The 42,779-nt window shown below is 68.7% G+C and carries 37 protein-coding genes (1 of these 37 running past the window's edge); 18 read left to right on the top strand and 19 right to left on the bottom strand.

Translation table 11 applies throughout. From position 1 onward, the window contains the following. The first annotated feature begins 155 nt into the window (after positions 1 to 155). Positions 156 to 2,525 (top strand): glycoside hydrolase family 65 protein, encoded by a 2,370-nt coding sequence (locus EV653_RS14615; RefSeq protein ID WP_166679393.1) that lies wholly within the window; start codon positions 156 to 158, stop codon positions 2,523 to 2,525. A gap of 73 nt (positions 2,526 to 2,598) precedes the next feature. Here EV653_RS14615 and EV653_RS14610 read toward each other — a convergent pair whose 3' ends face one another. Together EV653_RS14610 and EV653_RS14605 are read right to left on the bottom strand one after the other, a co-directional pair. Next, entirely contained in the window at positions 2,599 to 2,868 is a 270-nt protein-coding gene (locus EV653_RS14610) for a GlsB/YeaQ/YmgE family stress response membrane protein (RefSeq protein WP_134102922.1), read from the bottom strand. 159 nt (positions 2,869 to 3,027) lie between these two features. After that, complete coding sequence (locus tag EV653_RS14605; protein ID WP_134102919.1) at positions 3,028 to 3,846, bottom strand: hypothetical protein; 819 nt, start codon at positions 3,844 to 3,846, stop codon at positions 3,028 to 3,030. A 112-nt stretch (positions 3,847 to 3,958) separates the two neighbouring features. Here EV653_RS14605 and EV653_RS14600 point away from each other — a divergent pair, with 112 nt between their 5' ends. Further along, positions 3,959 to 5,062 (top strand): DNA glycosylase AlkZ-like family protein, encoded by a 1,104-nt coding sequence (locus EV653_RS14600; protein WP_134102916.1) that lies wholly within the window; start codon positions 3,959 to 3,961, stop codon positions 5,060 to 5,062. A gap of 63 nt (positions 5,063 to 5,125) precedes the next feature. Next, on the top strand, positions 5,126 to 6,520 hold the full coding sequence (locus EV653_RS14595) for a ricin-type beta-trefoil lectin domain protein (RefSeq protein WP_134102913.1): 1,395 nt from the start codon (positions 5,126 to 5,128) through the stop codon (positions 6,518 to 6,520). Here the strand turns inward: EV653_RS14595 and EV653_RS14590 are convergent. Then, positions 6,419 to 7,348 carry a DMT family transporter gene (locus tag EV653_RS14590; protein ID WP_134102910.1) on the bottom strand — a complete coding sequence of 310 codons (930 nt, stop codon included), beginning with the start codon at positions 7,346 to 7,348 and terminating at the stop codon, positions 6,419 to 6,421. The two genes, EV653_RS14595 and EV653_RS14590, sit on opposite strands and share 102 nt — an antisense overlap. An 81-nt stretch (positions 7,349 to 7,429) precedes the next feature. Here EV653_RS14590 and EV653_RS14585 point away from each other — a divergent pair, with 81 nt between their 5' ends. After that, positions 7,430 to 8,326: a LysR family transcriptional regulator gene (locus EV653_RS14585; protein WP_134102907.1), complete on the top strand. Its 897-nt coding sequence runs from the start codon at positions 7,430 to 7,432 to the stop codon at positions 8,324 to 8,326. Between the two features lie 55 nt (positions 8,327 to 8,381). Further along, complete coding sequence (locus EV653_RS14580; protein WP_134102904.1) at positions 8,382 to 8,939, top strand: hypothetical protein; 558 nt, start codon at positions 8,382 to 8,384, stop codon at positions 8,937 to 8,939. On the opposite strand, the gene EV653_RS14575 is transcribed toward EV653_RS14580, so the two are convergent. The 4 genes from EV653_RS14575 to EV653_RS14560 all read right to left on the bottom strand — a co-directional run bounded on the left by EV653_RS14575 (position 8,936) and on the right by EV653_RS14560 (position 12,156). Then, positions 8,936 to 9,700 (bottom strand): SDR family oxidoreductase, encoded by a 765-nt coding sequence (locus EV653_RS14575; RefSeq protein WP_134102901.1) that lies wholly within the window; start codon positions 9,698 to 9,700, stop codon positions 8,936 to 8,938. The two genes, EV653_RS14580 and EV653_RS14575, sit on opposite strands and share 4 nt — an antisense overlap. An 83-nt stretch (positions 9,701 to 9,783) precedes the next feature. Further along, a complete protein-coding gene (locus EV653_RS14570; protein ID WP_238159736.1) occupies positions 9,784 to 10,002 on the bottom strand; it encodes a DUF1918 domain-containing protein in 219 nt (72 codons plus the stop codon). 35 nt (positions 10,003 to 10,037) lie between these two features. Then, the gene (locus EV653_RS14565; RefSeq protein WP_134102898.1) at positions 10,038 to 11,456 is read right to left on the bottom strand and encodes a sensor histidine kinase; all 1,419 of its coding nucleotides are present in this window, start codon (positions 11,454 to 11,456) and stop codon (positions 10,038 to 10,040) included. A gap of 22 nt (positions 11,457 to 11,478) precedes the next feature. Then, positions 11,479 to 12,156: a response regulator transcription factor gene (locus EV653_RS14560; protein ID WP_134102895.1), complete on the bottom strand. Its 678-nt coding sequence runs from the start codon at positions 12,154 to 12,156 to the stop codon at positions 11,479 to 11,481. A 145-nt stretch (positions 12,157 to 12,301) separates the two neighbouring features. Here EV653_RS14560 and yicI point away from each other — a divergent pair, with 145 nt between their 5' ends. After that, positions 12,302 to 14,551 carry an alpha-xylosidase gene (gene yicI / locus EV653_RS14555; RefSeq protein ID WP_134102892.1) on the top strand — a complete coding sequence of 750 codons (2,250 nt, stop codon included), beginning with the start codon at positions 12,302 to 12,304 and terminating at the stop codon, positions 14,549 to 14,551. Here the strand turns inward: yicI and EV653_RS14550 are convergent. Both EV653_RS14550 and EV653_RS14545 read right to left on the bottom strand, forming a co-directional pair. Next, complete coding sequence (locus tag EV653_RS14550) at positions 14,500 to 17,268, bottom strand: glycoside hydrolase family 3 protein (protein WP_134102890.1); 2,769 nt, start codon at positions 17,266 to 17,268, stop codon at positions 14,500 to 14,502. The genes yicI and EV653_RS14550 overlap by 52 nt on opposite strands. Before the next feature lie 171 nt (positions 17,269 to 17,439). Beyond that, positions 17,440 to 18,687, bottom strand: coding sequence for an ROK family transcriptional regulator (locus tag EV653_RS14545; protein WP_166679392.1), 1,248 nt, complete (start codon positions 18,685 to 18,687; stop codon positions 17,440 to 17,442). A gap of 93 nt (positions 18,688 to 18,780) precedes the next feature. Here EV653_RS14545 and EV653_RS14540 point away from each other — a divergent pair, with 93 nt between their 5' ends. From EV653_RS14540 to EV653_RS14520, 5 genes are read left to right on the top strand one after another with little or no spacing between them, the layout of a single operon-like run. Further along, positions 18,781 to 20,445 (top strand): extracellular solute-binding protein, encoded by a 1,665-nt coding sequence (locus EV653_RS14540; RefSeq protein WP_134102887.1) that lies wholly within the window; start codon positions 18,781 to 18,783, stop codon positions 20,443 to 20,445. A gap of 58 nt (positions 20,446 to 20,503) precedes the next feature. Continuing rightward, positions 20,504 to 21,412, top strand: coding sequence for an ABC transporter permease (locus EV653_RS14535; RefSeq protein WP_134102884.1), 909 nt, complete (start codon positions 20,504 to 20,506; stop codon positions 21,410 to 21,412). After that, positions 21,409 to 22,314, top strand: coding sequence for a carbohydrate ABC transporter permease (locus EV653_RS14530; protein ID WP_134102881.1), 906 nt, complete (start codon positions 21,409 to 21,411; stop codon positions 22,312 to 22,314). The genes EV653_RS14535 and EV653_RS14530 overlap by 4 nt, the downstream gene beginning before the upstream one ends. After that, on the top strand, positions 22,311 to 24,467 hold the full coding sequence (locus tag EV653_RS14525) for a carbohydrate-binding protein (RefSeq protein WP_134102878.1): 2,157 nt from the start codon (positions 22,311 to 22,313) through the stop codon (positions 24,465 to 24,467). Before EV653_RS14530 ends, EV653_RS14525 begins: the two co-directional genes overlap by 4 nt. Then, positions 24,464 to 26,368, top strand: a complete 1,905-nt coding sequence (locus EV653_RS14520; protein ID WP_134102875.1) for a beta-galactosidase — start codon at positions 24,464 to 24,466, stop codon at positions 26,366 to 26,368. The genes EV653_RS14525 and EV653_RS14520 overlap by 4 nt, the downstream gene beginning before the upstream one ends. Here EV653_RS14520 and EV653_RS14515 read toward each other — a convergent pair. After that, entirely contained in the window at positions 26,344 to 27,363 is a 1,020-nt protein-coding gene (locus EV653_RS14515) for a LacI family DNA-binding transcriptional regulator (RefSeq protein WP_134102872.1), read from the bottom strand. The genes EV653_RS14520 and EV653_RS14515 overlap by 25 nt on opposite strands. Before the next feature lie 339 nt (positions 27,364 to 27,702). On the opposite strand from EV653_RS14515, the gene EV653_RS42090 reads away from it, so the two are divergent. Continuing rightward, complete coding sequence (locus EV653_RS42090; protein ID WP_238159735.1) at positions 27,703 to 27,999, top strand: GH12 family glycosyl hydrolase domain-containing protein; 297 nt, start codon at positions 27,703 to 27,705, stop codon at positions 27,997 to 27,999. Here the strand turns inward: EV653_RS42090 and EV653_RS14505 are convergent. Then, positions 27,978 to 29,984, bottom strand: a complete 2,007-nt coding sequence (locus tag EV653_RS14505) for a glycoside hydrolase family 36 protein (RefSeq protein WP_134102869.1) — start codon at positions 29,982 to 29,984, stop codon at positions 27,978 to 27,980. The genes EV653_RS42090 and EV653_RS14505 overlap by 22 nt on opposite strands. Further along, positions 29,981 to 30,874 carry a DMT family transporter gene (locus tag EV653_RS14500; protein WP_134102866.1) on the bottom strand — a complete coding sequence of 298 codons (894 nt, stop codon included), beginning with the start codon at positions 30,872 to 30,874 and terminating at the stop codon, positions 29,981 to 29,983. The genes EV653_RS14505 and EV653_RS14500 overlap by 4 nt, the downstream gene beginning before the upstream one ends. A 40-nt stretch (positions 30,875 to 30,914) precedes the next feature. On the opposite strand from EV653_RS14500, the gene EV653_RS14495 reads away from it, so the two are divergent. The 3 genes from EV653_RS14495 (at position 30,915) to EV653_RS14485 (ending at position 35,131) form a co-directional block, all read left to right on the top strand. Further along, entirely contained in the window at positions 30,915 to 31,409 is a 495-nt protein-coding gene (locus tag EV653_RS14495) for a MarR family winged helix-turn-helix transcriptional regulator (protein WP_238159734.1), read from the top strand. 213 nt (positions 31,410 to 31,622) lie between these two features. Next, a complete protein-coding gene (locus EV653_RS14490) occupies positions 31,623 to 33,578 on the top strand; it encodes a glycosyltransferase family 4 protein (protein WP_134102860.1) in 1,956 nt (651 codons plus the stop codon). 95 nt (positions 33,579 to 33,673) lie between these two features. Next, positions 33,674 to 35,131 carry a glycosyltransferase family 87 protein gene (locus tag EV653_RS14485; protein WP_134104263.1) on the top strand — a complete coding sequence of 486 codons (1,458 nt, stop codon included), beginning with the start codon at positions 33,674 to 33,676 and terminating at the stop codon, positions 35,129 to 35,131. Here EV653_RS14485 and EV653_RS42480 read toward each other — a convergent pair. Further along, positions 35,128 to 35,622 carry a pyridoxal-phosphate dependent enzyme gene (locus tag EV653_RS42480; protein ID WP_255510730.1) on the bottom strand — a complete coding sequence of 165 codons (495 nt, stop codon included), beginning with the start codon at positions 35,620 to 35,622 and terminating at the stop codon, positions 35,128 to 35,130. The two genes, EV653_RS14485 and EV653_RS42480, sit on opposite strands and share 4 nt — an antisense overlap. Before the next feature lie 29 nt (positions 35,623 to 35,651). Beyond that, the gene (locus EV653_RS42475; protein ID WP_255510729.1) at positions 35,652 to 36,062 is read right to left on the bottom strand and encodes a pyridoxal-phosphate dependent enzyme; all 411 of its coding nucleotides are present in this window, start codon (positions 36,060 to 36,062) and stop codon (positions 35,652 to 35,654) included. A gap of 84 nt (positions 36,063 to 36,146) precedes the next feature. On the opposite strand from EV653_RS42475, the gene EV653_RS14475 reads away from it, so the two are divergent. After that, positions 36,147 to 36,407, top strand: coding sequence for a WhiB family transcriptional regulator (locus EV653_RS14475; protein WP_134102857.1), 261 nt, complete (start codon positions 36,147 to 36,149; stop codon positions 36,405 to 36,407). On the opposite strand, the gene EV653_RS14470 is transcribed toward EV653_RS14475, so the two are convergent. From EV653_RS14470 to EV653_RS14455, 4 genes are all read right to left on the bottom strand, one after another. Beyond that, entirely contained in the window at positions 36,404 to 37,252 is an 849-nt protein-coding gene (locus EV653_RS14470) for an ATP-grasp domain-containing protein (protein WP_134102854.1), read from the bottom strand. The genes EV653_RS14475 and EV653_RS14470 overlap by 4 nt on opposite strands. Next, complete coding sequence (locus EV653_RS14465; RefSeq protein ID WP_166679391.1) at positions 37,209 to 38,489, bottom strand: glycosyltransferase 87 family protein; 1,281 nt, start codon at positions 38,487 to 38,489, stop codon at positions 37,209 to 37,211. Before EV653_RS14465 ends, EV653_RS14470 begins: the two co-directional genes overlap by 44 nt. A 122-nt stretch (positions 38,490 to 38,611) precedes the next feature. Then, positions 38,612 to 39,919: a DUF2064 domain-containing protein gene (locus EV653_RS41675; RefSeq protein WP_202871596.1), complete on the bottom strand. Its 1,308-nt coding sequence runs from the start codon at positions 39,917 to 39,919 to the stop codon at positions 38,612 to 38,614. Further along, the gene (locus EV653_RS14455) at positions 39,916 to 40,566 is read right to left on the bottom strand and encodes a glycosyltransferase family 2 protein (protein ID WP_134102848.1); all 651 of its coding nucleotides are present in this window, start codon (positions 40,564 to 40,566) and stop codon (positions 39,916 to 39,918) included. The genes EV653_RS41675 and EV653_RS14455 overlap by 4 nt, the downstream gene beginning before the upstream one ends. Before the next feature lie 122 nt (positions 40,567 to 40,688). On the opposite strand from EV653_RS14455, the gene EV653_RS14450 reads away from it, so the two are divergent. Continuing rightward, on the top strand, positions 40,689 to 41,399 hold the full coding sequence (locus tag EV653_RS14450; protein WP_134102845.1) for a response regulator transcription factor: 711 nt from the start codon (positions 40,689 to 40,691) through the stop codon (positions 41,397 to 41,399). Beyond that, positions 41,396 to 42,556, top strand: a complete 1,161-nt coding sequence (locus EV653_RS14445; RefSeq protein WP_134102842.1) for a sensor histidine kinase — start codon at positions 41,396 to 41,398, stop codon at positions 42,554 to 42,556. Before EV653_RS14450 ends, EV653_RS14445 begins: the two co-directional genes overlap by 4 nt. Here EV653_RS14445 and EV653_RS14440 read toward each other — a convergent pair. Next, a protein-coding gene (locus EV653_RS14440) for an NAD-dependent epimerase/dehydratase family protein (protein WP_134102839.1) crosses the window boundary here: on the bottom strand, positions 42,530 to 42,779 show its final stretch. The gene runs 788 nt beyond the window's last position; the window shows 250 of its 1,038 coding nt (coding positions 789-1,038); its start codon lies off the right edge, out of view; it ends in the stop codon at positions 42,530 to 42,532. The two genes, EV653_RS14445 and EV653_RS14440, sit on opposite strands and share 27 nt — an antisense overlap.

The following is a 42,779-nucleotide window of genomic DNA, read 5'->3' as shown; positions in this document are numbered from 1 at the left end:
GTGTCAGCCGATGTGTCAGCCGATGTGTCAGCCGATGTGTCAGCCGATGTGTCAGCCGATGTGTCAGCCGATGTGTCAGCCGATGTGTCAGCCGATGTGTCAGCCGACGTGTCAGCCGACGAGTCGGCCGACGAGTCAGGAGAGGTGGAGGGCGAATGATCGACCGAGGCCATCACCCCATCGAGCCCTGGCGACTGCGGGAGACCCGTCTCGCGCTCGACAAGCTGGCGCAGTCGGAGTCGCTCTTCGCCCAGTCGAACGGCCATATCGGCCTGCGCGGCAACCTCGACGAAGGCGAGCCGTACGCGATCCCCGGCACGTACCTGAACTCCTTCTACGAGCAGCGCCCGCTCCCGTACGCCGAAGCCGGCTACGGCTACCCGGAGTCCGGGCAGACGCTCGTCGACGTGACCAACGGCAAGCTGATCCGGCTGATGGTCGACGACTCGCCGTTCGACATCCGCTACGGGTACCTGACCAAGCACGAGCGGTCGCTCGACTTCCGCACCGGCATCCTCGAACGCGACGTCGACTGGACCTCGCCGGGCGGCAAGCGGATCAAGGTCCGCAGCCGCCGCCTGGTCTCGCTGACCCAGCGCGCGATCGCTGCGATCGAGTACGTCGTCGAGCCGGTCGACCAGTCGGCCCGGTTCGTGATCCAGTCCGAGCTGGTCGCCAACGAAGCGCAGCCGAAGCTGTCCGACGACCCGCGCGTCGCCGCAGTGCTCGACAACCCGCTGAAGCCGGTCAGCCACGACGGCGGCGAGCATGGCGTCGTATTGATCCACCGGACCATGCGCAGCCAGCAGTTGATGGCAGCTGCGATGTCGCACGAGGTGGACACCACGGTCCGGTACGCGATGGACCAGGACGTGCGTGAGGACTGGGCGCGGACCACGGTGATCGCACACCTGCAGCCGCGCGAGAGCCTGCGCGTCGTGAAGTACCTGGCGTACGGCTGGTCCAGCCTGCGTTCGGAGACAGCGATCCGGGACCAGGTCGCAGCAGCCATCGCGAGCGCGCAGTTCTCCGGCTGGGACGGACTGACCAAGCAGCAGGTCGACTTCCTCGACGACTTCTGGGACGGTGCCGACGTCGAGGTGCAAGGACACCCGGAGCTGCAGCAGGCGGTGCGCTTCGCGCTCTTCCATGTGCTGCAGGCTGGTGCGCGCGCCGAGCGTCGCGCGATCCCGTCCAAGGGGCTGACCGGCGCCGGCTACGACGGGCACACGTTCTGGGACACCGAGGGCTTCGTGCTGCCGGTGCTGACCTACACCATGCCCGACGCGGCCGCCGACGCGTTGCGATGGCGACATTCGATCCTCGAGCTGGCCAAGGAGCGGGCCGAGGTCCTCGGCTTCAAAGGCGCGGCCTTCCCGTGGCGGACGATCCGCGGCCAGGAGTGCTCCGGCTACTGGCCCGCCGGTACTGCGGCGTTCCACCTCAACGCCGACATCGCCGAAGCGGTCATGCGCTACCACACCGTGACCGCCGACGACGCCTTCCTCGAAGAGGTCGGGTTGGAGTTGCTCGCGGAGACGGCCCGGCTCTGGATGTCGCTGGGACACCACGACCGCAACGGTCGCTGGCACCTGCCCGGCGTGACCGGCCCGGACGAGTACAGCGCCGTTGCCGACGACAACGTTTTCACCAACCTGATGGCGGCGCGCAACCTGCGGTTCGCGGCGGAGGTCTCGGTCAAGCTGCCCGCGAAGGCCCGTGAGCTGGGCATCGACGCCGAGGAGGAAGCCGCGTGGCGCGACGCGGCCGCTGCCGTGTACGTGCCGTACGACAAGGATCTCGGCGTACACCCGCAGTCCGAAGGGTTCACCGGGTACGCCGTGTGGGACTTCGACGCCTACAAGAACAAGTACCCGCTGCTCCTGCACGCGCCGTACTTCCAGCTGTACCGCACGCAGGTGGTGAAGCAGGCCGACCTGATCCTGGCGACGTTCTGGTGCGGTGACGCGTTCACCGACGAGGAGAAGGCGCGGAACTTCGACTACTACGAGCGGCTGACGGTGCGGGACTCGTCGTTGTCCGCGTGCGTCCAGGCTGTGATGGCCGCCGAGGTAGGGCATCTGGACCTCGCGTACGACTACGCGTACGAGGCCGCGCTGATCGACATGCGCAACCTCCACCACAACACCGGCGACGGTTTGCACATGGCGTCGCTCGGTGGTGCGTGGAGTGCGCTGGTCTGCGGCTTCGGCGGCTTGCGCGACCGCGACGGCCACCTGTCGTTCGACCCCGCGCTGCCGACCGGGCTGGGCGGGCTGAGCTTCTCGATCCGGTGGCGCGGGGTCCGGTTGAAGGTCGAGATCGATCCGGTGGCGGTGAAGTACACCGTGCACAACGGCCCGGACGCCGAGGTCACCTTCCGGCACGCCGGCGAGGAGATCACGGTCCGGGCCGACCAGCCGGTCGTCCGGACGCTGGAGAAGCGCCGACCGTTGCTGCCCCGGCCGCCGCAACCGCCGGGCCGCGAGCCGCGGCCGGCGATGGCGATCAACGAGGGCGGCTGATTCTTAGCGGCTGATTCTGGCCGGCTGATTCTGACCGGCTGATTCTGACCGGCTGACTTTGGCCGGCTGATGGTTACCGGGTGATGGACGAGTTCTTGTGGCGGGCCGACAGCGACTCGGCTGTGCCGACCAGCAGCACCGACGAGATCACCGCGATGATGAAGCCGAACACGTTCAGCTCGAAGATGCTGCCGGTGCCGAGGATCGCGGCGATCGTGCCGCCGATCACCGAACCGGCCAGGCCGAGCAGCAACGTGGCGAGCAGGCCGAGCTTCTGCTTGCCGGGCGTGAAGAGCCGGGCCAACGCTCCGATGACGAGTCCGGCGATGATGAAGCCGATCATGGCTGAAGACCTCCGAGGGTCGAACGGTAGGACTCCAGTCTCCGGCCGCGGCGGCGCCGGCGGCAGTGGAGTTCTCCCTGACCGGACCCGGATCCGACCCTGGGTTCAGCTCCCGGTGTGGGCGCCCAGTCGGAGCCAGTCGGTGGCAGTCGGCTCTGGTCAGGTCCGTGCGGTGGTGAGGAGCAGGTCGCTGTTGACCTTCAGCCTGGGCGTCGCCTGGAGCTCACTGAGCACTGCGGTCGCAAGCTCGTCGGCGGCGTCCGGGCTGCTGTGCAGCAGGGCCTGATAGCTGTTCCGGCAGGGTGAACCGGGGGCGAGAATCTCGACGTACTGCTCGATGTCCGACAGCGTCGGCTTGCCCTTGACGACGTCCGCGGTGCTCTTCGCGCACCTGATCAGGGTCGGCTGTGTCCGGGCCAGGCTGTTGTTGCCGAGCAACTGGTCCGCCAGTGCCTTCGTCAGGAAGTACTGCGCGGTGGTCCCCTTGTCCTGCAGGTACCGTGCCGTGGCGAACTCCTTGAGGCTGTCGCTGAGCACGCAGACCCCCCACTGCGGCGGTACGACGATGACCTGGCTCTTGGGCATGAACACGGGGATGTCCAGGACCCCGGCGAGACCGCCGCTGTTGTTGACGGCGATCAGGGCGGCCCGCGACGGCAGGTCGGTCGGATTCCCGGACGGCGCGGCGATCAGCCGGCTGGTGAAGCCCGCGTCCGGCATGATGATGACCGTCAGCCCGCCGATGTTCTTGAGCAGCAGCGACGTGCGGGTCGGATCGGTGCTCGCGGCCAGCGCGACGCCGTCCGCCTGGGCCTCCGCGGGGAGCTGCTCGGTGGAATGCGCACAATCGGTCGCGGCCTTGACCGGACCCGTGGTTCGCGGAAGGACGATCGAGGGGGTTTCGGTCACCGGGCTCGAACCGTTCGAACCGTCGGTGCTCGAACAACCGGCGACTGCCAGCAGCACCGCCCCGGACATGAGTGCCCAACCACGTAGCGTCACGATCAACCCCCGATCCCGAGCCCCAGGTCCCCACCTAGCTCGGCCTTCGTCCCAGAATACTGTCCGATCCGTCGCTTAGTCTCTCTTTGTGACCGTTCATCAGGTGTCGAAGCGAGATGCGCGACGGCTGGCTGTGCGCGCTCAGCTGCTGACGAGTGAGCGGCCGGACGATCTGTTCGACGTCGTGCGCGGGCTGAACGTGATCCAGCTCGACCAGACGGCGTACGTCGCGCCGAACGCGGACCTGGTCGCGTGGAGCCGGCTCGGTTCGTCGTACGACGCTGCTGAGCTTGCGGATGCCCTGGCGATGCAGCAGCTGCTCGAGCTGCGTGGGTTCGTGCGGTTGCCGGAGACGCTGGCGCTGTTCCGCGCGCAGATGGAGGCCTGGCCGTCGGACGGCGAGTCGCTGGACTGGCAGCAGTACCGCGCCGACTGGGTCAAGTCGAACGAGGGCTGCCGGCTCGACATCCTCGAGCGGCTGCGTCAGGACGGTCCGCTGGTGATGCGCGAGCTACCGGACACCTGCGTGCGGCCGTGGAAGTCGAGCGGCTGGACCAATAACCGCAACGTGTCGCAGCTGCTCGAGTTCATGATGCAGCGCGGTGAGGTGGCGATCGCGGGCCGGGACGGACGGGACCGCCTGTGGGACCTGGCGTCCCGGGTGTATCCCGACGACCCGGTCGTGCCGCTGGAGAAGGCGGCCCGGATCCGCGACGAGCAGCGGCTGCGTTCGATGGGGATCCTGCGGGCCAAGGGTCCGGCCTGCCCGGGCGAGCCGCTCGACGCCGGCGAGGTGGGGGAGCGGGCCGTCGTCGACGGCGTCCGCGGCGAGTGGCGGATCGATCCGGAGCTGCTCGACCAGCCGTTCAGCGGGCGTACGGCGATCCTCTCGCCGCTGGACCGACTGGTGTACGACCGGAAGCGGCTCGCCGAGATCTTCGACTTCGACTACCAGTTGGAGATGTACAAACCGGTCGCGAAACGCAGATGGGGGTACTTCGCGCTGCCGATCCTGCACAACGACCGGCTGGTCGGGAAGCTCGACGCGATGTCCGACCGCAAGGCCGGGGTCTTCCGGGTCGCCGCGATCCACGAGGATGAGCCGTTCTCGAAGACGCTGACCGCGGCCGTCCACCGCGAGATCCGCGATCTGGCCACCTGGCTGCGCCTGGAACTCGTGCTCACCCCTTGATGCGCTGCCTCCTTGAGGCGCTGAACCCTTGACGGATGACCATGTTCACGTAAACATCACCGGGTGAGGTCAACCGCTCGCAGTATCGCCATCGTCCTGCTGTCCCTCGTCACGCTGGCCTCCGGGCTGGCGTCCGGGCTGGCTCTGCCGGCCGCGGCCGGTCCGCCGCGGACCGACGACTTCCGCGGCGTGAACTGGGCCGATCCGCGCGACAACTACGCCCACGACGAGGTGGTCCCGTCCGGCCTGAGTACGGCGGACGACTACCGGACGACGTACCGCAAGTCGACCGGGATCGTCGGCGAGTTCCGCAAGGAGCTCAAGGCGAACACGATCCGCCTGCCGATCAACCCGTCGAGCGTGGGCACCCCGTGGTGGAACTCGTACCGCGCCGCGATCGACGCGTCGGTCGGAGCAGGGTACAAGGTCATCCTCAGCTACTGGGAGGCCGACAACGCCAAGGACGGCCGGGTCGACGACGCCGCGAAGTACGCCGCGATGTGGGACACCGTCGTGCAGGCGTACGGGCAGAATCCGCGGGTCTACTTCGAGCCGATGAACGAGCCGTTCGGGTATTCGCTGACCGAGTGGGTGTCGTTGACGTCGGCGTGGATCGCCCGGCACCACGACGTACCGCGGGGGCGGATCGTGATCTCGGGCACCGGCTACAACGACAACGTGACCGGGGTCGGCGCGGCACCCGAACTGAAGGGCACGCTGCTGTCGCTGCACTTCTACGGCTTCTGGGCCTCCGACACCACCGAGGCCGCCTGGCTGGCGAACCTCCGGCCGCGGATCGGTTCGTACGGCTGGCGCACGATCATCGACGAGGCCGGCTCGCCGATGACGATCGGCCTGAACTACGGCAACCACGAGGGCAACGTCTACACGGCGTACCTCGGCGCGCTGACGCAGGTCGCCCGCGAGCAGCAGATGGGCATCGTCTACTGGCCGGGCCTGCGCACCGGCGACTCGTACTCGATGACGACGCAGGTCGGTCCGAGCGATCTCCAGGTCAACAGCCAGAGTGGCCGTGACCAGCTGTGGTGGGGCTGGGGTCTGCTGAAGAACGAGCCGACGAACACCCTGCCGCCGGCCCCGCCGGGTGAGCCGCTGCGGGGTGTGGCGAGCGGCCGGTGTGTCGACGTACCGGGCTTCTCGACCAGTCCAGGGACAGCGCTCGACCTGTGGGACTGCAACAACGGCGGCAATCAGTCGTGGAACCAGACCGCCAGCGGTCAGCTGACTGTGTACGCCGACAAGTGCCTGACCGCCGGCGCCTCCGCGGCCACTATCGAGAACTGCACCGGCGCCGCCGACCAGACCTGGCAACTCAACGCCGACCAGACCGTTACCTCAGCAGCCGGCTGCCTCACGGCCTCCGGAACGGGCAACGGCGCCGCCGTCATTGTTGCCCCCTGCAACGGATCCGACGACCAGAAGTGGACCCGCTCCTAGCCGTGCCTTGCGTTCGATGGCCTGGCCCCAGGTGGTGCCGGCCAGGAGGAGTACGGCCCCGAGCGCGGCGGTGAGCGTCAGCTGCTCGGAGCCGAGTCCGATGCCGATGGCAACGGCCCAGATCGGCTCGGTGCCGAGGAGAAGACTTGCCCGGCTCGCAGACGTTCGTTGGACTGCCCACGTCTGCACGAGGAACGCGAAAACGCTGCAGAACAAGGCCAAATAGGCCATCTGGAGCCAGCCCACGGCGGGGATCGCGGACAGGTGAGATACGGCGGGTATCGCGAAGAGCGCGGTGCCGACGAGGGTCTGGACTGTGGTCAGCTGCAACGGCCTCAGGCCGGTGGCAAGGTGTCCGACCATTGCGACATGGCCGGCTCTGACGACGGCGGCCGCGAGCATGAGCAGGTCGCCGACGCCGGGGACGTGGAGTCCGTGGCTCGACATCAGCAGGCCGACGGCCCCGACGCAGATCGCTGCCGCGAGGTAGAACCGGCCCGGGAGCCGTCGACGATCGAGCAGCGGGGTCAGGACCAGCGTGAGGCTGATGATCAGCCCGGCGTTGGCGGCGCTGGTGTGTGTGACGCCGTACGTTTCGAGGATCAGTACGGCGGCCTGCGTGAGGCCGAGGACGCCGCCGATTCGGAGTTCCTTGCGGCTGATGCGTCGTACGAAGAGCAGCAATGCGACCGCGGAGATGGCGTACCGGACGAAGAGCACGGTCAGCACCGGCGTGGATGCGGTCGCGGTCTTGGCGGCGAGGTAGCTCGAACCCCAGACGATGGCAACCAGCAGCAGCAGGAGATCGGTACGGCGGTTTGCGGGCACGGCTCCAACGGTGACCGCTGACGACGTTGAAGCCAAGTACCACTTTCTTAAGCGACTCTGTAGAACGCCTACAGTATTGGGATGGACGAACGACAGCTCCGAGTGCTCCGGGAAGTCGGCGAGCTGGGGAGTGTGACGGCCGCGGCCGAGGCGATGCTGGTGACCCCGTCCGCGATCTCGCAGCAGCTCAGGCTGTTGCAGCGCTCGATCCCCGTCGCGTTGACCGAGCGCGACGGCCGTCGGGTGGTGCTCACCGCGGCCGGACGTGCGTTGGCCGGGGCGGCGGCGGACGTGGAGTCGGCGTTGGCGCGCGCCCGCCAAGTCGTGGACGATTTCGCCGAGCAGCCGGATGCGGTCGTGTCGGTGTCCGCGTTCCACAGTGCGGCCGCTGCCTTCTTCCCGTCACTGTTGCAGGCGGGGGACGGGCCGCGAGTCAGCCTGCACGACGAGGATGTCGCGCAGGACGAGTTTCCTCCGTTGACCCGGGAGTACGACGTGGTGCTCGCGCATCGGATGGATCATGCAGCTCCCTGGCCGCGGACGGTTGCGGTCACGCCGTTGCTGCACGAGCCGTTGGATGTCGCCGTACCTGTTGGTCATCGGTTGGCGTCGAAGGTCTCGCTGGCACCGCGCGAGGTGGCGGGCGAGCCGTGGATCACCGTGCACGACGGGTTTCCGTTGATGGCAACGATCGAGGCGATCGGGGCGGCGGCGAACCGGCGGCTCGAGTTGGTCCACCGCGTCAACGAGTTCACCGTGGTCGCGGAACTGGTTGCCGCGGGCGCCGGTCTGGCGCTGATCCCGCGGTGGACGGCCCGGTCGCATCCCGGGATCGTGCTCGTGCCGATGCGGGGCGTGCACGTACGGCGGCACATCGACGCCCTGCACCGACCCGAACGCACGGCGCGGCGGGCTGTACGGACGACGCTCGCGAACCTACGGGCCGCGGCCGCGACGATCCGGACCGCAAGCGCTTGATAGCCTCCTGACAGTTCGCTCCCCGCCCGGAGCAGTCGTTCCGGGAAAGGGAGACATGACGGGAAGAGTGCGCGGCGTCCTTGCCGCGGTCGCGGTGCTGGGAGTGGTCGGCGTGATCGCCGGACCGATGGCAGCGGCGCAGAACCGGCCGCCCGGCGTACCGCGTGGCGAGATCGCCATCCCGGTGGCACCGGAGTCGAACGTTGCGTCAAGCAACGGACCGCTGCGAGAGCTCGAGCCGGACGGCCCGTTCCATGGTGCCCGCGCCGTCGTCGTGATGGTGTCCCACGGCGCACGGACCACCGTCCGGCTCCAGGTCACCGGCGTCGAGCCTGCGACCGGCAGTTTCGGCGCGCACCTGCACACGGGCCCTTGTGTGGCAGGCGATGGCGCGGCCGCCGGACCGCATTACAACACCGACGTGATCGAGGGCCGCAAGCCGGTGCGAATGGACCGCGAGCGCGAGATCTGGCTCGACTTCACGGTCGGCCCGAGCGGCGCAGGTGCGGCGTCAACCGTCGTACCCTTCGCCCCGAAACCCGGCAACCGCTCCATCGTCATCCACAGCTCGGCGGGCGCCCGCCTGGCCTGCCTCCCGCTCAGCTGGGACTAGGCCGAGCCGCCGTTGCTCTTCAGCAGTTGGCCATTGACCCACTGGCCTTGCGGGGAGCAGAGGAAATCGACCAGGTGAGCGGTGTCCTGAGGCGTGCCCAGGCGGCCGAGTGGGGTTTGCTGGAGACAGGCGTCACGGATCTCGTCGGTCATCCAGCCGGTGTCGATCGGGCCGGGGTTGACGACGTTCGCGGTCACGCCGAGCTCGGACAGCTCGTGCGCCGCCGCGAGCGTGATGCGGTCGAGCGCGCCCTTGCTGGCGCCGTACGGGAGATTGTGGACGGTGTGGTCGCTGGTCAATGCGACGATGCGGCCGGTGCCATGGGAGCCGGTGAAGCGCTGGGCGAACTCGCGGATCAGCAGCCAGGTCGCGCGGGCGTTGACCGCGAAGTGCCGGTCGAAGCTCTCGACGGTCGTGTCGAGGATGCTCGAGTCGACGGACTCGCAGTGGCACATCACCAGTGCGGTGACCTTGCTCAACTGCTCCTCGGCGGCAGTGAAGATCCGCTCCGGCGCCGACGGGTCGACGAGATCGGCCTCGATCGGCACGACGGTCGCGCCGAGATCGCTCAGCTCCTTGACGATCTCGTCCGTCGCCCCGGACTGCACACCCCACTGCATGCGGTCGTCGTACGCCGTCCAGTAGGTGAACGCGATATCCCAGCCCGAGGCGGCCAGCTGACGGGCGATACCGGCGCCGATGCCGACGGTACGGCCGACGCCGGTGACGAGGACGACTGGGCGGGCAACTGACTGGGTCATGCCGGCGATCCTGCTGGACGGCCCGCCCGGCCGGCAACCGGATTGTTCTCCGGATTGTTCTCCGGATTGTTCTCCGGATTGTTCTAGGTCCCGTGGTTGCTATGGACTATGTGCGCGTCCGGCCCCGGGAAGAAGAGCGACTCGGTGTCGGTGTCGGTCCAGTGCACGAGGTACGGCGGTGCGCCGTCCGGATCGTGCACCTCGACGATCTTCCCCTCGCGCCGGTGTGCCATCAGATGTGTGGTCTCGACCACAACTTGGTCCCCTGCTGCCGCTTTCACCACACCCACCTCCTTCACCATCAGCTTCGTCCCGAAGGGGCGTTCCGCACCACCCCCTACCCGATGTTCGGTAGCGTGACAGTGGCCGTCGTGCCGCCGGTGCTCGACGAGGTCAGCGTGATCGTGCCGTTGTGGGCGCGGGTGATCTCGCGGGCGATGGACAGCCCCAGACCGGATCCGCCGCTCGCGCGGGAGCGGCTGATGTCGAGCCGGACGAACCGTTCGAACACTCGCAGGCGATCCGCCTCGGGGATCCCGTCGCCGTCGTCCTCGACCGTGACGATCGCCGACCCGTCCTTCTCGGCCGTGGCCAGGTGGATGCTGGTGTGCGCGGCGCGGGCAGCGTTGTCGACGAGGTTCCGCAGTACCTGACTCAACCGCGCCGGGTCGCCGACCACGCGGACCGGGTGGACATCACCGGTCACCTTCAGTTCGGGCATCGAGCTTCGCAACCGCTGGATCTCGGCCGCGACCAGATCGTCGAGGTCCACGTCCGTCTGCTGCATCCGGATCCCGGTGTCGTCGGCCTTGGCGAGCAGCAGCAGGTCCTCGACGAGCTTCCGCATCCGGTCGGTCTCGGTCCCCATCACCGCACGCAGTTCGTGCCACGCCCGCCCGGTGGTGTCTGCCTCGATGACCTCCAGCGCCGCGGTCAGCGTGGCCAGCGGCGACCGCAGTTCGTGGCTGGCGTCCGCCACGAACGCCCGCTGCGTCGCCTGTCCGGTCTCGAGCCGGTCGAGCATCTCGTTCATCGTGACGGCGAGGCGCGCGATCTCGTCCCGCGTCTCCGGCACCGGGACCCGCTCGGTCAGGTCCCGCGTGCCGATGCCCTGCACCCGGGAGCGGATCCGCTCCACCGGGCGCAGCGCCTGTCCGACCATCAGCCACCCGGCCACGCCGACCACGATCAGCAACGCCGGGAACCCGATCACCAGGTACCTCGCGACCGTCGCGACCGTCTGCCGTTGCGTCTCCACCGACGACGCGACCACGACCGTGTACGTCTGGCCGCCGTACGACGCTCCTTGCGCGACGATCAGGTAGTTGTGGTCGTCGTCGATCAACGGCATCTCGCCGACCTCGGCCCGCATCAGCGCCCCGGCCGGCGGACGGAGATCGGTCAACGGCGTGTTACCGACCCGGCTCGACGAAGCGGCGATGACGCGTCCGGCCGGATCCAGGACCTGGACGAGCTGGGTCGCGCGGGTGGTCTCGACCAGATCGCGGGTGAGACCCGCCGTACCCTCTGAGCTCACCTGGCCGGCGACGTCTCCGACCCGGCCTTCAGCCGCATCGGAGACCTCGGTGATCAGGGCATGCTGCAGAAGCAGGAGCAACGCCGCGGCGCCGAGCATCAGCGCGACGGCGACCACGATCACGGCCGCGGCCGTCGAGCGACTCCGCACGCTCGCCTGCCGCCATCCACCCGCGGTCCGGTACCACCCGTCGACCCGTCGCCGCACGACCGTGCTCACCCAGCAATCTTCGCAGGTGCCGCTAGCCGCCCTCGGGGTTGAGCCGGTATCCCATGCCTCGGATGGTCTCGATCGCGTGCCGGGCGAACGGGGTGTCGATCTTCTTCCGCAGGTACCGCACGTAGACCTCGACCACGTTCGGGTCACCGTCGAACGCCGGGTCCCAGACCGATGCCAGGATCTCGGTCTTGCTGACGGTGTCGCCGCGGTGCCGCATCAGGAACTCGAGCAGGCCGTACTCGCGGGGCGTGAGGGTGATCTCCCGCCCGTCCCGCTCCACCCGCCGCCGGGCCACGTCGAGGGAGAGGTCGCCGGCGGTCAGGACCACCGGCCGCTCCGGTCCGCCGCGCCGGATCAGGGCCCGCAACCGCGCGATCAGGACCAGGAAGCTGAACGGCTTGGTCAGGTAGTCGTCCGCGCCGAGATCGAACGCGTCGGTCTGGTCGTACTCGCCGTCCTTCGCGGTCAGCATCAGCACCGGCGTCCAGATCCCGCGCGCCCGGAGCATCTCCAGCACCCGGTAGCCGTTGAGCTTGGGCAGCATGATGTCCAGCACGATCACGTCGTAGCTGTGTTCGGTCGCTGCCCACACCGCGTTCTCGCCGTCGTGCACCATCTCCACGACGAAGCCGGCGTCGGTCAGACCGCGGTGGACCGTGTCGGCCAACCGCAGCTCGTCCTCGACCATCAGCACTCGCATCCACCCAGTGTCACCGAGGTGCGCTGAGAATCCGCTGAGAGGTGGACAAACTTGACTCGATGAAGTCGGCCCACCTAGCGTTGTCGAAGCGCTTCGACAGTGTTCTGCACAGTGTTTCAACACCCTCCGGGAGAGGCTGGCCACGATGAAGTTCAGCGACGGGTACTGGCAGCTCCGGGCGGGAATGACGCGGTTGCGGCCGGCCGAGGTCGAGAGCGTGCAGCCGGGGGACCGGGAGCTGACCGTGTTCGCGCCGGCCAAGCGGATCGAGCGGCGCGGCGACACGCTCAACCAGCCGCTGTTCACTGTGACGTTCTCCTCGCCGGCGCGCGGCGTGATCGGGGTCCGGATCGCCCACCATCTCGGTGGCCTGCCCGCGCGCCCGGCGTACCGCTTGAATACCGACGACGATCATCCGGTGAAGGTGGATGTCGGTGCCGCCGAGGCGCGGTTGACCTCCGGTGAGCTGAGCGTGGTGATCGCGCTCGACGGGCCGTGGGACGTGCGGTTCGAGCAGGACGGCCGGCCGCTGACGAACTCGGGTGCGCGGAGCGTCGGCCTGATTACCGATGCCGATGGCAAGCAGTACGTCCACGAACAACTGGCGCTCGGTGTCGGCGAGACGATTTACGGTCTGGGGGAACGCTTCGGTGCGTTCGTGAAGAACGGTCAGATCGTCGACAGCTGGAACGCCGACGGCGGTACGTCGAGCGAGCAGGCGTACAAGAACGTGCCGTTCTACTTGAGCAGCAAGGGGTACGGCGTACTCGTCGACAGCCCGGCCCGCGTGTCGTTCGAGGTCGGCTCGGAGGTCACGTCCCGCAACCAGTTCAGCGTCGAGGGCCAGGAGCTCGGGTACTACGTCTTCGCCGGTCCGACCCCGAAGGACGTCCTCCGCCGCTACACAGCACTGACCGGGCGGCCCGCACGCGTGCCGGCGTGGTCGATGGGGCTGTGGCTGTCGACGTCGTTCACCACGGACTACACCGAGGAGACGACGAGCGCGTTCGTCGACGGGATGGCTGAGCGGGACCTTCCGTTGAGCGTGTTCCATTTCGACTGCTTCTGGATGCGGCAGTTCCACTGGTGTGACTTCCTGTGGGATCCGGTCGCGTTCCCGGATCCGGCCGGCATGGTCCGGCGGCTGAAGGATCGCGGTCTGCGCGTCAGCCTGTGGATCAACCCGTACATCGCGCAGCGGTCGGTGTTGTTCGAGGAGGGCAGTCGGCTCGGCTATCTGGTCAAGCGACCGGATGGCTCGGTCTGGCAGTGGGACATGTGGCAGGCCGGGATGGCGATCGTCGACTTCACCAACCCGGATGCGACCGCGTGGTACCGCTCGAAGCTGCAAGTCCTGATCGATCTGGGCGTCGACTGCTTCAAGACCGACTTCGGCGAGCGCATCCCGACCGATGTCGTCTGGCACGACGGATCCGATCCGGAGCGGATGCACAACTACTACGCGCAGCTCTACAACGCGGCCGTGTTCGGACTGCTCGAGGAGAACCGGGGCGAGGGCGAAGCCGTGCTGTTCGCCCGTTCCGCGACGGCCGGCGGGCAGCAGTTCCCGGTGCACTGGGGTGGCGACTGCGAGTCGACGTTCGAGGCGATGGCAGAGTCGTTGCGCGGCGGGCTCTCGCTGGCCGCGTCGGGCTTCGGGTACTGGAGCCACGACATCGGCGGTTTCGAGGGCCTGCCTGATCCCGCGATCTTCAAGCGCTGGGTGGCGTTCGGGCTGCTCTCGTCGCACTCGCGATTGCACGGCTCGTCGTCGTACCGGGTGCCGTGGGCGTTCGACGACGAGGCGGTCGACGTACTGCGGAAGTTCACCAAGCTGAAGCTGTCGTTGATGCCGTACCTGATGATGGCTGCCGCCGAGGCGCATCAGGACGGCGTGCCGATGATGCGGCCGATGGTTCTGGAGTTCCCCGACGATCCGGCGGTCGCCTATCTGGATCGCCAGTACATGCTCGGTCCCGATCTGCTGGTTGCGCCGGTGATGAGCGTGGACGGCGACGTCTCGTTCTACCTGCCGCGCGGACGATGGACGTCGCTGCTGACCGGCGAGGTGCTGTCGGGTCCGGGCTGGGTGCAGCAGACCCACGCGTTCGACAGCGTGCCTTTGTTCGTGCGTGAGGGTGCCGTCATCCCGATCGGGGCGGTCGACGACCGGCCGGAGTACGACTGGGCCGACGGGGTCGAGCTGCGCTGGTTCGCGCCGAGCGAGGGGCAGACGACCGTGGTCGAGCTGCCCGACGCCGACGGGGGAGTGGCTGCCGTGATCGAGTTGACCCTGCGCGACGGTGAGATCGAGTCGCGCGTGGTCGAGGGTGTGTGCGAGCGCTACACCGTCAAGCTCTCGAGCACCACGTCCGCTGCCGAGAAGACCGCATAGAGCGTGTGTACGCCGGTCACCGGGACGAGTTGCCCGGTGATCGGCATGAGCTGAGTTGTGGGTCGGACCGTGCCGAGGAGCTCCCCGTGCAACGGATCGTCGAGGCGGAGCTCGATCGTCGCCGATCCGGTCCCGCGGTTGGCGGCGGTGACGTCGACAGCTGTTTCCGAGTTCAGCTGGACGTCGTGAAACGCCAACCAGGCTTGGGGTTCCAGTGAGACGGTCGTCTCGTCGGACAGAGTGATTCCGCAGTACTCGTCGAAGCTGGTCGCAGCCAGTGCGAGCGTCCGCGACGGGATGCGTTCGCCGCGGACGTCGAGGGTCGTGGTCAGTCGAAGGTCCGTGCTGGACCGGCCGGCCATGACGCTGTGGCGTGCCGACTCGACGCAGTGGCGGTCCCGCGTCACGTCCCAGAATCCGAGGTCGGCCGCGGCGACGGTCAACTCGACTTCGGCGCTCTCTCCGGGGGCGAGCGTCAACCGGCGGAAACCACGGAGCTGCCGGAGCGGTTGTTTGACTCGTGAACGCTGTTGACGGGTGTACAGCTGGGCCACCTCGGTGCCCGGCCGGTCACCGGTGTTGGTCACCGTGAACGTGACTCGGACCTCGTCGTCGGATGCGATCGACGGAGCGCTCAGCCGCAGCTCGGCGTACCTGAAGCTCGTGTAGCTCAGGCCGTGACCGAAGGGGTAGAGCGGCGTACCCCGGTAATACAGGTATGTCGCGTCGGTGGTGATGATGTCGTAGTCGAGGAGGTCGGGGAGGTCCGCCGCGGAGTCGTACCAGGTCTGGGTCAGTCGTCCGGCCGGGTCGTGGTCGCCGAACAGTACGTCGGCCAGCGCGCGGCCGTACTCCTGCCCACCGTGCGCGGACCAGAGGACCGCCGGCAGGTGCTGCTGCGCCCAGCCGATCGCGAACGGATAGCTGCTGCTGAGCACGAGCACCGTGCGCGCGTTCGCGGCGTGGACCTGCCGGATCAGCCGGTCCTGGGCCGCCGGGAGGTCGAGGCTGTCACGATCCTCCGTCTCCCGGCCGTTCACCAACGGGTGGTTGCCGGCGACAACGATCGCGACGTCGGCGCGGGCGGCGATGACGGCTGCCTGTGCGGCCCCGTCGACGACGACGTCGAGCGTGAACGGGGTCGCCTGCTCGGCCAGGCTGATCGCACCTTCCGCGTCGACGTGGAGGTACCGGCCGCTGTGCAGGTGCTGGATCAGCACGGTTCCGGCCAGCTGCTCGAACCTGAACGTCTGCTTGACTTCCCAGCCGTTGGGACCGGGCTGATCGGCGACGAGTTCCCCGTCGTCGCTCACACTCAGGTGCTGCCCGTTCTGCACCGACCGCAACGCGAATGCGTCCCCGCCCCAGTCGAACAGGTCGAACTCGCCCGGCTCCCGGTCGGCTCGCAGTACGGCGTCCGGGCCGACCATCAGGTACGACGAGGAGTCGGCGATCCGGAGCGTGACCCGGTCGACGCCCTCGCAGTACTGGACGCGGTCGCGGCCGAGTCGCTCGACGATGCCGTCCAGCGCAGTGATCTGGTACGGCAGCGTTCCGGCGTACCAGTCCTCCCTGACGGCGCCGGCGAGCGGTCCGATGACGGCGATCCCCTGGACGGAGTCGGTGAGGGGCAGGACCTGGCACTCGTGCTTGAGCAGGACGATCGCCTGACGTGCGGCGTCCTGGGCCAGCTCGCGATGGGCGGGACAATTGACCAGATCAGGCTCGAGACCGCGGTACGGATCGAGTTCGGGCGGGTCGAACTCGCCGAGCCGGAGCCGGATCGCGAGCACGCGCCGTACTGCGGTGTCGATGTCTGCCCACGTGAGCAGACCGCGTTCGAGCGCCTCGCGGAGTCGGTCGATCGTCGGGGTCGAGTTGGTGTCGTCCTGCGTGAAGCTGTCCACGCCGGCCTTGACCGCGGCGGCGTACGCGGTCGCGCCGTCGGGCGCGTACTGCTGCAGACCGAACAGGTTGCTGGGCGCGTAGGCATCGCTGACGACCAGCACGTCGTCGCCGGTCCAGGTGCGGAGTACGTCGTTGATCAGCGGGCTCAGGTGCGCAGGCCGTCCGTTCACCAGGTTGTAGGACGGCATCACCCCGACCGCTGCGCCGGACTCGATCGGGGCGCGGAACGCCGGCAGCTCGTACTCGTGCAGGACCCGCGGCGGCAGGTTGCTCGAGGTCGTGCAGCGATCGGTCTCGTTGTTGTAGGCAAGGAAGTGTTTGAGCGTCGGAGCGGTCCTGAGGTACGACGGATCGTCGCCGGCGAGCCCGCGTCCGTACGCGGTCGCGACGACTCCGGTCAGCCAGGGATCCTCGGCGTACCCCTCCTCGTTCCGGCCCCAGCGCGGGTCGCGGAGCGGGTTGACCACCGGGGCCCAGACGTTGAGGCCGACACCGGCCGGGTCCTTGTGGTGGAATACGCGGACCTCGTCACCGACCGCGGCGCCGACGGCCCGGACCAGCTCCGGGTTCCAGGTGCTGGCGAGGCCGATCGCCTGCGGGAAGACCGTCGCCGGCCCGAGCCAGGCGACGCCGTGCAGCGCCTCGGTGCCGGTGCGGAACGCGTGCAGGCCGAGCCGCGGGACGGGCGGCTGGTACTGGTGCAGGAGCGCGACCTTCTCGTCCGGGGTGAGCCGGGCGAGCAGATCGTCGATCCGCGCGCCGGTCGGCCGGGCCGGATCACGGAACAGGGGAGGAGCTGGAGTTCTCATCGGCGATCGACTCCACGGGCTGTGTGTCGAAGCGCTTCGAACGATCATCGTCGACAGTTGATCGAAGCGCTTCGACAGATCGGGCGTGAACAGAGGGTTGCATCCTGAGCGCCGACGGTCAAGACCTCGCGGGGTCGCTCGGGGTAGGCGCTTACCGTGCCGTCGGCAGGGCTAGCGGGCCGGGAGCCGCCCTTGGGTGAGGGGGGTCAGAGCCTGAGCGGCGGCGCCCAGGGGAGTGGCGGTGTCGGGGAGCGTCGACGCGAGCACTGTGCACCCGCCGGCGTCGGGGGCGATCGTCGCCTCGCGGAGTGCCTTGTCGAGCGCGGGGGTGAGGTGGTCTGCGAGGAGGGCGTAGGCGCCGCCGAGGACGACGACCTCGGGGTTGAGGATATTGACGAGCGCGGCGATGCCCTGACCCAGATAGCCGCCGGCTTCGGCGAGGACCTGCGTGACCGTGGGCTCCTCGGCGTCCGCGCGCCGGATCAGTTCCTCGAGTTGGAGTTGCGGATCGCTGTCGGTCAGATCTGTCCGGGCCATGATCGACGGCAGACTCGCCAGCGCCTCGAGACAGCCCCGTCGACCGCATCCACAGCGAGGCCCGTCCGGGACCAGGCGCAGGTGGCCGATCTCCCCGACGTACCCGAGGTGGCCTTCGAGCGGCTTGCCGTCGACGATGATCCCTGCCCCGACACCGGTGTCCCCGGTCAGCCGGATCAGGTTCCTGGTGCCGGCGTGCGGGCCGTAGAGATGCTCGGCCAGCACGCCCAGCGACGCGTCGTTGTCGACCGTCACCGGGATGTCCGGCCGTCCGAGTGCCGCTGCGAGCTCCGCCCGCATCGGCACGTCCCGCCAGCCCAGGCCCGCGGCCAGTACGACGGCGCCGTCGCGATTCACGAGCCCTGGCACGCCCACCGTGATGCCGAGCACCTGTCGACCGGACGACTGCACGGCGGTCACCGCCCGGCGGGCCAGGTTGGCCAGCGCCGCGATCGTCTTCGCGGGCCCGGCGTCCACACCCGGTCCGGCACGGTGCCAACGCAGTACCTGCTCTCCGGCGGTGTCGCAGCCCAGCGCGGTCAGGCCACGGGCGCTCACCTCGAGCCCGATGGTCGCGTACGCCGATCCGTCGAGCACGAGCAGCGTCGCCGGGCGGCCGACGTGGTTCTGGGTCTGCTGGGTCTCGCGGACCAGGCGGCGCTCGAGCAGATCCCCGACGATGCTGGTCACGGTCGCCTTGTTGAGACCGGTCCCGGTGGCGATCGCGGCCCGCGAACAGGGTGCCTGGCGGCGCAGGTAGCCCAGCACCGCGGCCAGGTTGGTCGCGCGGATATGGGTGTGGTCCGCGGTCTGTGTGGTCAAGGTCCGTCCCTCGATCGAGTCCTGCGCGAGGTTGTGTGTGCTGATGCCACGCCGGCGCATCGCCGAACACAACCTAGTTCTACACCTTGTCGCCCCGTCGGCTCTGAGCTAATTTGTTTGGCTACCAGCCCAACTAATTCTAGGGGATGCAACGTGACCGGACCAGAGATCGGCGGCACCAGGCGCCGGACCTTCATCTCCCTGCTCGGCGTCGGTGCCGCGGCCGCCGGCGGTGTCACACTGACCGGCTGCTCCAACAGCAGTTCGGGATCCAGCACGAGCGGCCGGGCCGAGACCGAGGACAAGTTGTCCGGCCTGCTGCCGAAGTTCATCGCGTACGAGCCGGTGAAGCCGGACCTGCCCGGCGAGAACGGCGCGTCGCCCGGCTTCTCGCACTATCCGAGCGAGCTGAAGCGGGCTGTGCCCGACAAGATGGTGCCGAGCGGCAAGGAAGTCTCGGCGATGACGCCGCTGTGGAGCCCGATGCCGCCCGGCCTCGGCAAGAACTCCTACTACGACGCGAACAACGAGCGGATCGGGGCGCCGGTCCGGTTCAACATCCTCAACGGCAATGACTACGGCGACAAGCTCGGCCCGATCCTCGCGGCCGGCAACGTGCCCGAGCTGCTCTGCATCCCGGGCTGGAACATCTCCGGGTTGACCCGGTTCGGTCAGGCCGTGGACAAGCTGTTCGAGGACCTCACGCCGTACCTGGCCGGTGACAAGGCGGCGGAGTACCCGATGCTGGCCAACCTGCCGACCCGTGCCTGGGCGTACGGCGTGTGGAACTCCCAGCTGAAGGCAGTGCCGTTCCCCTCGGACGGGTTCCCGTGGGCGCTGTTCTACCGCAAGGACATCTTCGACCAGGTCGGCGCGCAGCCGCCGAAGAACGCCGACGAAGTACTGGCGCTCGGCAAGCAGCTCACCGACGCGAAGGCGGGCCGGTGGGCGTTCGGCTCGGTCGCCGACGAGATGGCCCGGATGTTCGGGGCGCCGGGCAGCTGGCGCAAGGACTCCAGCGGCAAGCTGGTGAACAAGATCGAGACTCCGGAGTTCGAGGAGTCGGTGGCGTTCGTTCGCAGGCTGTTCCAGTCGGGGTACGTGCATCCGGAGGTGGTCGCGAACGCCGGTGCGGACGAGAACGCGCTGTTCGAGGGCGGCAAGTTCGTGATCCGGCAGAACGGGCTGGGCGGCTGGCACGAGGCGTTGCAGCGGCAGCAGACGATCAACCCGAAGTTCAACCCGCAGCCGGTGATGCCGTTCGCTCACGACGGCGGTGCGCCGATCACCTGGGGCGGTGATCCGGCCGGCATCTTCACCTTCGTGAAGAAGGGGGTCGGCGAGCAGCGGGTGAAGGAGCTGCTCGGCGTCATGAACTACACGTCGGCGCCGTTCGGAACCGAGGAGTACGTGCTCTACAACTACGGGGTCGAGGGCAAGCACTACGTGAAGCAGGCCACCGGCGCTCCGAAGCTCACCGCACTCGGGCAGAAGGAGGTCTCGCAGACGTACATCTTCCTGGGTGGCCGTCCGACGGCGATCACCGAGAGCGAATACCCGGGGTACGTGCAGTCGATGAGTGCTTGGCAGAACGCGGCGGCGAAGGTCCGCGAGAAGAACCTGTTCGACGGGATCCGGGTCGAGCAGCCGGCCAAGATGGCCGCGCTGTACCAGCCGTTCGACGACGCGCTCCAGGACATCTTCCGCGGCCGTAAGCCGGTCAGCGAGCTGAAGACGGCGGTCAAACAATGGCAGACCAACGGCGGCAACGAAGGCCGCGACTTCTACGCCAAGGTCCTCAGTGACAACGGTCGTTAAGCCCCCGGAGCGGGCGGCTCGGCAGGCGGCTCCGGCGAGGTCCGAGAAGCGTTCCGGCATGCGGTTCCGGCATCGGTTGCGGCGGGATTGGCCGTTGTTGGTGATGGTGTTGCCGGTGATCGTGTTGCTGGGTGTGTTCCATTACTTTCCGACGCTCGGCAACGTGATCGCCTTCCAGGACTATTCGCCGTACGCCGGGATCCGGGGCAGCGAGTTCATCGGGTTCGCGAACTTCAGCCGGATGTTCTCCGAGCCGGCGTTCTGGCGGGCGGTCGCGAACACCCTGTCCATCACCGCGGTCCAGCTGATCTTCTTCTTCCCGATCCCGATTGCCTTGGCCCTGCTGCTGAACAGCGTGCTGTCGGCAAAGATCCGCAACGTTGTCCAAGGCATCGTCTACCTGCCGCACTTCTTCTCCTGGGTGCTGGTCGTGTCGTTGTTCCAGCAGATGATCGGCGGCGCCGGCCTGCTGGCGCAGACGCTGCGGGATCACGGACACTCGGCAGTCGACCTGATGACGAAGCCGGACACGTTCATCCTGCTGGTCACCGCCCAGTCGGTCTGGAAGGACGCGGGCTGGGGGATGATCGTCTTCCTCGCGGCCCTCTCCACCATCAATCCCGCACTCTACGAAGCCGCCGCGGCCGACGGAGCCAACCGCTGGCGCCGGCTCTGGCACATCACGCTGCCCGGCCTGCGTCCGGTGATCGTCCTGCTCCTGATCCTGCGCCTCGGCGATGCGCTGACGGTCGGCTTCGAGCAGTTCATCCTGCAACGCAGCGCCGTCGGCGGAGGCGCCGCCGAGGTGCTCGACACGTATGTGTACTACCAGGGCCTGCTCGTCGGCGACTTCGGGTACGGCGCCGCAGCCGGTCTCTTCAAAGGGGTGATCGGCCTCGTCCTGGTCCTGGTGGCCAACCGATTCGCTCACCTGGTGGGCGAGCAGGGGGTGTATTCGCGCTCATGACCGCAAGAGCTGTCTGGGAAGAGGAACCGACCGCGATCGGTCGGCTGAGCAAGCCGGTCGTACTGACGCTGATCGCTTTGGCGGTGGCGTTCCCGCTGTACGTCGTGGTGGTGACAAGCCTGTCCAGCACGGAAGCGGTGACCCGCGCCGGCGGGTTGGTCGTCGTACCACGCGAGCTGACCGTGGCGGCGTACGTGCAACTGCTGTCCGGCGGTGTGGTCACGAGGGCGTTGCTGATCAGCGTGTTGATCACGGCAGTCGGCACGGCGTTCAGTCTCGGGATCACCGTGCTGGCGGCGTACGGATTGTCGCGGCCGGGGTCGGTGTTCCATCGGCCGCTGCTGTTCGTCGTACTGCTGACGTTCCTGTTCGGGCCGGGCATCATCCCGAGCTATCTGCTGGTGAACTCGCTCGGCCTGATCGACCACTACGCGTCGCTGATCCTGCCGACCGCGATCTCGGCGTTCAACCTGATCGTGATGCGCTCGTTCTTCATGGGCATTCCGGGGGAGCTGATCGACAGCGCGCGGATCGACGGCGCGGGCGAGTTCGCCATCCTCCGCCGAATCGTCATGCCGCTGTCGAAGGCCGTCGTCGCGGTTGTCGGCCTGTTCTACGCCGTCGGCTACTGGAACGCGTTCTTCAACGCGCTGCTGTACATCAACGACAACAACAAGTGGCCGTTGCAGATGGTGTTGCGGACGTACATCGTGCAGCAGCAACCCCTGCCGACCGGCGCCGGCGGCATAGCGACCGGCACCGGCCTCGGCATGCAGCCGGCACCCGGTCTGGCCATCAAGATGGCGATCGTCGTGATCGCGATCGTCCCGGTCCTCCTCGTCTACCCGTTCATCCAGCGGCACTTCACCAAGGGCGTCATCATCGGCGCGGTGAAGGGATGAGCACGCGACGGCAGTTCCTTGCCCTCGGCACCGGTACGGCGATGCTCGCGGCGACCGCCGGTCACGCCCAGGCCGCTGCGTCGAACAGGTATCGCTGGCGAAACGTCGAGATCGTCGGCGGCGGCTTCGTCACCGGAATCACCCACCATCCGGGCCGGCGCGGGCTGATCTACGCGCGCACCGACATCGGCGGTGCGGTCAGGTTCGACAATCGCACCCAGCGTTGGGTGCAACTGCTGCACTGGATCGGCTGGGACGACTGGAACTGGACCGGCGTCGAGAGTCTGACCATCGACCCGGCGGACCCGCGGTGGCTGTACCTTGCCGTCGGCACCTATACCAACGACTGGTCTCCGATCAACGGGGCGATCCTTCGCTCCGTTGATCAGGGCCGGACGTTCGTGCGGACCGACCTGCCGTTCAAACTCGGCGGCAACGAACCCGGCCGGTCGATGGGTGAGCGGCTGGTTGTCGACCCGAACGACGGCCGGATCCTGTTCCTCGGGACCCGCAACCAGGGACTGTGGCGCAGCGCCGATCGCGGCGTCACCTGGGCGCGGGTCGACAGCTTCCCGGACACCGGCACGCGCGGTATCGGGATCGGCTTCGTCTTCTTCGACCCACGCGACGGCACGATCTACGCGGGTGTGGCCGATGCCGCGGCCGGGTTGTACCGCAGCACCGACGCCGGTGTGACCTGGGCGCCGATCCCCGGCCAACCGACAGGACTGTTGCCACACCACGGCGAGCTAGGGGCCGATGGCAACATCTACGTGAGCTACGGCGACCTGCCGGGTCCGTACGAGATGTACGACGGCGCCGTGCACAAACTGGACACCGCCACCGGTGAGTGGACCGACATCACCCCGCTGCGGCCGAACACCGGCGGCGAGGCCGGGTTCGGGTACGCCGGCCTCGCCACGGATCCGCGTCGGCCCGGCACCGTGATGGTGGCGACGATGGGCCGGTGGGGTCCGGTGGACGACATCTTCCGATCGGTCGACGGCGGACGGACCTGGTCCTCGATCGGCGAGCGGATCGTGCTCGACACGTCGGGAGCGCCGTACCTGAACTTCCACGGGACACCGAAGCTCGGCTGGATGATCGGCGACATCTCGATCGACCCGTTCGACTCGGCCAAGGTCCTCTACGTCACCGGTGCGACGATCTTCGGCACCGACGACGCGACCGAGGCCGAGGCGGGCCGCAGTACCCACTGGTCTGTCCGTGCGCAGGGCCTGGAGGAGACCGCCGTACTCGACCTGATCAGTCCGCCCTGGGGACCGCCGCTGATCAGCGCGCTCGGCGACATCGGGGTGTATCGCCACGACCGGCTGGACCGGGTGCCGCCGGACGGACAGGCGTCGAATCCGGTCAGTGGAACCTCGCCGAGCCTGGATTACGCCGCTCGAGCACCGGGATTCGTGGTCCGGCTGGCGGACGCGAACGCGGGGGAGCGCGGCGCCTACTCGACCGACGCCGGGGTGAGTTGGCAGCCGTTCACCGGGGAGCCGGCACCGATGACGCAACCCGGCCGGATCGCGATCAGCACGGACGCGCGGACGATCGTCTGGGCGCCGGACGACCTGGTTGCGCACTACTCGCGCGATCGTGGCGCGACGTGGACCGCAGTCACGGGGCTGCCGGTCAAGGCCGCTGTCGTCGGTGACCGGGTCGACGGCAGGTTGTTCTACGGATTCGATCCAGCCACCGGTACGGCGTACGTCAGTACGAACGGCGGCGCTTCCTTCACCGCGACCGCGATCGGTCTGCCGACCGGGGCCGGCAAGCTGGAGACCGTGCTCGATCGGGCCGGGCATTGCTGGCTAGCCGCGGGCGCCGGCGGTCTGTATCGGTCGGTCGACAGCGGGCTAACGTACTTTCCCGTGACATCAATCGATGAGGCCTACACCATCGGCTTCGGCAAGGCCGCGCCCCGTCACCGGGACATGGCTGCGTACACATCGGGGAAGGTGGCCGGCGTCCGCGGCATCTTCCGGTCGGACGACAGCGGCGCCTCGTGGGTGCGCGTGAACGACGACCGGCACCAGTACGCGTCCACCGGTGAGGCGATCGCCGGCGATCCGCGGGTGTACGGACGGGTGTACCTGTCCACCAACGGCTTCGGGATTCCGTACGGCGAGCCGGTATGACGAGACTCTGGTACGGCGGCGACTACAACCCGGAGCAGTGGGATCCGGCGGTGTGGAAGGAGGACGTCGACCTGATGCGTCAGGCCGGCGTGAACCTGGTCACCGTCGGCGTCTTCTCCTGGTCGACCCTGGAACCGTCTCCGGGGCAGTACAACTTCACCTGGCTGGACCAGGTTCTCGACCAGTTGTACGACGATGGCGTCAGCGTCGATCTGGCGACGCCGACCGCGTCGCCACCGCCGTGGTTCAGCCGGCTGCACCCCGAGGCGCTGCCGGTGACAGCGGACGGCGTACGGCTCACGCACGGCAGCCGGGACACGTACTGCGTGTGCGCGCCGGCGTACCGCGAGGCCGCGCGCGGGATCGCGCGGACGCTCGCCGAGCGCTATCACGATCACCCGGCACTGGCGATGTGGCATGTGCACAACGAGTACGGGACGGTCTGCTACTGCTCGTTGGCTGCGGCACGATTCCGCGAGTGGCTACGGGAGCGCTACGGCACGCTCGACCGATTGAACGAGGCGTGGACGACCGCGTTCTGGAGTCAGGGCTACGCCGAGTGGACGGACGTCGAGCCGCCACGAAAGACGCAGTACCTGGTGAATCCGACGCAGTACCTGGACTTCCGGCGCTTCTGGTCGGACGAGCTGCTGGCCGCGTATCTCGAGCAGAAGACCGAGCTGCGGAAGGTGTCGGCATTGCCGATCACCACGAACTTCGTGTTCGGCAACTGGGTTCCGGTGAACCATGCGCGGTGGGCCGCCGAGGTAGATGTCGTTGCCATTGACCACTATCCGGATCAAGCCGGGATCGGGGCCGAGGAGCAGACGGCCTTCGGTGCGGACCTGGCCCGCGGCTGGGCCGGTGGGAGGCCGTGGCTGTTGATGGAGCAGGCGGCGGGAACGCTCAATACCGGGCCCCGGATGCACGCGAAGGAGCCGGGGCGGATGGCGCGACACAGCCTCTCCCACATCGCCCGCGGCTCGCAGGGTGCGCTGTTCTTCCAGTGGCGGGCGTCGCGGGGCGGAGCGGAGATGTACCACTCGGCGATGGTGCCGCACGCGGGCCCGGACAGCCGGATGTTCAGGGAGATCACGCAGCTCGGATCGGAGCTGCCGCATCTGGCTGAGGTTGCCGAGAGCAACGTTGTGGCCGACGTCGCGATCCTCTGGGACGTCGAGTGCTGGTGGGCGATGCAAGGCACCCACCTGCCCTCGTCGTCGCTCGACTACCTGGCCGCCGTCCGCTCCGCGCATCGGCATTTCTGGCGCGCGGGAGTGACGGTCGACTTCGCCGCCCCCACCGACGATCTGGCGTCCTACAAGCTGGTCGTTGCCCCCAGCCTCTATCTCGTGAGTGACGATGCCGCGGCGAATCTCACCGCCTACGTGGAGAACGGCGGCGACTTGGTCGTCGGGTACTTCAGCGGAATCGTCGATCCCGATCTGCGGGTCCGACTCGGCGGGTATCCCGGTGCGTTCACCGAGCTGCTCGGCGTGCGCGTCGAGGAGTTCCATCCGCTGCCCGACGACGGCGAGGTCGTCCTTTCCTCCGGCGGCCGCGGGCGCTTGTGGAGCGAGGACGTGCACGCGGTGTCAGCCGAGGTCGTCGATCGGTACGCCGGGGGAGTGCTGGACGGCAAGCCCGCGATCACGCGCCGCCAGATCGGAGCAGGTATGGCGTGGTACGTGTCAACCGAGCTGGACGATGCCACCGCGGCGCGGCTGTTCGAGCTGCCGGCGTCGCCGGTGGAGACCGTACGACGACGGTCCGGCGACACCACCTGGACCTTTCTGTTCAACCACGGAGACGCAGAGTTCGCCGTACGGGATGCAGGCGAGTTGGTCGCCGGCGAGCTGCCGGTTCCGGCCGGCGGTTATGCCGTGGTGAGGTCGCCGTGAGGGCAAGTGCTGCCGCGGGCAGTCAGCGTCGGGGGGACCAGCGTCAGGCTCGGCACCTCGCCACCCTCGAGCTTCGCGATCAGCGACTCGACCGCCTGGTCGCCGATCCGTTCCGCCGGGATGCTGACCGACGACAGCTGGGGGACCTGCCGCTCGGCGACGTCGTCCGCGCAGATCGCGACCAGCGACATGTCCTCCGGGACGCGGCGGCCGAGGCGGCGCAGCACGTCGAGCAGCGGGCCGATGATCGGCTCGTTCTGGACGACCAGCCCGGTGATGTCCGGGTGATCGCTGAGGAGTTGCTCGACCGTGTGCAGGATCGCGTCGAAGGTGTGCTCACACGGCGTTTCGACCCCGAGCACGCCGCGGCGTTCGGCTGCCTCGACGAATCCGGTGAGCGTTCGCTGGGCGAATCCGGTCTGGCGCTCGTAGACGGCCGACGGAGTACCGAGCAGTGCCAGCGAGCGATGGCCGAGGTCGGCCAGGTGGTCGACACAATGCGCGCCGGCGGCAACGAAGTCCAGGTCGATGCAGGTCAGGCCGTCGGCGTCGTCGGGGTATCCGATCAGCACCGACGGCATCGGCAGCTCGCGCAGCACTGGGACCCGCTCGTCGTGCAGTTCGACGTCCATCACGACGAGCGCGTCCACCAGCGAGCTCTGCGCGACCCGCTCCAGCCCGTCCGGTCCTTCGTCGGCGGTCAGCAGCAGTACGTCGTGATCGAACCGGCGGGCCGTGGTCACGACCGCGGTGGCGAACTGCATCATCACCGGGACATGCATACCGGTCCGCAGCGGGATCACCAGCGCGAGCACGTTGGACCGCTGGCTGGCCAGCGCCCGGGCGCTCGCGTTCGGGCGGTAGCCGAGCGCGTGGACGCTGCGCTGCACCCGCTCCCGGGTGTCGGTCGAGATCGTCCGCTTCCCGCTGAGCACGTAGGACACCGTGCTGGCCGCGACCCCGGCATGCCGGGCCACGTCGGCGATCGTGACCATCGCACTCCCTTTCCTCGACCTGCCCCAGTTCTACCCCAGTCGAAGCGCTTCGACACCCCTTTATACCCCTGCACTCGCCCACGGTTCTTCCCCTGCGTTCGCCCCAACGAGAGGAAACGACATGCCGAGATGGTGGAAAGCAGCAACATCAGTGCTGACAGTACTGGCCGCCGGCCTGGTGACCGCGGCACCGGCCGACGCTGCGGCCTGGTCGTCGTCGGACAAGTTCGGCACCTGGTCCAACGGCGGGTACACCGTTCGCAATGACGTCTGGGGCAGTGGTGCGCAACGACGTACGACACCTGGGCCGACAACAACGCCTACGAGATCATGCTGTGGATGAACAAGCAGGGGGCGGTCGGCGCGATCGGGTCGAAGCAGACCACGGTCTCCGTCGGCGGTCAGACCTGGGACGTCTACCGCGGCAGCAACGGCGCCAACGCGGTGTTCTCGTTCGTCCGCACGTCCAGCACGAACTCGGGGTCGGTCGACGTCAAGGCCGTGCTGAACTGGATCCGCGGTCAGGGCTGGATGGGTGACGCCACGGTCGGCGAGGTCCAGTTCGGCTTCGAGATCACGTCGTCGTCCGGCGGCCTGAACTTCACCAGCAACTCCTACTCGGTGTCGTCCAGCTGATCGACCCGGAGGATTCGCGCCGACGGCTCGGCCAGCTCGGTCGCTACGACGAGGGTGTCGTCGTACCAGGTGGTGGTCCAGCCGTCGGCGTCGGTCGGGAAGATCGGACGGACGGTCCCGCGCGCCAGCGGGATCGTCACCTCGGCCGGGCCGGCGCTTCGGTGCCACACGGCGAGATAGGTGGATCGAGAGCCGGTCAGGCCGAGTGCCACCCACTCGTCGGTCCACTCCGGCAGGCCGAGCGGCCAGCAAGGGACGAGAGTGTCGAGCTCCTTCAGGACGTCGCGATGCGCCGCCAGCGCGGATCGGATCAGCTCCAGCTCGGCGTCGGTCATCCGGTTCAGGTGACCCGACAGGTAGAGCCGACCGAGCACGCCGTTCACCAGCGCAAGCGTGAACTCCTCGCGCGTCGTCCCGCTGATCGGATAGGCCCAGTGCCCGGCCTGCTCAGGCAGTACGGCGGCCGGCGCCGCGGCGCTGATTGTTGCGTAGAGCAACGGGTGCTGCTGGTCGGAGGTGGACTGCAGATGCAGGCGCGAGAGCATCGCGTAGTCCATCCGCATCGCCCCGGAGGCGCAGTTCTCGATCAGCAGTTCGGGGTGCCGCTCCTGCAGTGCGTCGAGCCAGTCGAGCAGCGCCCGCTGGTGTTCGAGCAGTCCGTGTCCGAGCGACGTACCGCCCTTGTCGGTGCCCGGCCCGGTCATCGTGTTGTTGTCGAACTTGAAGAAGCCGATGCCGAAGTCGGCGACGAGCCGGTCGACCGTGTCGTCGAGGTGCCGGCGCGCCAACGGGTTGCGCAGGTCGAGCAGATACCGGCCGTGCTCGGCGACGCGGATGCCCTGCTCGGTGAGAAACGCGTCGTCGGGCAGCTCGTGAGCGATCGGCGCGTCGACGCCGATCACCTCGGGTTCGAGCCAGAGGCCGGGCACCATGCCGCGTTGGTGGATCCGGTCGATCACCTCGCCCAATCCGCCGGGGAAGCGGGTGGTCGAGGGCTGCCACGCCCCGACGGTGCTCCACCAGTCGCCCTCGGCGTACCAGCCGGCGTCGATGCAGAAGTAGTCCGCGCCGACCTCCGCCGCGGCGTCGATGAGCGGCAGCAGCTTCTCGGTCGTTGGATCGCCCATCAACGTGTTCATGTAGTCGTTGAAGATCACCGGCATCCGGTCGTCGACCGGCCGGCGCTTCCGCACCGCACGACGTTGACGGGTGAGCGCGGCGAAGACGCTGTCCCGATCAGTTCCGGCGACAAGCGAGACCGGCACTGTGGTGAACGTCTCGTCCGCGGTCAGCCGTAGCGTCCATTGGTGCTCCTGCGAGGTCGGCCCGCTGAGCAGGAGATAGCCGCCGCGCCGGTTCTCGCCGAGCTCGTAATGCCACGGCCCGTTGTGTTCGATCTGCCAGCCGAGGGCATACGACGTACCGACGAGGACGCCGACCGGCAATCGTTCGCCGGTCGACCACGAGCCGGTGCTGGTCACGGCGTGCCGGCTCTTGGACACCGGGTAGTGCGGGTCGCGGACGATCTGCGGTACGCCGCCCGCACGCAGCGACTGCACCGACCAGCGGTTCTCGGCCATCCAGTCGTTGGCGGCGGAGTACAGATCGGCGTCGACGGAGTCCAAGCCGACGACGAGCGATGAGAGGAAGTCCAGCACGAGTTCGCCGGGCCGCGTGAGAGATGCCTCGGACCAGGCCTGCACGCCGGCCCCCGCCTCGAAGACGCTCGTCACGCGAAGACCGGTGGTCGCGTCCTCCTGGACGATCCGCAGCATGGCGCCGGAGTCCTCGTGGGTGACGTAGCGGAGCCGCCGGCCAAGGACCGTGTCGACATGGCGGTTCGTGCCGGGGGAGCGCCCGTGTCCGAGTGCGGAGACCTCGACCAGCGGCTGGCTCCCAGGCTCCGTGCCGGTGGTCAGCCGGACCGGGCCGTCGTCGAGCGCGAAGGTCAGGGTCAGCTCAGGCGTCCGCCACACGAGGTTCATCGATAAACCTTAGAAGGCTCCGCCCTTCCGGCCTCAACTCGCGATCCGCGACGTGGACGGCTCAGCGTGATCCCGAACAGCACGAGGCCCAGCCCGAGCACCTGCTGAAGCGTGAGCACGTCGCCGGAGACCAGAACGCCGAGCAGTACGCCGGTCACGGGATTGAGCAGCCCGATCAGCCCGACGGACGCTGCGCTGAGGTGACGCAGGCCCGTGAACCATGTGGTGAACGCGAGAGCGGTCGCGACCAGGCCGACGTACGCGAAACCGCCGATCGCGGGCAGATCGAGGTGAGGCGGGCCGCCCTCGAAGATCACCGCGAACGGGATCAGGACCAGACCGCCGGCGATCAGCTGCCAGGCGGTGGTCGCGATCGGGCCGTCGGCTCGTCCCCACTTCTTGGCAAGGATGTAGCCGAAGGACGACATGGTGAGGGCCGCGACCGAAGCGGCGACGCCACGCAGGTTCACGGCGGTCGTTCCGGTGCCGAGGAGCAGGCAGACGCCGGCGATTCCGGCCGCGGCGCCGGCCAGGACCGGAACGGTCGGTCGTTCGGCGAGCAGCGCCCAGGCGAAGAGGGCCATCGTGAGCGGCGAGGCGGACATGATCGTCGACGCGAGGCTGACCGGAAGCAGCTGGGACGCAAGGTAGATCAGCGCGAAGAAGGCGCCCATGTTGCAGACGCCGAGCAGCAGCGATCGCCACCACCAGACGCCGCGGGGGAGACGCCGGGCCACGCAGAGCAGGAGGAACCCGGCGGGCAGAGCACGGAACACCGCGCCGTACAAGGGATGTCCGGTCGGCAGGTACTCGTGTGTGACGAAGTAGTTCGTGCCCCAGGCAATCGGTGCGATCGCGGTGACCAGGGTCCAGCGGAAGGTATCTTCCATGGAAAACACTATAGCTTCCCAGGAAGATATAGTGGTCCGCGTGACCGATCACGTGGCCAGGATCCAGGCGGAGTGGCAGGCGGAGCGGCCGGATGTCGACACCAGCCCGCAGGGGGTGATCGGCCGGCTGCACCGGATCGCGAATCAGCTCACCGGTGAGCTGACGCTGCTCTACGCGAAGTACGGGCTGTCGGAGGGGGAGTTCGACGTCCTCGCGGCGCTCCGGCGCGCGGGTTCGCCGTACGAGCGTGCGCCGGGGGAGATCGCGCTGCACACGATGGTGACGACCGGCGCGGTGACCAAGCGGGTCGATCGGCTCGAGGCGGCCGGTCTGGTCCGGCGGCGGCGCAGCGACGAGGACGGGCGCGGTCGCGTGGTCCGCCTGACCCCGGCCGGGCGCCGACTGATCGACAAGGCGTTCGCCGCACATATGGCAAACGAGAAGCGGCTGCTCGAACCGCTCAGCGCGGCCCAGCGGGCCCAACTCGAGAGCATCCTCACAACCTGGCTGGCGCATCTGGAACCGCCGGATTGAATTGAACGCTTGACAGTGGCGAGCCAAACGTTTGTACCGCTATTTTGCTGAAGTCGCAACTTTCTTGAAGCTTGAGGCATCATGAAAGTGGCCAGGGACTACGCGAAAGTCCCCGCGGTGCTAACGACCGGGCGTCCCCGTCGTTGAACCGTGCAATCACCGCTGTGAGCTCCAGCACTCCCCGCCTGCGCTCACGAAGGCTCAGGAGAGTGTGTGCACGTCCCTCGCATTGTGATGATCGTCGCGAACGACATCACCAACGACACCAGGGTCCTCAAGGAGGCCGTCGCGCTGGGCAAGGCCGGTTACCAGGTCACGCTGCTCGGAGTGTCCGCGTCCGGCCGGCTCGCCATCGACACCATCCAGTCCGGCAAGTCCGGCAAGTCCGGCAAGTCCGGCAAGTCCGGCCGGTCCGAGGTGGTGATGATCCGCGTGCCCGGCCACTTCGTCCTGCGGGACGAGCGCAACCGCCGGCGCCGGCTCCGCCGCGGCCGCCGGTTGTTCGACGTCCGGCCCGAAGGGGTCGAGACGGCCCGGGTCGCGGCGCGGCTCGCGGACCTGAAGGCTGAGCGCGGACGAGCCACGGCGCGGCGCAAGGCGGGTCAGGTCGGTGCGGCCGCCCATCTGGCCGGGGTGGCCCGCCGATCGCTCCGGCACCGACGCCTGCGGCTGTCCCAGGCAGCGGTGTCGGCGCGCGCCTGGCTCGGCGAGACCGAGGCCGAGCTGGCCACCAACTTCTGGCAGTGGTGGGACACCCGGCTGCCCGGCCGGAGCGGTCTGGTGAGGTGGCGCTCGGTCATTCCGGAGGCCGACGACTACGAGGCGATCTTCGGCGACCTGATCGACCAGCTGCGGCCGGACGCGCTGCACGCCCACGACATGCACGTCATCGGGGTCGCCTCGCGCGCCGCGGGCCGGGCCGACCTCCGCGGTCGCAGCCTGAAGGTCGTGTACGACGCCCACGAGTACGTCCCCGGCCTGTCGCAGTACGGCGGCCGCACGCCGCGGATGATCGCGGCCTGGGCGCAGCACGAGGCCGAGTACATCCGGACCGTGGACCGGGTGGTCACGGTGAGCCCGGCGATCGCCCGGACCCTGCAGAAGCGGCACAAGCTGGACCGCGAGCCGACCGTGGTGATCAACAGCCCGGAGCTGTCCGAGCGCGACAGCGGGATCACCGACATCCGCGCCACGATCGGGCTGCCCGCCGAGGTGCCCCTGCTGGTCTACAGCGGCGGGGTCACCCGGGCCCGCGGCGTCGAGACCGCGATGGAGGCCTTGCCGCTGCTGCCCGGCGTCCACCTGGCTGTCGTGTGCGTGCCGCACGCTCGCACGCGACCCGTCGACGAGCTGCGGGCGCTCGGCGCGTCCCTGCAGATCGAGGACCGGGTGCACTACCTCGACCCGGTCGCGCCGAACGACGTGATCCACTTCCTCCGGACCGCGGACGTCGGGCTGATCCCGATCCTGCGGTACCCGAGCCACGAGATGGCCCTGCCGAACAAGGTCTTCGAGTACACGTTCGCCGGGCTGCCGGTGGTGACCAGTGACATGCCGACGCTCGAGGAGTTCGTCGGCAAGACCGGTATCGGCGAGGTCTTCGAGGCCGAGAACCCGGACGCGCTGGCCGTTGCTGTGAAGACCGTCCTGCAGGACCCCGAGACGTATCGCGAACGCGCCGCGGACCCGGGGTTGCGGGACGAGATGTCCTGGGAGACCCAGGCCGGTCACCTGCGCGACCTGTACGCCGAGCTGGTCGGCGCCCCGCCCGTCCAGGAGGACGTCGTACCCCGACTGGTGCTGGGACCGAACGGCTCCAAGGCCGCGAAGGCGTGGTTCCAGGACATTGAGGGTGCCGAGATCATCCGGCGCCCGTTGACCTTGCCCGACCTGGATCGCGTGACGCATGTCCTGATGGAGGACTGGCAGTCGGTGCTGGGCAGCGACGACCTGATCGCCGACCTGCCGCTGCTCACCGCCGCCCGGATCAAGCACGCCGTCGTGGTCTACGGCCGGATCGACCGCCAGGACGTACGGCGCCGGATGCGGGCGTATGACGGCACGGTCTTCGTCACCGACCGCGTGATCGCGGATGCCGTCGAGGGCACCGTCTGGCTGCCGCCGGCCGACGAGGGCGCGAAGGTCCTGCGCGACTTCCTGGCCGGCTAGCTCCCGCTGCGAACGCCATGCGGGGACACCTCCTCAACCCGCCTGGACACGGGTGGGTAACCTCTGGTGGTCGCAAGGTGAGCCGATAGGAGATGATGCCCACCGTGACCGGACCACAACGCGAGCTCGCGCAGGCGCCGTCGGAGAATGATCCGGCCGTCGCCGGCCTGACCGTTGGGCTCGGTGGGCCGTCCGGGCGGTTCGCCCGGCCCGGTTCCTCCTGGTGGACGCCGCTGCGGATCGCGCTCGCGGTGTGCACGATCACGTTCGGGCTCGGCGTCCTGCAGAAGGCGCCGTGCATGGAGGCCGGCTGGGACCGGCAGAGCTGGCGGCCGTTCAAGGCGCTGTGCTACTCCGACATCGGCTTCCTGTACCAGGAGCGCGGTTTCGCCGAGGGCAATCGGCCGTTCCTCGACACCGGCAACTACCCGGTGCTCGAGTACCCGGTGCTGACCGGCGGCTTCATGGAGGTCGCGGCGCGGATCACCTGGTTGATGACCGGCGACCCGAAGAAGGACATCACCGTCGAGCAGAAGCGCGACACGGCCGGCGTGTTCTTCGTGGTCAACATGGTGATGCTGTTCATCTGCGCACTGCTGATCGTCGGCTTCACCGCCGCCACGGCCCGCGGGGCCGAAACCCGTCCCGGTGCCGCGCGAGGGCAGCCTCTGGACGCCCTGTACGTCGCTGCGGCGCCCGTGCTCGCACTGACGTCGACGATCAACTGGGACCTGTTCGCGGTCGCGCTGACAGCGGGCGCGATGTTCGCCTGGTCGCGCGGTAAACCGGTGTGGTTCGGCATCCTGCTCGGGCTCGGGACGGCGGCGAAGTTCTATCCGTTCCTCCTGCTCGGGCCGTTGCTGATCGTGTGCATCCGCGGCCGGAAGCTGTGGCCGTGGTTCCAGGCGGCGATCGCGGCCGGGGTCGCGTGGGGTCTGGTGAACGCGCCGATCTACCTGCTCGCGAAGAACGAATGGCTGTCGTTCTGGCAGTTCAACGATCAGCGCGAGAGCGACTACGGCTCGATCTGGTACGTCCTCAAACTCGCCAACCACGAGGTCGCGGACGTCAACCAGCTGAACATCGTGATCTTCGCCGGCCTGTGCCTGTCGATCGCGATCCTCGGGCTGATGGCGCCACGACCGCCTCGGTTCGCCCAGCTGGCGTTCCTGGTCGTCGCGGCGTTCCTGCTGATCAACAAGGTCTACTCACCGCAGTACGTCCTGTGGCTGCTGCCGCTGGTCGCGCTGGCCCGTCCGCGCTTGCGGGACTGGCTGATCTGGCAGGCCTGTGAGTGCTTCTACTGGATGCTGGTGTGGATGCATCTCGCCCAGTTCCTGGCGCCTGGCGATCCGCAGGTGCCGGACCGGATCTACTGGTTCTCCGTGATCCTGCGGATGGCCGGCACGCTGTGGCTGATGCTCGTGGTCGCCCGCGACATCCTGCTGCCGGAACGGGACCCGGTCCGCCGGGGCGGCCTGGTCGACGATCCGAGTGACGGCGTACCGTCGCGGGGCCGAACCAGGCTGGCCACCGCGCTGGACCCTGCCTAGAGCATCAGTTTCGACACGTCGAGGTTGCCGCCGCTGACGACAGTGGCGGCTGTGGTGGTGTGGTCGAGCTGGATGCTGCCCTCGAGCAGCGCCGCGAACGGAGCGGCTGCCGCCGGTTCGAGGGCGAGCTTGGTGCGTGACATGACCAGACGGGTCGCCTCGAGAAGAGCGTCCTCGCTCACGCGGACGATCTGGTCGACGTACCGCTGGATGAGCGGGAAGTTGCGGGTGCCGCAGACAGGCGCGGCAAGGCCGTCGGCGATCGATCGGGCCGTGGCAAGCTGCTGCGGCTCGCCGGCCTCGAGGCTGCGGCTGACCACGTCGGCTTGCTGAGGCTCGATCCCGATCACGCGGATCTCCGGCTTCACCAGCTTGAGCGCCGTCGCGACGCCCGAGATCAGCCCGCCGCCACCCACCGGCACCAGGACGGTGCCGAGGTCGGGCCGGTCCGCCAGCAGTTCGAGCCCGAGGCTCCCGTGTCCGGTGATCACGTCCTCGTCGTCGAACGGATGGACACCGGTCAGCTTCGCTCGTCCTTGATCCGCTCGTACTGCGCCATCAGGTCACCCTCGACGAGCTCCACGGTCGCGCCGTACCCGCGGGCGGCGTCGATCTTCGCCTGGACGGCGGTCTTCGCCATCACGACTGTGGCCGGGACGCCGGCGTCCCGTGCGGCCCAGGCGAGCGCACCGGCCGCGTTCCCGGCCGAGACCGTGATCACGCCACGCTCCCGCTCGGCGGCGCTGAGCCGGAGCAGCTTGGTCAGCAGACCGCGGACCTTGAAGCTGCCGGTCTTCTGGAACAGCTCGGCCTTGAGCACCAGGTCGGCGCCGAATCGCTCGTTCAGCGCCGACGAGGTCAGCATCGGTGTGCGGTGGATCCGTCCCTCGAGCTCCCGGGCGGCCTGGCGGATGTCATCGAGTGTCGGCATACCTCAGACCTTAAAAGTCCAGTAACCCGATCATATTTCGAGACATAGGCTGCCGACGGTCGCGGGGGTTCTACGGTCGGAGTCATGAGGCCGACCCTGACCGTGATCGTGGATCCCGCCGACCGCTGGATGAGCCGGGCCGCGTGTATCGGGCAGGCGCCGGCGTACGACGAGAGCGCGTCCCGCTGGGAGCAGAGCAAGGCCCGTGAGCTGTGCGTTAAGTCGTGCCCGGTGCTGGAGGAATGCCGCGAGTGGGCCCGGCGGACGAAGTACACCGGAACGGCCGCCGGCGAGACCCTGTTGTACGGGCGTCGCCGCGGCCATCCCGAGTCGGCTGCGAGCTAGACGCGCGCCGCGACTGCTGCGGCGAGCTTCTCTGCGGCTTCCGGGTGCTGCGGGAAGAACAGCTCCGGCTCGATCAGTTCGAGTTCCATCAGCAGGAAGCGGCCGTTGACGACCACGCCGTCGACGCGGGCGTACGCCGGCGTGCGGCCGGCCGCCTGCAGCGCGGTCCGGGCGCCGTCGAGTACGACCTCAGTCGGCTCGGCCGGCGTCACGGTGCCGCCGAAGTCGTCCTGGACGCGGTAGTCACCCGCGGCTGGGTGCTTGACCACCGCGTGGGTGAACTCGCCGTCGACGAAGATCAGCGACCACTCGCCGTCCTCGACGATCTCGGACTGGAAGGGCTGCACGAGGTACACGAGCTCGGGCAGCTCGGTCAGCGTCCGGTCGAACTCGGCGGAGCCCGCGACACCGCGGACGGTGTGCAGAGCGGTCGCGCTGACGGTCGGCTTGACCACGATCTCCTGCCCGGCGAGCCCGCTCACCACCTCACGCAGGCACGCGCCGGCCGCGACCTGGGACGGCACGATCGCGACACCGCGCTCGCGGAGCTCGAGCAGGTACCGCTTGTCGCCGTTCCAGCGGATCAGACCGGAGTCGTTGAGCAGCGGTACGCCGGCCTTGTCGAGCAGCGCGAGCCACTCGGTGAACTCGTCGTACCGCCGGTGGTAGTCCCAGACGGTGCGGAGCAGGACCGCGTCGTACGCCGACCAGTCGACGGACGGGTCGGTCCACACCTCGGCCACCGGATCGAAGCCGGCGGTACGGAGGGCTTCGACGAGCGGGAGGTCGTTCGGGTGCAACTCAGCGTGCTCGGCCGAGGTCGCGAGGGCGATGCGTTTCGTCACGCTCGCCAGTGTTGGCAGGCGACCGGGCCGCAGTCAAACCTGATTCCGCAACGAATCGGCGACGGATCGTAATCGCGCTGACAACGATGACACCGGCCGCGAGGTAGATCAGGCCCTGCCGGGTGTCGTGGCCGAAGCTCCCGTAGGCGAGGTACGCCGCGATCGGTACGGCGAGCCATTCGGGGCGGTGCGCGAGCGCGGCGAGCGCGATCAACGGGAGGCCGTACCACGGGTACGTCGGCGTGGCGATCAGCAGCGCGGCGCCGTACAGCCAGCAGCAGGTGAGGGCGAGCGGGTCGCGTCTGGTTCGGGTGAAGGCGAGGACGGCGAGGGTGAGTGCGAGCAGCGCGGCGACGATCTGGCGGACCTCAGGAGGCAGCAGGAGCGCGAGAATCGCCGATCTGGAGCTGCCGTCGTCGAACCCTTCCTGGCTGAGGTAACCGGGCAGGAAACCGAGCACCAAGGTGCCGACGGCAAGGATATGCGGGACGTACGACGCGATGAAGGTGCTGAGGGCAACGATCGGCCGCCGGGTGCGGAAGGCCGGGAGGAGGAGAAGCGGGAGGAGCTTGACACTACCGGCCGCGCCGAGGAAGACGGCAGCAAGCTTCGGGCGCTTCGCAGCGGTGATGACGGCGGCCGTGATGAGCAGGGCTGCGAGGACGTCGACGTGCGCGGCGTTACCCGCCTCGAGAGCGACGATCGGTGACCAACCCCACAAGGCGGCCCACCGGGGATTTTGTACGGCGAGTAGCCAGGTGAGTGCAATCGCGAGCAATGCGGCCGCTATCTGCAGGCCGAGCGTGCCGACGGACCATGGGGTGAACAGCGCGACCACGGTGAAGTAGGCCTGCGCGACCGGCGGATAGATCGTCGGCACCAACGGCCGATTGATGCGCGTGCGCGGGTCGTCGGCGGAGTACTTCGCGAGCGCGTCCGGATCGGTCGGCACGCGTGGCGGTCCGGTCACGCCCGACTTCTGCGTCGGCGACAGTCCGGGGAACAGCACGGGATCCCGCAGTTGGGCAAGCGAGTCGTCCAACGGCACGTGGGCGTACGGCGAATGCCCGGCCAACTGCACCCGCCCGTCCCACACGTACCGATAGGCGTCCGTACTCGTGATCGGCGCGTGCAGCAACCCAGGCACCTGGCACAACCCGGCCACGATCACGACGGCGGCAACACCCAGCCCCCGCCCGAACCGCCACACAATCGCCGCGACCGCCAGGGTCCCCACCGCAAGCACCCCATTGGGCCCCCATTGCCCCGCCGCCGCCACCACCGCCCCCGCACTCACCACCACTGCCGCGCCCCCGCCAATCCAACTTTGAGCACGGTTCGACCATCGCGAGCGCCGGATCATGGTTGGGCCGTGCACAAAGTGGGCGGGGTCACGGCGGGGGAGGTGGTACGGCGGAGGGCCAGGAAGGCTCGGTGGCCGGCGCGCCAGTCCTCTGTCGGGTGGAGATTGGCGTGGCGGGCGTAGCGGAGTACTGCGCGGGTGCCGACTCTTGCCCAGGGCAACGGGGTGGAGCGGCGGCCGGTGGAGCTGCGGAGCACGATCGGCGCGGTGTCGTCGAGGTCGTCGTTCGGGTCGACCTCGACCAGGACGAGGCCGTCGGGCCGGACGAGTTCGGCGCAGCGGCGGAGCAGGTCGACCGGGTCGCCGCCGATCCCGATGTTCCCGTCCATCAGCAGCACGCTGCCCCAACGGCCTTCGCCCGGCAGCCGGTCCTGCACCGGACGATGGAGAGCAGCCGCGCCCCGCGACGTCGTGAGTTTCACGGCGCGCGGTGAGACATCGACGCCGAGCGCGGGAATCCCGCGTTCGGCTAGTGCGGTCACGATCCGTCCAGGTCCGCAGCCGATGTCGAGCACCGGGCCTTCGCAGCGGCTCAGTGCGAGCCGGTCGACCTCGTCGGCGGGCGCCGTCCAGCGATCGAGCTCGGACAGTGCCGGCACGGTCCGACCATCGATGCCAGTGGCAACAACACGCGCACTACCGCCGAGGGCTTGCTCGAACAGCAACCCCGGATGCGCCGCGTGCTGCAACCGCCGGTACAACCGCGACACCCGCAACGACGGGAACTCGGCCGCGAGGTACGCCGCGTCGCGGGGCGTGTCCATGTCGCGCAGCGTCGGCAGCATCCCCACCCGCAGACCCAGCTCCTGCAACCGCTGCAGTTGATCGCGTCCGGTGTGATCGGTCGACATCGGTACGCCGACGAGCGCGCGACGGTCCGGCGTTCGGAGCCCGAGGCACCAATACCCGCCGTCCTCGGTCAGCCCGAGCACAGCGTCGTACCCGGCCCAATGGAACCCGAGCAGCTCGGGCCGGATCTGCGGCGTATCCATTCCGACGAGCAGCATCGGCGAACCGTCGTACGCGTCCTCGAAGGCCGCCGCGATCCGCTCGTCCAGCCCGTCGCCACGCTGTCCGACAACCGTGAACCCGGCCGGCAACCACGGGCCCGGATCGCCCTCCAGCGCGAGAACCCGCTGCGACGCACGCGCCGCGAGTACTGCGCCCAGGGTGTCCACCAGCGACGCCCGGGCCAACGCCGCCGCCTCCTGCGCAGTGAACTCGCTCTGCAGCCGCGTCTTCACCCGCCCCGCCACCGGCTCCTTCGCGAGGACGATCAGCGTCCCCTTCACCGTTTCCTTCACCGGGCAAGAACCTTCGACATGTCCAGTACGGCGCGCGCCGCACCCAACGGGGTCCCCGTCACCTTCGAACGACCCGAACGCGGCAGGTAGTCCACATCCACCTCGGCGATCCGCCAGCCCGCATCGGCTGCCCGCACAACGGTTTCCAGCGGGTAGCCGGACCTTCGATCGGTCAGCCCGAGCTCCAGCAGCGCCGTACGACGGCCCGCCCGCATCGGACCGAGATCGTGCAGAGCAACGCCCGTACGCCGCCTGATCCGGCGCGACAGCTCGAGGTTGGCGAGGCGGAGATGCCACGCCCAGGTGCCCCGTGTCACCGGGCGCCGGCGACCGACGACGAGGTCGGCGCGATCGGCAAGGACGGGTGCGGTCACCCGGCTGAGCTGCTGTGGATCGAGCGACGCGTCCGCGTCCATCACGGCGACGACGTCGGACTCGGCCGCTTCCAGGCCGGCGTGGCAGGCAGCGCCGTACCCCTTGAGCTCGCAAGGTACGACGGTGGCGCCGAGCCGGGCGGCGATTTCGGGGGAGCCGTCCGTGGAGCCGTTGTCGACGACGATGGCGCGGACGCCGGCCGGGAGCCGTTCGAGGATCCAGGGCAGGGCGGCCGCCTCGTTCAGGCACGGCAGGACGAGATCGACGGGCATTCTTCGACGGTAGGGACGAAGGCGCGGCCGCGGTGGCAGAACCCGGCTACGGATCGCTTACGTCGTACTGCGTTCCGGCACTGGTGCGGCCTCGCGCCGACCGGACGATCTACGCTCTGAGCGTGGCTACTCGTGTTCTCGTGGTCGACGACGACCCGACTGTGTCCAACGTCGTCTCCGCTTACCTGACCAAGGCGGGGTACGCCGCCCGCGTGGTCGCGGACGGCGTGTCGGCGGTCGAGGTCTGGCAGCAGTGGAAACCGTCTGTCGTCGTCCTGGACGTGATGCTGCCCGGATTGTCCGGCCTCGAGGTGCTGCGCCGGATGCGCGCGGCCGACGACGGGGCCGCGGTGATCATGCTGTCGGCGCGCGGCGAGGAGGAGGACCGGCTGGTCGGGCTCGAGGTCGGCGCCGACGACTACGTGGTCAAGCCGTTCAGCCCGCGCGAGCTGACGCTGCGGGTGCAGGCGATGGTGCGGCGCGAGGAGCGGCTGGCCGGGCTCGACCTGACGCCGACCAAGCTGAGCGCCGGGCCGGTCATGGTCGACACCGCGGCGCGACGGGCGTACCTGAACGGCGACGAGCTGTCGCTGACCCACCGCGAGTTCGACCTGCTCGCGTATCTCGTCTCGCACGCCGGCAAGGCGTACACCAAGGCAGAGCTGCTGCGGCGGGTGTGGGGCTGGGACTTCGGCGACTCGTCGACCGTCACCGTGCACGTACGGCGGCTGCGCGAGAAGATCGAGGCCGATCCGTCGGATCCGAAGCTCGTGCTGACCGTGCCGCGGACCGGGTACCTGTTCGCGGGCGACTTTACGGGCGACCGAGCATGAACAAGGACATGTTCACGATCCTCGCGCTCACCACGTTGTGGACGCTGGTGGTCGCGGGGATCGGCGCGGCGATCCTGTGGCAGTTCCGGCGGCGGTCGTTGCGGGTGACGATGATCGTCGCGGGTCTCGCGCCGATGGCGGCGGCGCTGGCCGCCGTACTGCAGAGCGTGCGGGCCATGTTCATCTCCGAGCACGACTCGTGGGTGGTGCTGTGGACGTTGGCGTTCGCGGCCCTGCTCGGGCTGGCGATGACGGTCCTGCTCGGGCACTGGATCACCACGGGGTCGCGGGACGTCGGCCGGCGGTTGCGGCAGCTCGGTACGTCGTACGACGCGCCGGAGGCTCGGACCAGGGCAGTGCCGGCCGAGCTGGCCGACCTCACGAACGAGCTGGAGATGACGCGGAAGAAGCTGGCCGCGTCGCATGAGCGGGAGCGGGCGTTGGAGGCGAGCCGGCGCGAGCTGGTGGCGTTCATGTCGCATGACCTGCGGACACCGCTGGCCGGGCTGCGGGCGGTGTCGGAGGGACTCGAGGACGGCGTGATCGAGGACGTGCCGGGTGCGCTGCGGCAGATGCGGTCGACCGTCGATCGGATGACCGGGCTCGTGGACGACCTGTTCGAGCTGTCGAGGTTGTCGGCAGCGCCGTTGCCGACGCGGCGGTCCGCAGTCAGCCTGCGTGAGCTGGCCGAGGACGTCGCGGGGGAGAACAACGAGCACGCCCGGGCCGAGGGCGTCCGGCTGGCGTTGTCGACCCCGAACAACGACGATCGCCTCGCCGTACGAGGGGATCCGGACGAGTTGACGCGCGCAGTGACGAACCTGGTCGGCAACGCGATCCGGCACACGGCTCCCGGCGGAACCGTGACCGTTTCGGTGGACCGGGAGACGGATGGCCGCGTGCGCCTGGCCGTGACCGATGCCTGTGGCGGCATCCCGGACGACGACCTCGAACGAGTCTTCGACATCGGCTGGCGTGGCGACGAGCAGCGCACGCCCGAGCCGGCCGGCAACTCGACTCATGCCAGTGGTGGCGGGCTCGGGCTCGCGATCGCCCGCGGTGTGGTCGAATCGCATGACGGCAGGATTGGCGTCACCAACGTCGACGGCGGGTGCGCGTTCCAGATCGACCTACCGCCGGTTGCCGCTCACAACTAGATCCCTCAATCCGGTGGCCAGGTCGTAGCCCGGCTTCCACCCGAGATCGTACTTCAGCCGGTCCGAGGACGCGGTGATGTGGCGGACGTCGCCAAGACGGTACTGGCCGGTGACGACCGGGCTCGGACCGTCGTAGACGTGGGCGAGCTCTGTCGCCAGATCGCCGATCGTGCGGACGGTCCCGCTGCCGACGTTGTACGCCGTGAACGCCGGCTGCTGGGGA

Source organism: Kribbella pratensis (genome assembly GCF_004365355.1).
Classification (GTDB): domain Bacteria; phylum Actinomycetota; class Actinomycetes; order Propionibacteriales; family Kribbellaceae; genus Kribbella.
The sequence above is the reverse complement of the archived record's forward strand: the minus strand, read 5'-3'. Positions and strand labels throughout refer to the sequence as shown.

Bases quoted from the DNA above. Each gene is read 5' to 3' on its own strand.
- EV653_RS14615 (WP_166679393.1), top strand. From the start codon at position 156: ATGATCGACCGAGGCCATCACCCCATCGAGCCCTGGCGACTGCGGGAG.
- EV653_RS14610 (WP_134102922.1), bottom strand. From the start codon at position 2,868: ATGATCGGCTTCATCATCGCCGGACTCGTCATCGGAGCGTTGGCCCGG.
- EV653_RS14605 (WP_134102919.1), bottom strand. From the start codon at position 3,846: ATGTCCGGGGCGGTGCTGCTGGCAGTCGCCGGTTGTTCGAGCACCGAC.
- EV653_RS14585 (WP_134102907.1), top strand. From the start codon at position 7,430: ATGGACGAACGACAGCTCCGAGTGCTCCGGGAAGTCGGCGAGCTGGGG.
- EV653_RS14580 (WP_134102904.1), top strand. From the start codon at position 8,382: ATGACGGGAAGAGTGCGCGGCGTCCTTGCCGCGGTCGCGGTGCTGGGA.
- EV653_RS14575 (WP_134102901.1), bottom strand. From the start codon at position 9,700: ATGACCCAGTCAGTTGCCCGCCCAGTCGTCCTCGTCACCGGCGTCGGC.
- EV653_RS14570 (WP_238159736.1), bottom strand. From the start codon at position 10,002: ATGGTGAAGGAGGTGGGTGTGGTGAAAGCGGCAGCAGGGGACCAAGTT.
- EV653_RS14560 (WP_134102895.1), bottom strand. From the start codon at position 12,156: ATGCGAGTGCTGATGGTCGAGGACGAGCTGCGGTTGGCCGACACGGTC.
- yicI (WP_134102892.1), top strand. From the start codon at position 12,302: ATGAAGTTCAGCGACGGGTACTGGCAGCTCCGGGCGGGAATGACGCGG.
- EV653_RS14550 (WP_134102890.1), bottom strand. From the start codon at position 17,268: ATGAGAACTCCAGCTCCTCCCCTGTTCCGTGATCCGGCCCGGCCGACC.
- EV653_RS14545 (WP_166679392.1), bottom strand. From the start codon at position 18,687: ATGCGCCGGCGTGGCATCAGCACACACAACCTCGCGCAGGACTCGATC.
- EV653_RS14535 (WP_134102884.1), top strand. From the start codon at position 20,504: ATGCGGTTCCGGCATCGGTTGCGGCGGGATTGGCCGTTGTTGGTGATG.
- EV653_RS14530 (WP_134102881.1), top strand. From the start codon at position 21,409: ATGACCGCAAGAGCTGTCTGGGAAGAGGAACCGACCGCGATCGGTCGG.
- EV653_RS14525 (WP_134102878.1), top strand. From the start codon at position 22,311: ATGAGCACGCGACGGCAGTTCCTTGCCCTCGGCACCGGTACGGCGATG.
- EV653_RS14520 (WP_134102875.1), top strand. From the start codon at position 24,464: ATGACGAGACTCTGGTACGGCGGCGACTACAACCCGGAGCAGTGGGAT.
- EV653_RS14515 (WP_134102872.1), bottom strand. From the start codon at position 27,363: ATGGTCACGATCGCCGACGTGGCCCGGCATGCCGGGGTCGCGGCCAGC.
- EV653_RS42090 (WP_238159735.1), top strand. From the start codon at position 27,703: ATGAACAAGCAGGGGGCGGTCGGCGCGATCGGGTCGAAGCAGACCACG.
- EV653_RS14505 (WP_134102869.1), bottom strand. From the start codon at position 29,984: ATGAACCTCGTGTGGCGGACGCCTGAGCTGACCCTGACCTTCGCGCTC.
- EV653_RS14500 (WP_134102866.1), bottom strand. From the start codon at position 30,874: ATGGAAGATACCTTCCGCTGGACCCTGGTCACCGCGATCGCACCGATT.
- EV653_RS14485 (WP_134104263.1), top strand. From the start codon at position 33,674: ATGCCCACCGTGACCGGACCACAACGCGAGCTCGCGCAGGCGCCGTCG.
- EV653_RS42475 (WP_255510729.1), bottom strand. From the start codon at position 36,062: ATGCCGACACTCGATGACATCCGCCAGGCCGCCCGGGAGCTCGAGGGA.
- EV653_RS14475 (WP_134102857.1), top strand. From the start codon at position 36,147: ATGAGGCCGACCCTGACCGTGATCGTGGATCCCGCCGACCGCTGGATG.
- EV653_RS14455 (WP_134102848.1), bottom strand. From the start codon at position 40,566: ATGCCCGTCGATCTCGTCCTGCCGTGCCTGAACGAGGCGGCCGCCCTG.
- EV653_RS14445 (WP_134102842.1), top strand. From the start codon at position 41,396: ATGAACAAGGACATGTTCACGATCCTCGCGCTCACCACGTTGTGGACG.